Annotated in this window: 47 protein-coding genes (1 of these 47 running past the window's edge); 27 read left to right on the top strand and 20 right to left on the bottom strand. The window is 52.1% G+C overall.

Translation table 11 applies throughout. The annotated features are described in order from the left end of the window. Nucleotides 1–710, top strand: the 3' portion of a protein-coding gene (gene nadA, locus ACCI49_RS10155) for a quinolinate synthase NadA (RefSeq protein WP_371838850.1). The gene continues 343 nt to the left of window position 1, outside the view; the window shows 710 of its 1,053 coding nt (coding positions 344–1,053); its start codon lies off the left edge, out of view; it ends in the stop codon at nucleotides 708–710. A gap of 68 nt (nucleotides 711–778) precedes the next feature. Here nadA and ACCI49_RS10150 read toward each other — a convergent pair whose 3' ends face one another. Next, entirely contained in the window at nucleotides 779–2,287 is a 1,509-nt protein-coding gene (locus tag ACCI49_RS10150) for a M48 family metalloprotease (protein ID WP_371838849.1), read from the bottom strand. A gap of 208 nt (nucleotides 2,288–2,495) precedes the next feature. Between ACCI49_RS10150 and ACCI49_RS10145 the strand changes: the two genes are divergently transcribed. The 4 genes from ACCI49_RS10145 (at nucleotide 2,496) to ACCI49_RS10130 (ending at nucleotide 5,277) form a co-directional block, all read left to right on the top strand. After that, on the top strand, nucleotides 2,496–2,774 hold the full coding sequence (locus tag ACCI49_RS10145) for a sulfurtransferase TusA family protein (protein ID WP_371838848.1): 279 nt from the start codon (nucleotides 2,496–2,498) through the stop codon (nucleotides 2,772–2,774). Between the two features lie 20 nt (nucleotides 2,775–2,794). After that, entirely contained in the window at nucleotides 2,795–3,880 is a 1,086-nt protein-coding gene (locus tag ACCI49_RS10140) for an AI-2E family transporter (RefSeq protein ID WP_371838881.1), read from the top strand. A 109-nt stretch (nucleotides 3,881–3,989) separates the two neighbouring features. Beyond that, a complete protein-coding gene (locus ACCI49_RS10135) occupies nucleotides 3,990–5,093 on the top strand; it encodes a phosphoribosylaminoimidazolesuccinocarboxamide synthase (RefSeq protein ID WP_371838847.1) in 1,104 nt (367 codons plus the stop codon). Next, the gene (locus tag ACCI49_RS10130) at nucleotides 5,077–5,277 is read left to right on the top strand and encodes a hypothetical protein (RefSeq protein WP_371838846.1); all 201 of its coding nucleotides are present in this window, start codon (nucleotides 5,077–5,079) and stop codon (nucleotides 5,275–5,277) included. Before ACCI49_RS10135 ends, ACCI49_RS10130 begins: the two co-directional genes overlap by 17 nt. A 40-nt stretch (nucleotides 5,278–5,317) precedes the next feature. Here ACCI49_RS10130 and ACCI49_RS10125 read toward each other — a convergent pair whose 3' ends face one another. Then, nucleotides 5,318–6,049 carry a glycerophosphodiester phosphodiesterase gene (locus tag ACCI49_RS10125; protein ID WP_371838845.1) on the bottom strand — a complete coding sequence of 244 codons (732 nt, stop codon included), beginning with the start codon at nucleotides 6,047–6,049 and terminating at the stop codon, nucleotides 5,318–5,320. A gap of 496 nt (nucleotides 6,050–6,545) precedes the next feature. Between ACCI49_RS10125 and ACCI49_RS10120 the strand changes: the two genes are divergently transcribed. From ACCI49_RS10120 to ACCI49_RS10085, 8 genes are all read left to right on the top strand, one after another. Then, nucleotides 6,546–7,580: a UDP-glucuronic acid decarboxylase family protein gene (locus tag ACCI49_RS10120; RefSeq protein WP_371838844.1), complete on the top strand. Its 1,035-nt coding sequence runs from the start codon at nucleotides 6,546–6,548 to the stop codon at nucleotides 7,578–7,580. Nucleotides 7,581–8,261: 681 nt separating this feature from the next. Next, the gene (locus tag ACCI49_RS10115; RefSeq protein WP_371838843.1) at nucleotides 8,262–10,619 is read left to right on the top strand and encodes a marine proteobacterial sortase target protein; all 2,358 of its coding nucleotides are present in this window, start codon (nucleotides 8,262–8,264) and stop codon (nucleotides 10,617–10,619) included. Between the two features lie 2 nt (nucleotides 10,620–10,621). Continuing rightward, on the top strand, nucleotides 10,622–11,200 hold the full coding sequence (locus tag ACCI49_RS10110; protein ID WP_371838842.1) for a class GN sortase: 579 nt from the start codon (nucleotides 10,622–10,624) through the stop codon (nucleotides 11,198–11,200). A 449-nt stretch (nucleotides 11,201–11,649) separates the two neighbouring features. Then, nucleotides 11,650–14,319, top strand: coding sequence for a pyruvate dehydrogenase (acetyl-transferring), homodimeric type (gene aceE, locus ACCI49_RS10105; protein ID WP_371838841.1), 2,670 nt, complete (start codon nucleotides 11,650–11,652; stop codon nucleotides 14,317–14,319). Nucleotides 14,320–14,336: 17 nt separating this feature from the next. Further along, nucleotides 14,337–15,980, top strand: a complete 1,644-nt coding sequence (aceF, locus tag ACCI49_RS10100) for a dihydrolipoyllysine-residue acetyltransferase (RefSeq protein ID WP_371838840.1) — start codon at nucleotides 14,337–14,339, stop codon at nucleotides 15,978–15,980. 261 nt (nucleotides 15,981–16,241) lie between these two features. Then, nucleotides 16,242–16,511: a hypothetical protein gene (locus ACCI49_RS10095; RefSeq protein ID WP_371838839.1), complete on the top strand. Its 270-nt coding sequence runs from the start codon at nucleotides 16,242–16,244 to the stop codon at nucleotides 16,509–16,511. 101 nt (nucleotides 16,512–16,612) lie between these two features. Further along, nucleotides 16,613–16,915, top strand: coding sequence for a hypothetical protein (locus ACCI49_RS10090; protein WP_371838838.1), 303 nt, complete (start codon nucleotides 16,613–16,615; stop codon nucleotides 16,913–16,915). Continuing rightward, nucleotides 16,905–17,192 (top strand): hypothetical protein, encoded by a 288-nt coding sequence (locus tag ACCI49_RS10085; RefSeq protein ID WP_371838837.1) that lies wholly within the window; start codon nucleotides 16,905–16,907, stop codon nucleotides 17,190–17,192. Before ACCI49_RS10090 ends, ACCI49_RS10085 begins: the two co-directional genes overlap by 11 nt. A gap of 211 nt (nucleotides 17,193–17,403) precedes the next feature. Here the strand turns inward: ACCI49_RS10085 and ACCI49_RS10080 are convergent, their stop codons facing one another. Next, a complete protein-coding gene (locus ACCI49_RS10080; RefSeq protein ID WP_442928489.1) occupies nucleotides 17,404–18,186 on the bottom strand; it encodes a glycosyltransferase domain-containing protein in 783 nt (260 codons plus the stop codon). A 239-nt stretch (nucleotides 18,187–18,425) separates the two neighbouring features. On the opposite strand from ACCI49_RS10080, the gene ACCI49_RS10075 reads away from it, so the two are divergent. Continuing rightward, a complete protein-coding gene (locus ACCI49_RS10075; protein ID WP_371838835.1) occupies nucleotides 18,426–18,800 on the top strand; it encodes a hypothetical protein in 375 nt (124 codons plus the stop codon). A gap of 47 nt (nucleotides 18,801–18,847) precedes the next feature. Here the strand turns inward: ACCI49_RS10075 and ACCI49_RS10070 are convergent, their stop codons facing one another. Together ACCI49_RS10070 and ACCI49_RS10065 are read right to left on the bottom strand one after the other, a co-directional pair. After that, nucleotides 18,848–22,048: an efflux RND transporter permease subunit gene (locus tag ACCI49_RS10070; RefSeq protein ID WP_371838834.1), complete on the bottom strand. Its 3,201-nt coding sequence runs from the start codon at nucleotides 22,046–22,048 to the stop codon at nucleotides 18,848–18,850. Nucleotides 22,049–22,151: 103 nt separating this feature from the next. Next, complete coding sequence (locus ACCI49_RS10065; RefSeq protein WP_371838833.1) at nucleotides 22,152–23,294, bottom strand: efflux RND transporter periplasmic adaptor subunit; 1,143 nt, start codon at nucleotides 23,292–23,294, stop codon at nucleotides 22,152–22,154. Nucleotides 23,295–23,675: 381 nt separating this feature from the next. On the opposite strand from ACCI49_RS10065, the gene ACCI49_RS10060 reads away from it, so the two are divergent. Then, nucleotides 23,676–24,638 carry an AraC family transcriptional regulator gene (locus tag ACCI49_RS10060; protein ID WP_371838832.1) on the top strand — a complete coding sequence of 321 codons (963 nt, stop codon included), beginning with the start codon at nucleotides 23,676–23,678 and terminating at the stop codon, nucleotides 24,636–24,638. On the opposite strand, the gene ACCI49_RS10055 is transcribed toward ACCI49_RS10060, so the two are convergent. From ACCI49_RS10055 to ACCI49_RS10015, 9 genes are all read right to left on the bottom strand, one after another. Then, nucleotides 24,635–24,919 (bottom strand): hypothetical protein, encoded by a 285-nt coding sequence (locus ACCI49_RS10055; protein ID WP_371838831.1) that lies wholly within the window; start codon nucleotides 24,917–24,919, stop codon nucleotides 24,635–24,637. The genes ACCI49_RS10060 and ACCI49_RS10055 overlap by 4 nt on opposite strands. 167 nt (nucleotides 24,920–25,086) lie before the next feature. Continuing rightward, nucleotides 25,087–27,411, bottom strand: a complete 2,325-nt coding sequence (locus tag ACCI49_RS10050; RefSeq protein ID WP_371838830.1) for an immune inhibitor A domain-containing protein — start codon at nucleotides 27,409–27,411, stop codon at nucleotides 25,087–25,089. A 331-nt stretch (nucleotides 27,412–27,742) separates the two neighbouring features. Beyond that, the gene (locus tag ACCI49_RS10045) at nucleotides 27,743–29,068 is read right to left on the bottom strand and encodes a sensor histidine kinase (protein WP_371838829.1); all 1,326 of its coding nucleotides are present in this window, start codon (nucleotides 29,066–29,068) and stop codon (nucleotides 27,743–27,745) included. Next, nucleotides 29,068–30,420, bottom strand: a complete 1,353-nt coding sequence (locus tag ACCI49_RS10040; protein ID WP_371838828.1) for a sigma-54-dependent transcriptional regulator — start codon at nucleotides 30,418–30,420, stop codon at nucleotides 29,068–29,070. The genes ACCI49_RS10045 and ACCI49_RS10040 overlap by 1 nt, the downstream gene beginning before the upstream one ends. Before the next feature lie 137 nt (nucleotides 30,421–30,557). Beyond that, nucleotides 30,558–31,097 carry a nuclear transport factor 2 family protein gene (locus ACCI49_RS10035; RefSeq protein ID WP_371838827.1) on the bottom strand — a complete coding sequence of 180 codons (540 nt, stop codon included), beginning with the start codon at nucleotides 31,095–31,097 and terminating at the stop codon, nucleotides 30,558–30,560. A gap of 158 nt (nucleotides 31,098–31,255) precedes the next feature. Further along, nucleotides 31,256–32,464 carry an ABC transporter permease gene (locus ACCI49_RS10030; protein WP_371838826.1) on the bottom strand — a complete coding sequence of 403 codons (1,209 nt, stop codon included), beginning with the start codon at nucleotides 32,462–32,464 and terminating at the stop codon, nucleotides 31,256–31,258. A gap of 9 nt (nucleotides 32,465–32,473) precedes the next feature. Then, complete coding sequence (locus ACCI49_RS10025; RefSeq protein WP_371838825.1) at nucleotides 32,474–33,787, bottom strand: ABC transporter permease; 1,314 nt, start codon at nucleotides 33,785–33,787, stop codon at nucleotides 32,474–32,476. A gap of 13 nt (nucleotides 33,788–33,800) precedes the next feature. Continuing rightward, nucleotides 33,801–34,502: an ABC transporter ATP-binding protein gene (locus ACCI49_RS10020; protein ID WP_371838824.1), complete on the bottom strand. Its 702-nt coding sequence runs from the start codon at nucleotides 34,500–34,502 to the stop codon at nucleotides 33,801–33,803. A 97-nt stretch (nucleotides 34,503–34,599) separates the two neighbouring features. Next, a complete protein-coding gene (locus ACCI49_RS10015; protein WP_371838823.1) occupies nucleotides 34,600–35,880 on the bottom strand; it encodes an efflux RND transporter periplasmic adaptor subunit in 1,281 nt (426 codons plus the stop codon). 377 nt (nucleotides 35,881–36,257) lie between these two features. Here ACCI49_RS10015 and ACCI49_RS10010 point away from each other — a divergent pair, with 377 nt between their 5' ends. Continuing rightward, on the top strand, nucleotides 36,258–37,763 hold the full coding sequence (locus ACCI49_RS10010) for a SulP family inorganic anion transporter (protein ID WP_371838880.1): 1,506 nt from the start codon (nucleotides 36,258–36,260) through the stop codon (nucleotides 37,761–37,763). Beyond that, nucleotides 37,763–38,665: a universal stress protein gene (locus ACCI49_RS10005; protein ID WP_371838822.1), complete on the top strand. Its 903-nt coding sequence runs from the start codon at nucleotides 37,763–37,765 to the stop codon at nucleotides 38,663–38,665. Before ACCI49_RS10010 ends, ACCI49_RS10005 begins: the two co-directional genes overlap by 1 nt. A gap of 5 nt (nucleotides 38,666–38,670) precedes the next feature. On the opposite strand, the gene ACCI49_RS10000 is transcribed toward ACCI49_RS10005, so the two are convergent. Beyond that, a complete protein-coding gene (locus tag ACCI49_RS10000; RefSeq protein WP_371838821.1) occupies nucleotides 38,671–40,344 on the bottom strand; it encodes an aminotransferase class V-fold PLP-dependent enzyme in 1,674 nt (557 codons plus the stop codon). Between the two features lie 199 nt (nucleotides 40,345–40,543). Here ACCI49_RS10000 and ACCI49_RS09995 point away from each other — a divergent pair, with 199 nt between their 5' ends. Then, a complete protein-coding gene (locus ACCI49_RS09995; RefSeq protein WP_371838820.1) occupies nucleotides 40,544–41,020 on the top strand; it encodes an Lrp/AsnC family transcriptional regulator in 477 nt (158 codons plus the stop codon). Here ACCI49_RS09995 and ACCI49_RS09990 read toward each other — a convergent pair. The 3 genes from ACCI49_RS09990 to ACCI49_RS09980 all read right to left on the bottom strand — a co-directional run bounded on the left by ACCI49_RS09990 (nucleotide 41,017) and on the right by ACCI49_RS09980 (nucleotide 42,915). Then, a complete protein-coding gene (locus ACCI49_RS09990; RefSeq protein ID WP_371838819.1) occupies nucleotides 41,017–41,733 on the bottom strand; it encodes a DUF2238 domain-containing protein in 717 nt (238 codons plus the stop codon). The two genes, ACCI49_RS09995 and ACCI49_RS09990, sit on opposite strands and share 4 nt — an antisense overlap. Nucleotides 41,734–41,831: 98 nt before the next feature. Further along, nucleotides 41,832–42,404, bottom strand: a complete 573-nt coding sequence (locus tag ACCI49_RS09985) for a MiaE family protein (RefSeq protein ID WP_371838879.1) — start codon at nucleotides 42,402–42,404, stop codon at nucleotides 41,832–41,834. An 82-nt stretch (nucleotides 42,405–42,486) separates the two neighbouring features. Then, complete coding sequence (locus tag ACCI49_RS09980) at nucleotides 42,487–42,915, bottom strand: acyl-CoA thioesterase (RefSeq protein ID WP_371838818.1); 429 nt, start codon at nucleotides 42,913–42,915, stop codon at nucleotides 42,487–42,489. A gap of 479 nt (nucleotides 42,916–43,394) precedes the next feature. On the opposite strand from ACCI49_RS09980, the gene fabV reads away from it, so the two are divergent. The 8 genes from fabV to ACCI49_RS09940 all read left to right on the top strand — a co-directional run bounded on the left by fabV (nucleotide 43,395) and on the right by ACCI49_RS09940 (nucleotide 51,048). Continuing rightward, nucleotides 43,395–44,573 (top strand): enoyl-ACP reductase FabV, encoded by a 1,179-nt coding sequence (fabV, locus tag ACCI49_RS09975; protein WP_371838817.1) that lies wholly within the window; start codon nucleotides 43,395–43,397, stop codon nucleotides 44,571–44,573. A gap of 148 nt (nucleotides 44,574–44,721) precedes the next feature. After that, nucleotides 44,722–45,765, top strand: a complete 1,044-nt coding sequence (locus ACCI49_RS09970) for an NADP(H)-dependent aldo-keto reductase (protein ID WP_371838816.1) — start codon at nucleotides 44,722–44,724, stop codon at nucleotides 45,763–45,765. A gap of 72 nt (nucleotides 45,766–45,837) precedes the next feature. After that, nucleotides 45,838–46,071, top strand: a complete 234-nt coding sequence (locus ACCI49_RS09965) for a DUF2789 family protein (RefSeq protein ID WP_371838815.1) — start codon at nucleotides 45,838–45,840, stop codon at nucleotides 46,069–46,071. A 113-nt stretch (nucleotides 46,072–46,184) separates the two neighbouring features. Next, nucleotides 46,185–47,150, top strand: coding sequence for an LpxL/LpxP family Kdo(2)-lipid IV(A) lauroyl/palmitoleoyl acyltransferase (gene lpxL, locus ACCI49_RS09960; RefSeq protein WP_371838814.1), 966 nt, complete (start codon nucleotides 46,185–46,187; stop codon nucleotides 47,148–47,150). Between the two features lie 92 nt (nucleotides 47,151–47,242). Beyond that, a complete protein-coding gene (gene dapA, locus ACCI49_RS09955) occupies nucleotides 47,243–48,118 on the top strand; it encodes a 4-hydroxy-tetrahydrodipicolinate synthase (RefSeq protein ID WP_371838813.1) in 876 nt (291 codons plus the stop codon). A 34-nt stretch (nucleotides 48,119–48,152) separates the two neighbouring features. After that, entirely contained in the window at nucleotides 48,153–49,346 is a 1,194-nt protein-coding gene (locus ACCI49_RS09950; protein ID WP_371838812.1) for an NlpB/DapX family lipoprotein, read from the top strand. After that, nucleotides 49,346–50,119, top strand: coding sequence for an MBL fold metallo-hydrolase (locus tag ACCI49_RS09945; protein WP_371838811.1), 774 nt, complete (start codon nucleotides 49,346–49,348; stop codon nucleotides 50,117–50,119). The genes ACCI49_RS09950 and ACCI49_RS09945 overlap by 1 nt, the downstream gene beginning before the upstream one ends. A gap of 98 nt (nucleotides 50,120–50,217) precedes the next feature. Continuing rightward, on the top strand, nucleotides 50,218–51,048 hold the full coding sequence (locus ACCI49_RS09940) for a sulfite exporter TauE/SafE family protein (protein WP_371838810.1): 831 nt from the start codon (nucleotides 50,218–50,220) through the stop codon (nucleotides 51,046–51,048). Nucleotides 51,049–51,143: 95 nt separating this feature from the next. Here ACCI49_RS09940 and ACCI49_RS09935 read toward each other — a convergent pair whose 3' ends face one another. After that, on the bottom strand, nucleotides 51,144–52,679 hold the full coding sequence (locus ACCI49_RS09935; protein ID WP_371838809.1) for a peptide MFS transporter: 1,536 nt from the start codon (nucleotides 52,677–52,679) through the stop codon (nucleotides 51,144–51,146). Nucleotides 52,680–53,057: 378 nt separating this feature from the next. Here ACCI49_RS09935 and ACCI49_RS09930 point away from each other — a divergent pair, with 378 nt between their 5' ends. Further along, a complete protein-coding gene (locus tag ACCI49_RS09930; protein WP_371838808.1) occupies nucleotides 53,058–54,188 on the top strand; it encodes a tetratricopeptide repeat protein in 1,131 nt (376 codons plus the stop codon). 102 nt (nucleotides 54,189–54,290) lie between these two features. Here ACCI49_RS09930 and ACCI49_RS09925 read toward each other — a convergent pair whose 3' ends face one another. Further along, entirely contained in the window at nucleotides 54,291–57,032 is a 2,742-nt protein-coding gene (locus tag ACCI49_RS09925) for a TonB-dependent receptor plug domain-containing protein (RefSeq protein ID WP_371838807.1), read from the bottom strand. Between the last annotated feature and the right edge of the window lie 639 nt (nucleotides 57,033–57,671).

Below are 57,671 nucleotides of genomic sequence, written 5' to 3'. Positions count from 1 at the left end.
CTACCCTGGAGGCCACATGCTCCCTGGATCTGGGTTGCCCTCCCGAAGAGTTTTCTGAATTTTGTGACCAGCACTCGGATCGTACTGTGGTCGTTTATGCAAATACTTCCGCTGCGGTCAAGGCTCGTGCTGACTGGGTGGTGACTTCCAGTATCGCATTGGATGTAGTAGACCACCTGGATGCTCAGGGTGAGAAAATCCTGTGGGCACCGGATAAGCATCTGGGTGGCTATGTTGAGCGTGAAACTGGTGCCGATGTGCTGCTCTGGGATGGGTCCTGCATTGTGCATGAGGAATTCAAAGCGAAAGGGGTGGAAGACCTGAAATCCCTCTACCCGGATGCGATGGTATTGGTGCATCCGGAATCCCCCGCGTCGGTAGTTGCATTGGCGGATGTGGTGGGTTCAACTTCACAGATTATCAATGCCGCGAAAACACGCCCTGAGAAGCGCTTTATTGTCGCTACTGACCAGGGCATCTTCTACAAAATGCAGCAGGAGTGTCCGGATAAAGAGTTGATTGTTGCGCCTACTGCCGGTGCCGGTGCCACTTGCCGCAGTTGTGCAAATTGCCCCTGGATGGCGATGAACTCCCTGGAAAACCTGTGCGGGGTTCTGGGACGCGGCGATAATGAAATCTTTGTGGATGAGGAGCTGGGGCGCAAGGCGATGATCCCGCTGCAACGCATGCTGGACTTTCGCAAGGGGTAATTAATGCCCTTGGATTGAAGCAGCATAAGATACAAAAAGAGCGGCCGATGGCCGCTCTTTTTGTACTGTTAAAGCTCCTTGGCTTTCTCCTGCATCTTGATGACATCCTTCAGGCGCTGTTCAAGAATGGCATTAGTCTGGTAATCATTTTTGGTCATGCGAATGCCATGACGTAGGTGTTGCAGGGCTTTATCGAAGACGCCGTTGAGAATGTAGTACTCCGCACGGGCCTCGTGCACCCCGACAATGTCGCCGGCGAGGCCATGGGTTTCTGCGAGCAGGTACCATACGGAAGGGTCTTTCTTGCGCACTCGGCTGTATTTTGCCAGTAGTCGCTCGGCGGCGAGATAGTTACCAGCTTTAAAGTGGGCGTTGGCGAGGCCCATGATCAAGGCGTGATCGCCGGGATTGCGGTCGAGCGCGTACTGTAGACGCTTGGTAGCGCTAGAGTAGTCACTGCGCACCAAATCGATATCGGCCCGCGCCAGTATAAAGGCGGCTTTAGAGGGCTCTTTGTCCAATAGTGGCTGTAGGGTTTCCAGGGCGGTATCCGGCCGACCGGCGGCAATTTGTGCCAGGGCCAGACCGTAGCGGGCGGCATCCTCATTGTCATTGATACCGTTCAGCTCTGCTTGGAAGCGCTTTACCGCTTGCTGGGGGGTTGGTTCGCTGGCCAGGCGGATGCGGGCGCGCATCAAATGGTAGTCGCGGCTATCAGTGGGGGCTACGTCTTCCATGCGCTGAGCGCGCAGCTTGGCATCGGCAATACGCTTTTCCGTTACCGGGTGGGTGAGCAGGAACTCCGGTGGCCGGCGATAGTAGCGGGTGGCCTTGAGCATTTGCTCGAACATCTCTCCAGCGGCGTCTGGGTCGCGCCCGGATTTGGCTAGGGTTTCGATACCCACCCGATCCGCTTCCTGCTCGTTTTTACGGCTAAAGCGTAACTGGCTGTCCAGGGCTGCGGCCTGGGTGGCTGTCATGGCGGCGATGCCTGCTTCGCCACCAGCGGTGGCGGCGAGCACTAGCGCACCGAGCATGCCAGCCAGGGTAGGGATAGTACTGTTGCGCTGGGCTTCTAGTGAGCGAGCGTAGTGACGCTGGCTGAGGTGGCCCAGCTCATGGGCAACCACTGAAGCGAACTGATCTTCACTTTTTGCGAATAAGAACAGGCCCGTATGGACCCCCATGATGCCACCGGGCACCGCGAATGCGTTCATGGTTTCATTGCTCACCACAACCACATCAATATTCTTATCCTCCAGCGGGCTGTACTCGGCGAGCTCCTTTACGGTTCTCTCGACATATTGCTGCAGCAGTGCATCGGAGGAGGTTTTGACTTGGCTACGGAATATACGCAGCCACATCTGCCCGAGTTCTTTCTCTCGCTGGCGGGAAACCACTCCACTGGTGCTGTCGCCCAGTTCTGGTAGTCGGATTTCCTCACTGTCTGCCGTGGCGGCGATGGGAGTAGTCCCGAGTAGCAGGCCGACCCCCAGCGCCTTCAAACCAGTGCAGAATCGCTGCAGTAGAGGCGCCTTGTTACAGGGGGGAGGCAGGGTATTGTGAGAATCAGTCATCTTGATTACTGCTCGGTCTGTCCGTGAAGGATCTATAGTCCAACTCTATACGCAACCCCGTTGAACTGTCGAGGGTTGGACCAAGTGGAGCATATATGGTTCAGCATTGCGCCATTGAGAGGGTTAAAAAGGGTAAAGCATTGGCGGTATCTGGCGCGCAATACGCGCTATAATCCGCGGCAATTTAAAGCTTGTGACTGAGTAGCCGATGGCCTTTACCCCCACCGAAATAGTGCGAGAGCAAGCCATTCCAGACTGGGATGCAGCGGTGACGGTGGATGCGCGAAGTTTGCCGTGCCCCCAACCCCTGCTGGCCATGCGCCGCGCCCTGAGCGAATATGAGGCGGGGACCCTCTTGTGTGTGATGGCAACGGATGAGGGATCCTGGCGGGACTTTCACAGCTTTGCCGGTCTCAGTGGCAGGCCCTTGCTACGTGCTGAGCGGCGTAATAATACTTTTCTATATTGGCTGTACGCTGGCAGATGAATAACCAATCCCGTGAATCTATGTTGTCGATTGTTAAAGGCTGGGTAAACCGCTACTTCAGCCAGGAAGAGGTGGTGCTGCTAGTACTGCTTCTCACCGTCGCTTTGGTGGTACTGGCCACGCTCGGAGTAGTGTTAGCGCCTGTGCTCACAGCTTTGGTGATCGCCTTTTTAATGCAGGGCATGGTGCAGAAATTGAAGTCCTGGCGGGTGCCTCACTGGATGGCAGTGACCTTGGCCTGCCTGGTACTTGTGGGCGCCATAGTGGCTCTGTTGTTTGTGGTGTTGCCCATTATCTGGCGCCAGTTGGTGCGGTTGGGGGCGGAATTGCCAAACATGGTGCAGCGCGGTCAGGAGCTATTGCTGCTGCTGCCCGAGCGGTATCCACGCCTGATTTCCGCAGCGCAGATTGATGAGATTTTCGACTTGCTTGGCAGTGAACTGGGCGGTATCGGGCAGACCCTGCTGGCTTTCTCACTAACCAACTTGCCGATTTTTGCCGGTCTGCTGATTTACGTAGTGGTAGTTCCTATCCTGGTGTTTTTCTTCCTGAAGGACTCTGACCAGCTAATTCGCTGGTGTACTTCTTTCCTGCCGAGAGAGCGCCCGATGATGCACCAGATCTGGCATGAGATGAACGACCAGGTGGCGAATTATGTGCGCGGCAAGGTGGTGGAAATCGGCATAGTGGCGGCGGTCAGTTACGCTGCCTTCCTGTTATTGGGCGTGAACTATGCCCTGCTGCTGGCCGTGGCAGTGGGCTTCAGTGTGCTGATCCCCTATATCGGTGCCGCGGTGGTGACTATCCCGGTGGCTGCTATCGGCCTGTTCCAGTGGGGTTGGAGCAATGAGTTTTTTTACCTGATAATGACCTACGGCATTATCCAGCTGCTCGATGGCAATGTGCTGGTACCGCTGCTTTTTTCTGAGGCGGTCAACCTTCATCCGGTAGCAATTATCCTGGCAGTTTTGTTTTTTGGCGGCATCTGGGGATTCTGGGGGGTCTTCTTTGCTATCCCGCTGGCAACATTACTCAAGGCCATAATGAGTGCTTGGCCCACCAGTGAGCACCAGGCCGAGTGGGAGGCGAGGCGAATATCGGAGTAATTGTCCAATTTGGGCATTTTGTCGATATCTTTTCTTTGTGCGTGGGTCGCGGCATTTGCTAGAATGCCGCGCTTTCTTTTATTTGGTCCCTTCAAATAGGTGAGAGCCCATGAGCCTGGCTGACAAAGTCCTAGCGGTCAATAATGACCTGCCTATCCGCACTGATAAGCCCATACACAGTGGCAAAGTTCGTTCCGTTTACTGGCTGACTGAGGCCGATAGCCGTCGCCTGATCGAGGAAAAAGGCTATCCGGTAGCCCCGGACGCCCCCCTCGCAGTGATGGTAATTTCCGACCGTATCTCTGCCTTCGACTGTATCTGGACCGGTGAGGGTGGCATGCGCGGTGTGCCCGGCAAGGGTGCGGCGTTGAACGCGATTTCCAACCACTGGTTTAAACTGTTCAAGGAGCAGGGCCTGGCCGACAGCCATATCCTGGATATCCCGCATCCGCTTGTATGGATCGTACAGAAGGCGCGTCCGGTAATGATCGAAGCGATCGCTCGTCAGTACATTACCGGCTCCATGTGGCGCTCCTACCAGAAGGGCGAGCGCGAGTTCTGCGGAATTGAAATCCCCGACGGTCTGAAAAAAGACCAGAAGCTACCAGAGCTGCTGATCACTCCCTCCACCAAAGGTATTCTCAAGGGCATTCCCGGTGTGCCGGAAGCGGACGATGTAAATATCACCCGCAAGAATATTGAGGACAATGTCGAGGCATTTAACTTCCACAATGCGGGCGATATCGATCTGTATGAAAAGCTGCTGAAAGAGGGCTTCGATGTAATTTCTGCAGAGCTGGAAAAACTTGACCAGATCTTTGTCGACACCAAGTTTGAGTTCGGTTACGTCACCGATGCCAACGGTGATGAGAAGCTGATCTACATGGATGAAGTGGGCACCCCGGATTCCTCCCGCATCTGGGACGGCGAACAATACCGGGCTGGCAAGGTTGTGGAAAACTCCAAAGAGGGTTTCCGTCAGGCCTTGCTAAACCACTTCTCGGATTCCGATATCCTGCTGAACAAAGACCGTATGGATGAGCGTCTGGCCCTGGCTCGTGACAACGAGTTGCCAGAATCCATGCTGATGGATCTCTCCGCCACCTATGTGGGTATTGCCGAGAAAATTACTGGCAAGAAACTGGAAATTTCAGATAATCCCAAGGCGGAGCTTCTCGAAGTTCTGCGCAAGGATTATGGCCTGGTTGATTGATCTGGCCAGAATTAAAAAAACCGGCGCTTGCGCCGGTTTTTTATGCCTGATGATTTTTGATTTTCATGGGTTGGGTCGTACCGATAAAGAAAAAGTTATAAAACCTATATCTGTATCCAAAAGAGAGAGCTGGTACGCATGCCGTCAAAATTATTTCAACAGCCTGCTAGCAGTGCTTCCATAAGCATATACTGTTAAGGCAGATTAAATATCTTAACTAAACATTACTCAGCCACCCCATTGGCTAGGATTCGTGCGTTGAAATCCAGCACTATGTGTGGCTTGTCAGTAAAAACTCCATCCACACCTTGCGACGCCAGTAATACTAGGTCGCTAGAGTTATTTACGGTGAAGACATAGTTTTTCAATCCGCGACGTTTTGCATCGTTAAGCAGATCCGTATTGAGAAAGTCCAGAGCGGTATGTAATGAGTAGGCTTTTAAAGGGGCTGTACAGGCGGCCAGGTCGAGGGGTACGCCAACTATTATCACTCCGCGGCGTACCTCAGGTAGTAGGCGCAGGCATTCATACAGTTGATGTTGATCAAATGAGGAAACTATATATTGATCAAAAGTGGTGCCCTTATCTGTAACAAATGCGCGAATCTCCCGCGCTACAGGAGCGGCGCAGTTAGGCCCTTTAATCTCTATATTTAGCTGTGCCCTGTCGCCAATCAGCTCTAAGACTTCTTGCAGTATGGGAATGGTACTACCACAGGGTAGAGGTGTCTTCCTAAGAGCCTCTGGTTGCATGTCAGTAATAAGTTCATTTCCGGGCTGTAAACGCCCCAGGCGTCTGTCATGTGTGACAAGAAGTTGGCCGCCAACATTCCATATGTCGATTTCGATACCACCCACCTCTAATTCCAATGCCTGGTCAATTGCTTGCAGGGTGTTTTCGCTGGAAAATCGTTGGTAGCCGCGGTGGGCAAAGCAGAAGAGGGTGCCAGATGCCATGATCTATGAGTCCGATCAATTGAGTTGTAAGAATGTTCCATGGAATTTGTATTAAATGATTATAGTGTTACTAAAGTTTAGAGTCTCTAGTTTAGAAATCTTAAGAAATAATACCTTCAATAAGTATTGAGCCTCTGTGCTCGAGGGAAACTGCGAATCAAAGCCATATTTCAATGTATGGCAAATCAACCTAATATGGTCTTTTCGACAAAATATTGAGAATAGCTAGATTTATTTTGGAGCGGATTTGATATCAAGATGTGCAATATATACTGAAATCAATTTTAAAAATTCTGAATCAACTTTTGGTTGATGTTCCATTAATATTTAAAATTCTCAAATGACAGTGATATCTCTATGTTAAAAGATATGTAGAGGTCGACTAAAAAATTTTCTCAATAAGCGTTTGGCATATATTTATACGTTAAAGTGGTTTTTGTGGGGCGTAATCTTATGAATTGTCTTTACTTTTCTATTCCAAGGTGAGACCTGTTGTTTGAATTTAAGAGTATCTCTATGTTTTCAATACTATGATATAGGAGGTGTTTATATTAATTTTGGAGGTGGAGATGTGATGTCACGCATTCTGGTTACAGGTGGTGCGGGTTTTTTAGGAACTCACTTGTGTGAGAAATTGTTGGGAGGGGGGCATGAGGTGTGTTGTGCTGATAACTTCTACACAGGTGCAGAGCGTAATATTAAACACCTGTTATCGAATCCTGGCTTTGAACTGATTCGGCATGATGTAATAAAGCCATTATATTTAGAAGTTGATGAAATCTATAATCTAGCTTGCCCAGCTTCGCCAATTCATTACCAGCTTGATCCAATACAGACGCTTAGGACCAATGTAAATGGCGCTATCAACATGCTTGATCTTGCCAAGCGTATTGGGGCCAAGATATTTCAGGCCTCCTCAAGTGAAGTGTATGGGGACCCCGAAGTGCATCCTCAACCTGAGAGTTACTGGGGTAGGGTTGACCCTGTTTGTATGCGCTCATGTTATATAGAAGGGAAACGATGCGCCGAAACTCTATTTTTCAGTTATCACCGTCAGCATGGATTACAAATTAAAGTCGGCCGGATTTTCAATACCTATGGACCCAGATTGCATCCAAATGATGGTCGTGTCATAAGTAATTTCATTGTTCAGGCACTGAAGGGTGATGACATTACTATCTATGGTACAGGACAGCAGACACGAAGTTTTTGCTACGTTGAAGACTTAGTTAAAGGAGTGATACGCTTGATGGAGGCGCCGACAGATGTGACGGGCCCCGTTAACTTGGGTAGCTCATGTGAGACTACGATTGCCCAGCTGGCTGAGCGTGTGCTTGCATTAACAGGATCACCGTCAAAACTGGTATACCTGCCATTACCTAAAGACGATCCTCAGCAGCGCCAACCGGAGATTGATCGGGCTAGAACTCTACTTGATTGGCAGCCCAAAGTAATGCTCGACGATGGACTTAAGCAAACTATCTCTTATTTTGAGCATCTGCTATGTAAAGGGATAGATGCCGGGCCATAGGGAAATTAATTATTGAAATACCTCAGTGTGGAAATATTTGTCAGTCGATTTCTGCCTGTTACTCAGACATTGAATGGTCTTTTTGCAAATCTATAAATGCTGCTAAATCAATTAGAATGTTTGGCTTGACCATAAGCGTGCATCAGTTCATTAATAGTTTATGGTGACAGAAATCAAGTGCCTTAGCCTTTTGCCAAAGGACCATGCTGGCCTCAGGTTCGCCCAGAGTGTTTTTGGTCAGAGTGACATCCCCGTCACGAATGGGATGCGACGCTCTCGTAGAGGCTAGATCGGAACCAAGCCTTAGGCAATTTGGCTGAATCGACATAAAAATCTATTACGGGGTCAGAAGGAAAAAATACACTGCACTCGAGACTCGTTGCGAATACATCCCTGTAGGCTCGTAATTGGCATCCATGCCTCATACGGTCCCGAGCGCAGTGTATTCTTTCCTTCCCCCTTTTTAGTACATGCCAATTGGCGAGATCATGGACTCTTTGGGGAAAGACCTTAGTGCTTGCTATAGGCTTGCTCTGAACTATCCCACTTTAATCCTGCAAGCTGGTCCCTCTGCCACAATTCGCCATTTTTGCTCCTTACTTTCGCCCGATTCGCTGCCGGATTTCGCCTGCTTCCGTGTTTTTAATAGCCCCAGTTAATTTAAAAACCGGAGGGGAGTGTGTGAACAAGGTGATGTTGTTCGGGCAACGCTTTCACAAAGATGATCTGATGTTGCCGACAGAGGAATACTACCGTCGCCGCCAGCGTAGTGGTGGTCCGGGCCGCTGGATGTTGTTTATTGTGGTGGTGTTGGCGGTAGTGATTGCAGCTATTGGTGCAGAAGTAAATGCGCAGGAGTTGTCTGATAGGGCGGACGTTGATGCTGCCTCCCTGGAAATGGTTACCCTGGATGAGGTAAAGGCTGGCGACCTGTTATTTATCGGTGCAAAAGTAGGGCGCTATACCCCCGCTGTGCATCTGGCCAGCGAAGTCAAAGTAGCGATTCGCGGGCTGGTTGCAGAAGTGCGACTACAGCAAGAGTTCAAAAATACCAGCGATAATTGGCAGGAAGCCATTTATGCATTACCACTGCCGGAGCAGGCGGCCGTGGCTGGATTACAAATCCAGTTAGGTGAGCGTTTGATTGTCGGAAAAGTGCGCGAGCGCAAAAAGGCTGCCAAAGTTTATAAGGCTGCCCGCGCAGCGGGTAAGCGTGCTGCATTGCTGGAGCAACAGCGCCCAAATCTATTTACTAATAAAGTGGCCAATATTGCCCCTAATGAAACGGTGCAAATTAACATCCGCTACTTGCAGTCAGTAAATTATAACAGCGGTGTTTTTTCACTGCGTATGCCCACCACACTCACCCCGCGCTATATCCCCGGCAAGCCAATCTCGCCTCAGGTATTGAGCGGTGATGAGTTGGAGTTGGTAACAGAGAATAATGGCTGGGCATTGCCTACTGATCAGGTGCCTGATGCCACGGCCATTACCCCGTTTATGCAGCCCGCGCAGGAGCTACAGGTGTTGGGTAGCCACAATATTTCGATTGAAGTGGATCTGTACGGTGGCCTGCCATTGGCAAAAATCGATAGCCCTTATCACCAAATCGATATCGACAACCGGGGTGACGGTCGCTACCGAATTCAACTGCGCGATGGAACCGCTGTAATGGATCGGGATTTTCTGCTGAATTGGCAACCGCGCTCTTCTGCCATGCCGCGCGCGGCGCTGTTTGGTGAAAAAATCACAGCGGAAGAGGGTGTAGAAGAGCTGGCAGGAGCCTATTTACAAGTAATGCTGCTGCCGCCCAATAATGGCACTGGTGCCCAGCGATTGCCGAGGGAAGTGATTTATGTGATCGATACTTCCGGCTCCATGTCAGGCAATTCCATGCGCCAGGCGAAGGAGAGCCTCACCCTGGCAATCGCCCGTTTGCACAGTAATGACCGATTTAATGTTATTGAATTTAACAGTACAACTCGCGCATTTTTCCCTCGCCCAGTAGCGGCGAGTGCGGAAAATATCCATAGTGCACGTCAGGAAATAGAGAGCCTGAATGCCGAGGGGGGCACAGAAATGGCGCCTGCCCTGCGCATGGCATTTGGGCAGCAGATGCAGGATGACACCAGTACGGTTCAACAGGTGGTATTTATCACCGATGGTGCCGTGGGCAATGAACGGGCCCTGTTCGAGTTAATCAGCCAATCCCTGCACAATGCCCGCCTGTTCACCGTCGGTATTGGCTCGGCGCCGAACAATCATTTTATGCGCAAAGCGGCCCAATTTGGCCGCGGTACTTTTGTCACTATCGGTGATACTTCCGAAGTGCGCGAGCGTATGCAGACCCTGTTCACCAAGCTGGAAAGCCCTATGGCTACCGATCTGCAACTCAGTTGGCCCCCGGGTGTTGTGGCTGATGCCTACCCGAAGCGTATCCCCGATCTCTACAGCGGTGAACCTATGCAGATAGTGGCAAAAGTGCAAGGTGACCAGTTGCACGGCGATATTCAGTTGCGTGGGCGTATGGCGGGTAAACAGTTTGTGCGCAAGCTCGCCCTGAAAATAGAGGGCAGTAGCGATACCATGGGTATCGGCAGTGTCTGGGCGCGCAGCAAGATAGAGGCGCTGAGGGACCAACAGCTTCAGGCTGGGGAGCAGTCGGATGCAGGGGAGGCATTGCGTGAACAGATTTTGCAAATTGCCCTCAGCCATCAGCTCGCCAGTCCCTACACCAGTTTTGTCGCGGTTGAAGAAGAGGTTGTGCGCAGCGCTGAGGAGAAGTTATCCCGCAGTTCGGTCACCAATATGGTGGCGAAAGGACAGGTGCTGCAGCGCCAGGCTTATCCGCAAACCGCTATAGGTCTTTACGGGCAGCTATTGGCAGCAGCGGTATTGTTGACGCTTGCCGCGATCTTCCAGCGCGGACGGGTTTTGCGTGTCAACCTGGTTAGAACCCTACGCCGCTTCTTGCGCGGGTTTTTACCCGACCCCCGCCAGCTCAGTGGCGATAGCCCGGTGGAACGGGGAGGGGTCTAAGTGTGGTTCGCTCATTGTTCTCTCTCTTGTGTCTGGGGGCAGGGTTGTGGCTGCTGGGTTCTGCCAGCTGGCCCCTGGCCAAGGCAGAGTTGGCCCAGGTGTTGATCAATAGCGCCTGGGAAGAGCAGCTGCAGGGTGGGGCGCCGCAAAAGCCCTGGCCCTGGGCAGACACCTGGCCTGTGGCCAAACTGAAGCTGGAAGGGCAGTCGCCATTAATTGTCCTCGCCGGGAGCAGCGGGCAGGCGCTGGCTTTTGGCCCCGGCTTGTTGTCGGGTTCAGGGAGCCCAGGGGAAAACCGCACTACAGTGATTGCGGCTCATCGGGATACTCACTTTGCAGGATTGGACCGTGTCAGGCGAGGTACCTCCATTTATCTGCAAGATAAATACGGACGCTGGCATACTTACCGGGTTTCGGAGATGCGGATTGTGGATAGCGAGAGCGAACGCCTGCCGGTCTTTGCCGAGCGCGGGTTATTGCTGGTGACCTGTTACCCCTTCAATGCCCTGGCGGCGGGTGGTCCCCTGCGCTACTTGGTCTACGCTGAATATCAATCCGGCGGGGAGCTGGTTCGGCTGTGACCGAGACTATTATTTGGGACTCGATTTTGTAGTTCATTTTCTGAATCTTTCCATAAAATATTCCGGTAAAAGGACAAAATGGCAAATAATTGTTTTGCCCTTTTGTTTTATTTGTTACTAACCGTCCTATCTGGAAAATTTTTTGTAGTAATACTACAATCCTCTCCGCTAACAACCGGGAATGGGGTTTTGTCCGCCACTTTGCGCGGATCCCGGAGTAGATAATCACAGTCAAACTAGGCATTTGCGGTAGCAGATGGCGTCGCTTTTCCTCTCCGCCATATTCAAGTGAAGAAACACGCACTTTGCATTTGCGCCAACAAAGTTGGTGAATTGGCGGAACCAAGAAAAAAAGGAAGCTTTTTTTTGCCCGCGCTGTAGTTTGCCCGCGTACCGATTTTTGAGAAATAGACCGACTCGACGTCGCCTAATTCGCCGAGGAGCACTTGATGCACGAAGATACCGATAACCTCGAAACGCAGGAATGGCTGGATGCGCTGCAGGCGGTCATCCGCTACAGTGGCAAAGAACGCGCAGCCTTCCTTCTGAAGCAGCTGTCTGATCGCGCTACTGATGTAGGCGTGCAGCTGCCCGCGGCTATCACCACACCCTACCGCAATACCATTCCGCCCAATGCGGAAAAACGCATGCCTGGCGACTTGTTTATGGAGCGTCGCATACGCTCCCTGATTCGCTGGAATGCCCTGGCGATGGTAGTGCGTGCCAACCAGAACAACGACCACCTCGGCGGTCATATCTCCAGTTTCTCCTCCGCGGCCACTCTCTACGATGTGGGCTTCAACTACTTCTTTCGCGGCAATGAAGGTGAGGAGCGCGGTGACCTGATTTTCTTCCAGGGCCACAGCGCACCGGGTATTTATGCGCGTTCCTATCTGGAAGGGCGTTTCGATGAAGAGCAGTTGGACAACTTCCGCCGAGAAGTGAATGGCAACGGCCTATCTTCCTACCCGCACCCCTGGTTGATGCCGGAGTACTGGCAGTTCCCGACTGTTTCCATGGGATTGGGGCCGATCCAAGCGATTTACCAGGCGCACATCATGCGCTACCTGTCTGCCCGCGGACTGTCCCCGCGTGGCGATCGCAAGGTGTGGGCTTTCCTTGGCGACGGTGAGTGCGACGAGCCGGAAACCCTGGGTGCAATTTCCCTGGCTGGCCGCGAGCAACTGGAGAATCTGGTGTTCGTGGTCAACTGTAACCTGCAACGCCTGGATGGCCCGGTGCGCGGTAATGGCAAGATAGTGCAGGAGCTGGAAGGCGTGTTCCGCGGTGCCGGTTGGAACGTCGTTAAAGTACTCTGGGGGCGTCTGTGGGACCCACTGCTGGAGAAAGACGACAAGGGTTTGCTGCAGAAAGTTATGGACGAGGTGGTCGATGGCGAGATGCAGAACTTCAAGGCCAACGGTGGTGCCTATACCCGCGAACACTTCTTCGGCAAGTATCCGGAGCTGTTGGAGCTGGTTAAGGATATGTCCGACGATGAGATCATGAAGCTCAATCGCGGCGGCCATGACCCTTACAAAGTATACGCAGCCTACGCGGCAGCCATGGCCCACAAAGGCCAGCCCACTGTGATTCTGGCGCAAACTGTTAAAGGTTACGGCCTGGGTTCCGCCGGTGAAGCGGCGATGGATACCCACTCCGTGAAGAAGCTGGACCTGGATTCCCTCAAGCGCTTCCGCGATCGCTTCGCCATTCCGCTCACCGATAAAGAGCTGGAAGAAGTGCCTTACTACCGCCCCTCTCCGGACAGCCCGGAAATGAAATATATGGCGGAGCGCCGCAAGGCCCTGGGTGGTCCGGTTCCGCGTCGCCCGATTGAGTGCCCGAAACTGGAAGTCCCTGGACTTGACGCTTTCAGCGCACTGACCAAGGGCTCCGGTGAGCGTGAAATCTCTACCACCATGGCGTTTGTTCGCGCTATTTCCGCGTTGGTGAAAGATAAGAATATCGGCAAGAACATCGCGCCTATCGTTCCAGACGAAGCGCGTACCTTTGGTATGGAAGGCCTGTTCCGCCAGCTGGGCATCTACTCTTCCCAGGGGCAGCGCTACACCCCGGTGGATCATGGCCAGATTATGTATTACAAGGAAGATAAGAAAGGTCAGGTGCTGGAAGAGGGCATCAACGAAGCCGGCGCTATGTCCGCCTGGATGGCGTTGGCCACTGCCTACAGCAACCACGGCGTGCCGATGGTGCCTTTCTATATCTACTACTCCATGTTTGGCTTCCAGCGCGTGGGCGACCTGGCCTGGGCTGCAGGTGATATGCAGGCGCGCGGCTTCCTGATCGGTGCCACCGCCGGCCGTACCACCTTGAACGGTGAAGGTCTGCAGCACCAGGATGGCCACAGCCATGTACTGTCTTCCACTATCCCCAATTGCCGCAGCTATGACCCGGCCTACGGTTATGAGCTGGCAGTGATTATGCAGCGCGGTCTGAAAGAGATGTACGAAGAGCAGAAGAACCTCTTCTATTACATCACTATCGAGAACGAAAATTACCTGCAGCCGGAAATACCCCAGGGTGTGGAAGAGGGCATTATTCGCGGCATCTACAAGTTGCAGTCCAATGTCAAGAAAGGCGCCAAGGGCAAAGCGGCGAAGAAGCATGTACAGCTGATCGGTGGCGGTACTATTTTGCGTGAAGTACTGGCAGCGGCGGATATTCTTGCCGACCAGTTTGGCGTGACCTCCGATGTCTGGAGCCTCACCTCTGCCGTGGAAGCGGCCCGTGAAGGCCAGGATGTGGCACGTTGGAATATGCTGCATCCGCAGTCTGAAGCACGCAAAGCCTGGATCACCGAACAGTTTGAAGGCAATACCTCTCCGGTTATCGCCTCTACCGACTACATCCGTTCCTACGTGGAGCCACTGCGCGAATTTATCGACGGTGAACTCACTACCCTGGGTACCGATGGTTTCGGCCGCAGTGACAGCCGCGAGCAGTTGCGTCGCTTCTTCGAAGTGGACCGCAACTATGTGGTAATTGTTGCTCTGAACGGCTTGGCCAAGCAGGGCGTGATTGATGCAAAAGAGGTTTCCGAGGCGATTGTGAAGCTCAATATCGACGCCGAAAAAGTTAACCCACGAACCCACTAAGAGAAGGCAGAACTCTTATGGCAAAACAAGTCATTAAAGTGCCTGACCTCGGTGGTGCCGATCAGGTTGATGTTATTGAAATCACTGTTGCTGTCGGCGATACCGTCGCGCAAGAGGATTCACTGATTGTGGTGGAGGGTGACAAGGCCTCCATGGATGTGCCGGCCCCAGTGGCTGGCAAAATCCTCAGCATCAGCGTAAAAGAGGGCGATAAGGTCTCTGAAGGCGATGTGATTGGGGAAATCGAAACCGATGTTGCGGAAGCGCCGGCAGAGGAGCCCGCGGAGGTCCCTGCTCAAGAAGAAGCTGCACCGGCTGCAAAGCCAGCTACTGAAGTGCCTACGGCAGCGGCGAGCGCTGAGCCCAAAGAGGAAACGATTTCTATTCCCGACTTGGGTGGTGCCGATGCAGTTGATGTTATCGAGATCAGTGTACAGCCCGGCGATACGGTTGAAGAGGGTGACTCTCTGATTGTAGTGGAAGGTGATAAAGCCTCTATGGATGTGCCTTCCCCCAGTGCGGGTACTGTGGTTTCCATCGCGGTAAAAGAGGGCGACAAGGTATCCACCGGTGATGCATTAGGTGTATTGAAGGTGGTTGCCGGTGGTGGCGCCACAGCCGCCGCTCCAGCGGCGACACCGGCAGTTGAAGCTCCGGCCCAGAGTGCCCCGCAACAAACGTCTGAGCTGGTTGAACCGCCTGCAGTTCCACAAAAAGATTACCAGCTGGAGCGCAACCTTACTGCGGCCGCCCAGGTTTATGCTGGCCCCGCCGTGCGCAAACTGGCGCGCGAGTTGGGTGTTACCTTGAATAAGGTGAAGCCCACCGGTCCGCGCAACCGGGTTTCCAAGGACGATCTGCACAACTATATCCGCGAGCAGGTGAAGAAAGCCGAGAGCGGTGCCGTTGGTGTCGGTGGTGGAATCGGTATCGCCAAGATGCCGGATATCGACTTCAGCCAGTTCGGCCCGGTGAACGTGGAGCCGATGAGCAAGATCCACAAGATCACCGCAGCCAATATGTCGCGGAATTGGCTCAACGTGCCCCACGTTACCCAGTTTGACGATGCGGATATCACCGAGCTGGAAGCTTTCCGCAAGTCCATGAAGGCCGAGGCGGAGAAGCGCGGAGTGAAGCTCACCCCTGTGCCCTTCTTGCTAAAAGCGGTAGCCGCAGCCCTGCGTGCAGAGCCCAGCTTTAATGTGTCCCTGCATAATGACGGCGAGCACATTGTGCGCAAGGACTATGTGCACGTTGGCATGGCGGTGGATACGCCAAAAGGCTTGATGGTGCCGGTCATCCGCGATGTGGATAAAAAAGGCTTGTATGAGCTGGCGGCCGAGGCTACCGAGATGGCCCTGAAAGCTCGCGATGGCAAGCTGAAACCCAACGAGATGCAGGGCGCCTGTTTTACCATCTCCAGTTTGGGAGCTATCGGTGGCACTGGATTTACCCCGATCGTCAACTCCCCGGAGGTTGGCATCCTCGGTGTTTCCAAGCTGGCGATGAAGCCGGTGTGGAATGGTAAGGACTTTGAGCCGCGGCAGATGTTGCCACTGGCACTCTCCTACGATCACCGAGCGGTAAACGGCGGTGATGCGGGACGCTTTATGACCTATCTGGTCAGTATGTTGGCAGATGTGCGTCGCCTTCTTTTATAAAAGTTTCAGCGACACTATCCCCAAAAAAGCGGCCATTGGCCGCTTTTTTTTTATTTGTCCAAGTCGCGATATTTGGTGATGGCTAACTTGGTAAGGGTATGCCTCTTTTTTTGGGGGGGAGGGGAAATTGGCGCTCAAATACACTCAAGGTTGAATTTCGCGCATAAATGGCCTGGCGCCAACTGGCTTGTAATCGGCGGGCAACTAGACTCACTGAAAGACAACTATTAGCGCAACACTGCATATGTGGAGTGTCGAATTATGAGGCCTTCAGGGAAATTCACTTTGCCACTTCTATCGGTACTGGCGATACAGGGTTGCTTGTTTTTGCCGGCCGAGGAGGTAGAGGGTGAAGACCCGTTCTTCTTCGAGGCTGACACCGTGGAGCAGGGCGAGAGTTTTGTCGATGCCGGGAACTATCACTCCCAGCTTCTACAACCTGCGTCGGCCAGTTTAGAGTGCAAGATGGATTGCGTCGATAGCGTGTACGATTCCACTAGCTGGTTTTTCCCGATACTGAGGGTTTATTAGCCCCTGCGGGAATCCATACTTGGGATCGTTGCAGCATAACCCGGTCTTTTACCGAAGTACGTGGAGCTAATTCCGCGTGGTACCGATACGGAGAAATGCCCATGCAAAAATCCCCGATAGTAATTTCTTTGCTTTCCGCGAGCCTGCTATTGGCAGCTTGTGGAACGCCGGATGCCCGCAATCAAGTAGTTTACCCGACAAGTGCGCCAATTCCGCGCCATGCGGAATACCGTGCCTACCCTGCTCCTTCTTCACATGCACCCGCAGCACCGTCTGCACGAAAGACCAATTACTCCAGTTGTCCCGGTGATTCTGAGGAGCTTGCACCGGGTTCCATTTGCCCGCCGAGTGCTCGCTGTTTTGATATCTCCGGCGGAAGGCGTTGTATATCTTATGAAGAGTAAAATTTTACTGTCTTTGATTACGGCACAGTTGCTTGTTGGCTGTGCCGATGGGTTTTGGCAGGATCTGTGTGGCGATCCGATTTATTACACTTACAAGCGCAGCCCAGTGCCGCCCGATGAAATCACTGCCTTTCCACGTTTTTGCCTGGTGGGCGACCCTTATATGGGTGACTTGGAAAATTGTATTGCAGCGGGTGTGCACTGTTACCAGTTGGATACCGGTGACTGGTGTGCGGGGCCTTACTCGCCATTCGTATTGAGTTACAGTTTCTATTAATTTTGTTGCGATATCATCATTTTGTTGCAGGCCGTAATGTTTTTGCATATTGCGGCTGTTTACTACTGGGTCAGAAGGAAAGAATACAATGCACTATAGGCGCGCTGTGAATATATCCCTGTAAGCTCTTAATCGGAATCCATGCCTTATACGGTCCTGAGCGCAGTGTATTCTTTCCCTCCCTCTTTTAACTAAGTTGGCAACTATAGGTTTATTTAAGTAGCGCTTTAATACTATCTTTGATAGTGGTGCCAATATAATATTTTAAGCCAATAAATGTTTTCTTGATGTTCACCTCGGGATAATAATTGTATCCTAGTTTTTTTAACAAAGTGTGGATGTTTTTGGTGATGCCGATGGCGAACCAGCTGCAGGGAAAGGAAATTATTGCAGGGGTCTCTCGATTACTTAGGTAGATTTTCCCTTGACTAATCGTGTCAATTTGGTTCAGCAGGTTAAAGCTGCTATCAGCCACATCAAAGTTGTAAAAAAGTTTGAACTCAGAGTCAATTCCAATATGTTCTGGTGAATACTGTGTATAGTATCTCCTGATCATTTTTTGGTCGTCGCTGTAGTCGGGATACATTTTTTTTATTGCTGAAAATAAATGATTTATTGTTTTTACTTTCCCGATAAATATTCCTGTAGAAAATATATCTGTTCCAGCGAAGTGCTTTCGCTCAAAAAAACCTTGTGTCCCGTTGTGTTGGTGATCATTGGAGAATACGATCTCCTTATCATATGCATGAAATTTATCCTCTAACTGGTGGATAGATGGCAGTATGAGTGAATCAAAACCATCCAGGTAGCAGATAATATCTTCTTCGGGTAGCTGTTGAATGAAGGGAATAAGCAAATCTATTTTACTGGAGAAATTTTGCCAGGGATAATTTCGGCCGAGGATATTTAAATGCACGCCGTTACGTTTAGCAGATTCCTGTAGTACAGGAAACATTCTCTCGGAATGGGTGGCAATTGTAACGATGTGTAGCATTTCAGCGAGCAGGACTACTTGTGTCCATTGACAGAGAAATTACAGCCGTTTATGGAAGTCTAGCTCACGGACAGTGGACTGAAAGATGATACAGCTCCACTTTAAAGCTGTGTCCATTCGTTAGTGGCCGAATGCATTATTCTTTCATTTGTACATGGCACGGTTGAAGAGGTGTCGGGCGTTAAAAGCCCTGACGTTGAGGGCGGGGAGATTTTCTTCTAGGGAATAATAGGGTAGTAATGAGAGGCGCCAGAAAAAGCTGGGTTCGCAATGTGTTTACTGCCATAGACCAGTTGGGTAATGCCATTGCTGGTGGTAATCATGATGCGACCATTTCTGCCCGCTGTGGTTATTTTTCACGGATTCAGGAGACCCCTTTTCGGCGCTATTGGAGGTTCTTGGAGAGGGTGATTAACTTTACCTTCCGGCCGGTGGATGGGCCAGATCACTGTTACCAGTCATATCTCTGGGATCGGGCGGAAAAGCACGAAGAGGGCAGCGACTTTATGCGTGCTGTACTGGGATTGCTGGTGATAGTTTTTTGTGTACCTTTGAGCCTGTTTACTTGGTTCTACGTATTTATCTTTCCCAGTGCTCGTTGGAGGAAGGAGTAGCGTTAAAAGAAAAAGCCTCAGGCACATTGTGCCTGAGGTAAGGGGTTTTAGTCGTTAACAGGTTGCTCTAACGGCAAGGGGGAGTCTTGAGTTTGTTGCGCAATTGTATTTTTGGAGGTTGGTGTCCTGGCGCCGGCAAGTTTGCGCAGAGCGACATAAAACACTGGAGTCAGGAACAGGCCAAACAGGGTTACGCCGATCATGCCGGTGAATACGGTAATGCCCATGGCATTGCGCACTTCAGCGCCAGCGCCACCAGCCAGTACCAGAGGCACTACGCCAGCAATAAAGGCCACAGAAGTCATAATGATCGGGCGTAGACGCAGGCGACAGGCTTCCAAGGCAGCCTCTACCGGGCCCTTACCATCCATTTCCAGCTCGCGGGCAAATTCTACAATCAGAATGGCGTTTTTACAGGCGAGCCCCATCAAGACTACCAACCCTACCTGAACGAACACATTGTTGTCCCCACCGGTGGCCCAGACACCGAATAGTGCGGCCAGTAAGCACATGGGTACGATCAGAATGACTGCCAGCGGCATCACCCAGCTTTCGTAAAGTGCGGCCAGTACTAGGAACACCAATAGTACGGCGAGAGGGAAGACCACCATAGCGGCGTTGCCCTGGTTAACCTGTTGGAAGCTCAGGTCGGTCCACTCGATTTGCATACCCGGAGGCAGGGCCTGGCCGGCTACCTTTTCAACCGCGGCGAGGGCCTCGGAGGAAGACAGCATGCTGGGGTCGGATTGACCCATCAGGTCAGCCGCCGGATAGCCGTTATAGCGGATTACCGGGTCGGGCCCGTAGCTTTGGCGCAGAGTCACCATAGTGCTGATGGGCACCATCTCCCCGTTCATATTGCGGGTGTAGAGATTGTCCAGATCTTGCACTTCGTCGCGGAAAGGCGCATCAGCTTGGGCAACCACCTGGTAGGTGCGGCCGAACAAGTTGAAGTCGTTGATATACATGGAGCCGAAATATAGCTGCAGAGTGCCGAACAGGTCGTCCATTCGCACGCCCTGGGCTTTGGCCTGCAGGCGGTCCACGTCAGCATCCATCTGCGGCACATTGGCCTGGTAGGAGCTGAAGGGGTAGCTGAGACCGCTGGCTTGGCTCAGGGCACCTGCCAGCATATTGGTAGCATTTTGCAACTCACCGTAGCCTGCTCCGCGACGATCCTGAACATAGAGGGAGTAGCCCGAACCGGCACCCAGGCCGAAGATGGGCGGCGGCATAAAGGTCATCGCAAAGCCTTCTTTGATCTGTGAGATCTTGCCATTTAGTTCTGCGGCGATTTCCAAGGCGCTGCGCTCGCGCTCATCGAACTCGTCGAACAAGATAAATACCGTGCCCACGTTGGGGGTGTTGGTGCTTTGTAGGGCATTGAAGCCCACAAAAGCGGCAGCATTGGCAACGCCCTCGGTTTCCAGAGCCAGTTCGCTCACGCGACGCGCAACTTCTTCGGTGCGATCCAGGGAGGCGCCTTCCGGTAGCCGGATACTACCCACCAGGTAAGTCTTATCCTGAACTGGAATAAAGCCACCGGGCACCTGCTGGAATAGAGTGAAGGTACCGGCCAGCAGCAACAGGTAAACCCCGAACACCAAACCGCGACGCTTAAGGCTGTGGCCCACCACTCGCTGGTAGCGCTCAGAGTTGCGTTGGAAGAAGCGGTTGAATGGGCGGAAAATCCAGCCAAATAGGCACTCGATAATACGCGCGGGCATATCCGGCTTGGCACCGTGGGGTTTCAGCAGGGTGGCCGCCAGAGCTGGAGAAAGTGTCAGGGAGTTGATCGCCGAAATAATAGTGGCGATGGCAATAGTGGTGGCGAATTGGCGGTAGAACTGGCCGGTGATGCCGTCCAGGAATGCCATGGGAACAAACACCGCGCAGAGCACCAAACTGATGGCGACGATCGGGCCGCTCACTTCACGCATGGCTTGGTGAGCCGCAGCCAAGGGTGTCAGTCCCTCCTCAATATTCCTCTCGACATTTTCCACCACCACGATCGCGTCATCCACCACGATACCTATAGCCAGTACCATGGCGAACAGGGTCAGAGTATTGATAGAGAAGCCCAACATCAACAACACTGCAAAGGTACCGACAATGGATACCGGCACGGCCAATAGAGGAATCAGGGAGGCGCGCCAGGTTTGCAGAAACAGGATTACTACCAGCACCACCAGCAGTACGGCTTCCAGCAAAGTTTTGATAACAGAGTTGATGGAAGTGCTAACGAATACTGTGGGGTCGTAGGCAACTTCCCACTCAAGACCTTCTGGGAACTGCTCCCCCAGTTCCGCCATCTTCTCGCGCACCGCGGCGGATACTTCCAAGGAGTTAGAGCCTGGGGACTGGAAAATAGGAATGGCAACCGCCTGACGACCGTTTAACAGTGCGCGTAGGGAGTCCTGGGAAGAGGCTAACTCAACCCGCGCCACATCACGCAGTCGGGTGATTTCGCCGTCACTACCGGTTTTCAGTACCACACTGCCAAACTCCTCCTCGCTTTGCAGGCGGCCTTTGGCATTGATAGAGATCAGGAAATCAGAACCATTGGGCATCGGCGAGGCACCGATCTGTCCGGCGGATACCTGCACATTTTGTTCGCGCACTGCGCTAACGATATCTGCCGCAGTTACGCCCAGGGCTGCCGCTTTCTGCGGGTCCACCCACAGGCGCATGGCGTAGTCCCCAGAGCCAAATACGGCGGCCAAGCCCACACCGGGAATTCGTGAAAGCTCATCGCGAATATGTAAGACCGCGTAGTTGCGAATGTAGGTGGCGTCGAGACTATCGTCCGGGGAGATCAGGTGCACCGCCATCATCAGGTTTGGGGACTGCTTCTGGGTGGTTACCCCTTGGCGGCGCACATCTTCCGGTAGACGCGGTAGGGCTTGGGATACCCGGTTTTGAACCTGAACCTGAGCCTGGTCTGGGTCGGTGCCCAATTTAAAAGTGACATTCAGGGTGAGGGTGCCATCACTGCCCGCCACTGACTTCATGTAGATCATGTTTTCCACACCGTTGATGGCTTCCTCCAGCGGTGTGGCGACAGTTTCGGAGATCGTTTTGGGGTTGGCCCCAGGATAGCGGGCGCTTACTTGCACGCTGGGGGGCACAACCTCTGGATATTCACTGACCGGCAGTGATGGGATGCTGATCAATCCCACCACAAAAATAATGATCGACAGCACCGAGGCAAAAATGGGTCTGTCGACAAAGAAACGGGAAAAATTCATACACTGCTACTCCGTGAGCGGCAATATAAGCGCTCGAATTCCATTGATATGACTTGTAGAGAGTGGAGGCCGGCCTTGGTATGGCTGGCTAATATCCGCCGCCTCAGTGGCCCGCCGCCTGGGTGCTACCTCCTTGACCTTGCTGGGCAACCATTTCAGGTACCACCGGCATACCGGGGAAGAAAATCTTCTGCAGGCCATTGACCACAATTCGCTCGCCAGTCTGCAGGCCGCTACGGATTACCGTGCGCTTACCCTGGCGCGATCCCACTTGCACTGGGCGACGCTCAGTCAAGTTCTCCTGGGTAACCACATAGACGTAGCGACGGTCCTGATCGGTGAGTACGGCTTTACTATCGATAAGTACTGCTTGATCCATTTTTTCGATGGGCATTTCCACACGGGCGAACTGTCCGGGCTTAAAGGTGCCTTCGGGGTTGGGTACCACTGCTCGGAACTGGATAGTGCCTGTGTGGCTGTTGAGGCGATTGTCGATAAAGTCCAGCTGCCCCTTGTGTGGGCAGCCGCTTTCACCGGCGAGGCCGATATGTACTGTAGGAGCAGAATCGGCCTTGAGCAGACGGCGGCTCTCGGCGAAAGTCTGCTCATCGCTTTCGAAGTAGACGTACATGGGGTCTACAGAGACCAAAGTGGTCAGCAGGGTAGCATCTGCGTTAGCGAGGTTGCCTTTGGTGACCAGGGCGCGACTTACCTGGCCACTAATTGGAGCCTTGACCTGGGTGTACTGGAGGTCGAGTCGGGCATTTTCCACTGCTGCTTCTGCGGCGCTTAGGGCTGCGCGTTCCGCATCCCTTGAGGCGATGCGGCGGTCGTATTCCTCGCGGGAGATGGCTTTGCTGTCCAGTAGCTGCTGGGCGCGGCCGGCTTGTTTTTCACTGAAAGACAGCTGGCTGCTGACCCGCTGTAAATCGGCTTCGGCAGCGCGAAGACGGGCCTTGTAGGGGCGTTGGTCAATGGTGAACAGGACATCGCCACGTTTTACTAGGGCGCCTTCGGCAAAGGAAACCTGGTCGATATAGCCACTCACGCGGGGACGCAATTCCACGGTTTCAGGGGCTATAACTCGCCCGGTAAAACTGCGCCACAGGGTGGCGGGTTCAGCGCTGACCTGTGCGACTTCGACCGCAGGCGGTGGCGGCTGCTGTCCCGCAGGCTCGCCAGTGCCACAGCCGGCCAGAACCAATGCGGACAGGCCGAATAATGTGACTGTGAGTTTCTTGACCATAACGCGTGGACTCCCTTTGCTACGGAGGAGAGGGATGCTGAACGGCATCCCTCTTACTAGGGGTGCGACTTTAGGGGCTGGCAAGGCCTAGGCGGTATCTGGGAACTATAAATTGATTGCCTATTTCTATTGGCAAACTAAAGTACTGTAGAAAAAAGCGCTGACTGAAGGAAGTAACTGGGACTGGATATATAACTAGGTGTCTGTCAAATTTAGCAAGATATTTCAGTAATTTTAAATATATAGATCACTTGAAGTTACCTAATACTGCATAGTGATTGCCCAATACTGCAAAATGGTCGGGAGATTGCCTAAAACTCCGTATACTGTGAACCATATTGTTTGATGGCAGTCACCTGGATACGGGGGTGAGGGGAATGTATGAGCACTGATGACAGAGTAAAAGTAGATTCTATGACTTCTCTGCTAGAGCCTGCCCGACAAAGGCTCGCTAAGACGCTCCAGCGTCTGGCTCCCGAGCAAGGGTTAATTGAAACCCGTTTGGATGGTTTGGCATTAATCCGATGTAATGAGCCCATCGCCTGTGCATCTTCTGTATACGCACCCTCACTGAACTTCATTATTCAGGGCAGCAAAACTCTGGAACTGGGTGACAGGGAAATCTCCTATAAACCGCTAAGTTATGTGGCTACTTCAGTACACCTTCCAATTCTTGGACGGGTTGAACGTGCTTCAGAGGACACCCCTTTCCTCGGTGTGAAATTAACGATAGATCCCCAAGAAGTAGCCGACTTGGTGTTGGAGCTGGGAGACAAGGCTCCGGGAGTGGAAGCTGGATATGATTGTCCGGAGGTTAGTTGTGGCCTCTGCGTCACGCAGATGGACTTGGGGATGCTGGATGCATTGAGCCGTTTAGTGCATCTGCTGGAAACCCCGGCTGATGCGCAGATACTGGCACCCTTGGCGCGACGCGAGATTATTTACCGTGCCCTGGTGGGTGAGATTGGCGCACGCATGCGCAAGTTTGCCATGGCGGATAGTCAGGCAAACCGGGTGTCACGAGTGATCGAAGTGCTCAAGGATCGTTACTCAGAGCCTTTGCGCATTAGTGACCTGGCGGACCAGGCGAATATGAGTGAGTCCTCCTTGTACCACAGCTTCAAGCAAATCACTCGCATGTCGCCCTTGCAGTTCCAGAAGAAGTTACGCCTGCATGAGGCCCGCCGCCTGATGCTTACCGAAGGTTTGGAGGCAGCTTCTGCCAGTTACCGCGTGGGCTACGAGAGCCCATCACACTTTAGCCGTGAGTACAGCCGTATGTTTGGTCTGCCACCACGTGCCGATGTGAGTAAGTTGCGCGGTGAGCAGCGAGTACCGGCTTAATCCGAAGTGGCGTTACCCTGTTTGAGCACGAACAGGCTACACCATCCCTCAGGGCTGATATCCCCTTCCACTACGATACAGGCACTGGGCGGTTCAAATAACTGGCAGTCCACACACTTCTTGCCGTTATTTGGCGTGTCCTGGTAGTTAACCGCTTCTTTCTTCGCCTTGATCTGCGCACTTACACCGTCTGTGGCAATAATTGTTACTGGCAGTATGGCTAGGGAGCAACTAGATAGCCTGAGGAATTTTCTTCGGGAAATAGTCTGCTTATGATCCATCTGAAGGTTTCCAAATAATTGAGAAAGGGCTTCAGAATTTCAGATTAGCCGGACCAGAAATTTTTGCTCAAATTGCTGGTGCTTGCGGAATTAAAGAGAATTGAGAATTGTTCTTATTTCATATTTAAGAGGCGGTGCGTTGCACACCGCCATTTTAAAAATTCTTTTTACTGAGAAATAACAATTTTGCCTACAGACTTGTCATTGCTGCGGGAAGCCACGCGTACTTTCAGGCCGTAGGGTGTAATCGCGCGGCCGGCATCGGGGATGTCACCGTTGCTGAAATCTTTGCGATCATTAAATACCCGATGGGGACGGTTGTGAGTGTCAGTTAGCATTACACCGAACTCCTCAAGTAAATCCAAAGTCAGACCTTCAGACCGGTCGGTACTGAAAGTGGCATCGTGTATCTGGTAGCGGGTGGAGGCCACTGAGTCGTCGCTCCACTTCAGGACTTGCTGGTCTGCATCGACTACGCCAAGGAAGCCGTTGCCGGGGTGGATACCAACCCAGTTATTGTCATAGCTGGTGTCTGCATACCAAACGAGCAGGCCTTCATTGAAGGTCAACATTTGCCCGGCCACATTCACGTGTGCGAGGCCCTGGTCAACGCCACGGTGTGTGCGCCATTCTAGCAGGTAGTAGTGGTCGTGGAGAGTAATACCCTGGTCCTGGGTGAAACCGGCAAGGTCAAAATGACTTTCACTTTCGGCGTCGTCAAACACAATGGCTGAGTCATCAACTGTAACGGTGATGTCATCGGCATAAAGACCAGGGTTGCTTACAAAACCGTCTGTCAGGTAAGCAATCGCCACTGATACTTGCTGGCCAGAAAAGGCGCTGAGATCAAAAGTGGCATCTACCCAGCCGTCAGAGGCGCCGGTAATACCGTGACCTGGGTTTTGGCCATTAGGGTTGGTATCAATGGTGATATTACCCTGAATCGTGGTAAAGCCATCACCGCTATTTACCATAACCGCAGCGTAATCCCAGTCTCGCTCAATATCGTACCAAGCCTTGAAGGTCAGGCTGGCGCTTTGCGCATTGGTCAAGTTTACAGGGATCACCATGGAGTTTTGCAGACCGTTATCGCTGCCACTGAAGTAGGCATATTCGCCACTGGTGGGTGTAGCTACAACCACTTTTTTCTGGGGCAGGTCGATGCGTACGGCGTCATTGTTGGTGCCCTTGTGTACGGCCTCATCGAGCAATAGCTCAATACCTTGCGCAGGGATTTCCTCAAGGGAAATGGTTTCGCCGTGTAGCCAGTTGCCGCCGTGATTGTGCTGTAGGTATTCCTTGGCCCAGGCTGAGAAGCCTGTGGGCTCGGAGCCCGGAATAATACCCGCCCAACTGCCGCTGGACATCACAGACCAAGATGAAACTGGTTCGCCACGGCCGGCATCTTCGGGACCGGAGGTATCGTACTCATCGGGCAATCCCAGGTCGTGGCCGTACTCGTGGCTGACTACCCCCGCTGCAGCATCAGCGGGCTGAATAGTGTAATCTAACGCAGCCATAGTACCGCCCCAGTCGTCTACTTCTGCAGTGGTACCGGGAATTGAGAACACGCTGCCGAGGTTCCATCGGTGTGCCCAGATCGCATCTTCGCCCAGCTGGCCACCACCGGCCTCCTCCCCTACGGAAGAGTGGAAGATCATGATGTGGTCAACCAAGCCATCAGCCTCCCAGAAATTGCCATCACCGTCCAAGTCGTAGCGGTCTTCAATATCAAAGTCAGACAGGTTTACTGTGGGGTCAGCAGCGGCAGCTAGCAGCGCTTCGCGCACCAGGGCACGGATATCGCCATCGTCGTTATTGCCATAGAAGGCCGCGGGTTGGCTGGCGGTGTACCAGCCGGCGACTGCGCCTTCTACTGAATAACTATTACCGGATTGTTGCCAGTAAAACTGTTGCATAGACAGCAGGTTTTCCCCTTCAGGCCCGGTGAAACCGCTTTGAGAGAACAGAAGGTCCGCATAGTGCTGGGCAGCGTAGTCCTCATAGTACATATCCGTTTCCCCAGGCTCGATACTATTGTGGGGAAAATCGGGGAAGTCCATCAGGATTGCTAGGACCTTAGCGGTGCGCATGTCACCTTCATAATTTTCAAGCTTAATGGCCTCTGGGGTCTTGCCTCTAGGGTGATGATGTCTCTTGCCTTTCCCCCTTTTCAGTTTAGGATTCTTCGCGCCACCACGGGCGAGTTTCATCATTTGTACCGTTTCGCTGGATAAATCCTGGGGCTCAACTAAGTTCTGCCTTGCACGCTCTTTTAAAAATGTACGCAGGGTACGCTCAGCTTCTGCGATAGTTGCATCTTTGCTGATACGTCCAGAGCGCTTGAGCATATCAATTAATTTGTCTTCATTGGCAATTGCCAAATCAATTTGAGGATTGTGTATTTTGGGGGAGGGGGCCGCGAAGGTGTTCGCAGCCATCAGGCTGAGAGCGAGTGCGCTGACTGGCAGCAGGCTATTAATTTTTAGCATTGATCCCTTCTTTTTCGTTTTTGGTTTTATAAAAACTTACAGCCTGGGAAGAGGGGGGGTAAAAGCAGTTTGCTTTACTTGAAGACTTTCCAAGCTGTACTGGCCGAGCCCGTGTGGGGCAGCACTGTTAAATCAACGAATCAAGAAAGGTAGGCCGCAATAATTTTTATGTGATGTTCTTGGCAGTCTTGCTGCTAGAATCTTTGGTTATGTATTAATTGCTGATTCGAAGGATGCTGGAAGCGATTATTTGATTATATTGACCTAGCAGTAAGCGAAAAAATTAGATGGTTGTTTTTGCATATTTTGATTTTTGTGAAATACTTCCCGCTTATTTAGGGCTTTCAGCCCAGGGCAACCAGAGGGTAATTTGTAAGCCGCCACCTGAGCGGTTCAGTAATTGAATATGCCCCCCGTGGGCATCAACAATCTCTCTGCAAAGTGCGAGGCCTAGGCCAACCCCCTGCTCTTTGGTGGAAAAGAAAGGTAGTAGCGCCTGTTGCAAAACTTTTTCACTCATTCCGCACCCGCGATCGGCGATTACCAGCTTTTGACCGAGTCCATCTGTGCTGATGCTAAGTTCTATGTCCTCGTGGCTGGAGCCTGCTTCTCGTGAATTTTTGATTAGATTGAGTAGCGCCTGTTCAATCTGCACTGGGTCAAAATAGCCTGGGCGCTCAGGTAAATCACCTTTTAAAGTGAATTTTTGTAGAGGCGCGATGCGCTCGATAAGTGCCTGCCAATTCACTGTCTCGCAACTGGGGGCAGGTAATTTGGCGAAGCTGGCATAACCCTGGGTAAATTCCGTCAGGTGTTTACAGCGGTCTGCGATGATATTGAAAACCTTTTCCAGTGCCGCAGCTTTATCCGGTTTAGCAATCAGCATTTTTCCGGAATGGGCCAGTGAGGAAATGGGGGCTAGGGAATTATTGAGTTCATGGCTGATCAAGCGAATGACTTTTTTCCAAACCTCGACCTCGGCGCGGGTTAGCTCTTTTGTCATCTCGCGTAAAACAATCAAGCGGTGCTTTTGCGCATTGAGCACAAATGTACTATTACCGATGTGCATGGAGTGAGTTCCATTTGTATCGGTGTAGTTAAAAAGTCCGTTTTCCCAGTTATTAATGGCGTTGGCGATCTCCCCTGGACTATTGGGGAGAAGTTTCTGTAAAAGCAGGCCCTGGATGGGCCTGCCGGCGTTAAGTAGTTTCTTGGCACTGCTATTGGAATAAATAATGTGATCACTCTGATCCACGAGTAAGAGTGCCTGCGGTGAGCTTTGGATCACAGTATCGAGGAGCAATTCACGCTGATAAATATGAGCGCGCTCACGTCGCAGGTGCTCACCGATTTCATTGTATAAATTTGTGATTTGGCGGAGTTCAGCATCCCTGGGGGGGACCAGGGAGATTGAAAAATCACCGTCGCGAAAATTAAGTAGTCCTCCCTGTAAGGATTTCAGGGTGGTAGCCAGGGGAGTGAGGGCCTGGCGAATAAGTCCCAGGATAATAAGTATCCCGATGAATAGGCCTGTAGCCCACGATAAGCGGGTGTCCAGGCCGAGATAAATACAAAGCCATGGGATAGCTGTACCTACAATCAGCGCCAGAACGGCTGTGGCAACGATGCGCCCTTCCAGAGAAAAATACTTGGACATCAATAGGGAATACCATGTTTTTCCAAGCGACGATATAGTGCTTGACGGCTCATACCCAGCTCTCTTGCGGCTTGAGCAATAATGCCATTGCAACTGGCTAGGGTTTGCTGCAATAGTTCTTTGCTAGGCTCGAAGCTCACATCAACTTTTTCAGTTGCAGGTTGTTCAGGTAGGGCCAGGACAGCCTCATCAATAGTGTCTTCCTGGCACAGAACTGATGCACGCTGCATCACATTCTGCAATTCGCGTACATTGCCGGGCCATTGGTAGCGGGTCATTGCGGTCAGAGCCTGTGGGGAGAGTTTCTTCTGGTTACTATTTTCACTTAAAAAGCTTATTGCCAGAGGGGCTATATCTTCGGGGCGTTCACAAAGAGCAGGTAAGCGCAGCTCGATCACATTCAGGCGGTAGAATAAGTCCTGACGAAAACTGCCTTCATTGATGGCTTTGGGTAGATCACTATTGGTAGCACTGATTACTCGCACTTTTACCTTCCGTGTTTGACTGCTGCCAAGGCGTTGGAACTCGCCAGTTTGCAGCACGCGTAGCAGTTTTACCTGGCCACTGGCAGAGAGTTCGCCGATCTCGTCGAGAAACAGAGTTCCCCCGTCCGCGGCCTCGAAGCGACCCTCACGGGCCTTATTTCCTGCTCCAGTGTAGGCACCGGGCTCTGCGCCAAAAAGCTCCGCCTCCATCAGGTCCTCCGGCAGTGCCCCGACATTCACTTTGACAAAGGGGCCATCGCGGAGTAGTGAGTTGGCTTGTACAATATCGGCTATTTTTTCCTTGCCCGCCCCGTTGGGGCCAGTGATCAGCACAGGTACATCGGACTTGGCTACCTGGGTGGCCATTTCCAAAAGTTTCTGCATATTGTCGCTACGGTAGATAATACCTTGTAGGTCGAACTTTTCCCGCAGTTCACCGCGGGCATTCATCGCCTGCTGTTGTGACGCCCGCTGGCGTTTTTGTAACTCGCCCAGCTCAAGCAGGTTGTTAATTGTGGATATGAGTTTATTGTCATCCCAGGGTTTGCCCAGGTAATCCGCAGCTCCGGCCCGGACCAGCTCCACTGCCATCTCTAGCTGTGTCCAGGCAGTCAGTAAGACGATTGGCAGGTCCGGGTTTATCTCCCGGATAGCGAAAAATAGCTCGCGTCCCTCTTCACCGGAGGTGGTATCGGCAGTGAAGTTCATATCCTGGATAACCAGGCTAATATCCTTATTCTCACGTAACAATTGCAGGCCTGCCTGGGGGGTGATAGCGCAGAGAGGCTGCAGATCGTGCAGGGAAAGCAATATTTCGAGGGCTGAGACGATGCTGCTGTTATCGTCGATAATCAGTACTTTATCCATAAGTCCGAGAGAGCAAAATGTTGTTAGCCCATTATGCAATGACTGGGCGGAAAGGTGGAGCTAAAGCGGGACATGAGGGTGCTACCCCGCTTTTTTCTGTGTAACTATTTTACGATGGGTAAATCAAGCCACTTGGATTACTGCTTAGATGGCTGTACTGCAGGCTGATGATCGAAGCTCAAAACTCTCGAGAGTTTCCATTCTCCATTCACCTTTTTCCATAGGTGGGTGAACTGTCCACTTTCGCGCAATACTTCCATTTTGTCATCATAAATGCCGTAAAAGATATGGGTGCCGGTCTGGATAGCGCCATAGTGATTTAAGGGGTAGATTTTGACGCTGTCGATAATCAGCTCCCGTCTCGCATTGATATCACTACCATCCTTACGTCGCTCACACATATTGGTAATACCCTGAAGAAACTCCGCACCGGAACTCGCCGTTTTTCCCCATTTGTCGTGATACATCTCAAAATCTTCAGTGACCAGGTTTTTCGAGGATGTGAGGTTACAGTTATTAAAAACTGCGTCAAAGAGGACCCTGTCAGCCGCTATTATCTGGTCAATTAACTCCTGGGATACCTTAGGTCCTGGGGTAACGGGGTGTTGTTCTGCCAGTGTAGCAAGGCTAAAACAAGAAAGCCCGAAAAGGGCAATTTGGGAGATTATTTTAAGCATATTCATCATCCTTTTTATTTTGATGTGGTTTAGTTGCCAGTATGGCAATAGTCCTAGGGGGCAATAAAAATTAATATTTAATACCCTTTAAGATATTGTATTTCGCTGATAATCGATTAGCTCGGAGAGCTAATCGATTATCAATTTTGTAGAAGCTTTTAAACGCTCCTGGTAGCAGTTGCTGGAGAAATATTTGCGGCGCGTATTGCGGGAGTTAGTGCTGCGGTAAAGCTGACCAATAGAACCAGCAATGCGCAAATAGCCAGTGGTACCAGAGTAAGGGAAGGTTGAGAGTAATCGCGCACCATATAATGGTTTGCAATTAACGCAGCTGCGCTGCCAATGGTAATGCCTGTGCCGGCAATCAAGCTGTTTTCCAGAAGGAAATACCGGCTGATATTAGCCCGCGTTGCGCCGAGGGCTCGTCTTACACCAATCTGTTTAGCACGTTGATTAATCCAGAAAATAGTGAGGCCGACGATTCCAAGGGCCACAATAAAACTGAGCATGGCCGCAACGATTGTTAGCACTTTAACCATTAAATTGTCGCGAACATAACTGCGAGCGACGTATTCTGAAAGAACTCTAGTTTTTATTACTCTCTGTGGGTCGCGCTCAGATAACTTTTCCACTAGGGTTTTTAATACTTTATCACGCATTCCCGGTTCGGTGCGTACCAGATAGTTTTTGTCCTGGGTATTTCTGACGGCAGGAAAAAAGGCTACATTGCCTGCATTTGGCCAACTTACCCAGGCGCCCAGGTGTCGTTCGACAACACCGATGATTTCTATCGGGTGCGAGCTATTGCCATCATAAAGTGGCTTTCCAATTGGATCCTGGTTGGGGTACAGCTTTTCAGCAAACTGTCGGGTAATAACTGCAACAGGCATTTCCTTAAGTTCATTGGGGTCAAAAAATTGCATTTCTGCATCCGTAAAATTACGACCCGCAACTAAATTTAGACCCAAGGTGTCTATAAAATGTGGTTCAGTATTGTAACGGTTGGAGTTTGTCCCACCGATTTCCTGATTTGGCTGGGTATAAAAAGTACCAGCAGATCCTGACCCGGATATAGGCACCTGGTTGGTAACAGTCGCATCCTTGACGTGGGGAAGTTCACGAAGCAACTCCAAATCAGCAGATACCGCTCCAATCATATCGTAGTCTTGAGGGATTGCCATAAAATTGATGGCAATAATCTCTTCCACAGCGATTCCGGTGGGTCGTTCTATTTTTTCAATTCGATCCTGCACGATAACGACAATGTTACTGATGATTGCCAATGTTAATGCCAATTGCAGGGCGATTAGCAGGGCCGAAATTTTATTGCGCCAGAGGGCGGACAACATGGGTTTTAATTCAAGCATGATTCGTCCTTACTGGGTTTTCAGGTAAATGGAAGGGTTGGTACGACTGATACGCCAGGCTGGATAGAATCCAGCGAGTAGGCTGGCAATTAGAGCGAGGCCGATAGAAGCTACCATCATTACCCAATCCATAGTGGCTAAGGTGTCAATTTGCCCCATGGCCAGATAGCGGATTCCTCCAATACCCATCATTGCAATTAAAATCCCTACAACTCCGCCGATTATTCCAATTGCAGCACTCTCAATCAGGTGCTGTATAAAAATGGCACTGCGACTGGCGCCGAGGGCGCGGCGCACGCCTGCTTCGGGTGCCTTTCGCAAGAATTTGGCGAGCAGCAGAGCGACTGCATTGATAACGCAAACCAACAGGAAAGCCAGCGATACCCAACCCAGTACCCGGTTGTCATCGCTGAGGACTTCGTTGAGAACCAGCCACTCGGAAGGTTTGCTCAAGGCAAATTTCAATGGCCGTTCGAAGCGCCCTTGTGCCTTTTCCCCGTTAATATATGCAGTCAGGAAATTCTCATATTGAGCTTTCTGCTCATTGTTACTGAGCTCCACCCAGTATTGAACCCAGACACTCTCACTTTGCAGGAAACCCTCATAGCCTTCCCCACCACCAGTAGTCCATCCATTGGTATTTCCCCAGCTGTAAATTTCCAGTTTTCTATGTTGCCCGAAAGGTATAAAAAGATTTTCAGAGCTGGCAAAGGGGCTGTTGTTGAGGTCGTAAACTTTAGGAGCAGGCTCCCAGTGGTCGATAACGCCAACTACTGTATAGGGCTCACCATTCAATGTGATATTTTTGCCCACGCTGTTTTCACCAGAAAACAACTTGTCATTCGTTGACTTAGATAGAACAACATCTTGTGTAGGAGAAAAGTCTGCTTCATTCTCCCAAGTTCCCCCATAAATAAAGGGTACGTCAAATAGGGAGAAAAAGTCCCGGGTAGTGACACGGGTAGATGCTGTATATGGGCGTATCGAAGAATTTTCTAGTTCTACAGTAAACCCGAAACGATGCATGGCAACCTGGCGAGTGGGTATATCTGAGCGCAGCAGTGCTTGTGCATCACGGTAAGTCAGTTGCCAGGGTATTTCATTGGTCGCATCAGCAGCTTCGTTAATATCCCAGCTGTCCAGCTGTACAGCGAAAAGTACATCATCTTTATGCTCAAGTGCATTCTGCGATATCGTGTAGTTTAGGGTGAGTACCGTCATTGAGGCGCCAACACCCACCGCAATGGCAGCGATCATCAGGCCGCTTAATATTGGTGTACTGCGCAGGCTGCGCAGAGCCAGGGAAATATAATATCCAATCATTACTGCGGTCTCCTTAGGCAGTGGCTGCTTCGGCTTGCTCAGTGACCGTGCGGAGATCGCAAACCTGACCATCCACAATTTGGATATTGCGGTGTGCACGGCGGGCCAGTTCCGGATCATGGGTAACCATAACAATGGTAGTGCCCCACTCATTGATAAATTCCAACAACTCCATTACCTGGCGTGCCATTAGGGAGTCGAGGTTACCGGTGGGTTCATCAGCGAGTAGGAAGCGCGGCTCACCTGCAAGGGCGCGAGCAATTGCGATGCGCTGTTGTTGGCCACCGGAAAGCTGTGCGGGCAGGTGTTTTGCACGAGCGGAAAGGCCCACTTGCTCCAGCACTTTCTCGATTCGCTTGCGACGCTCTTTGGCGCTAAAGCCACGGTAGCGCAGTGGTACATCTATATTGTCGAACAAACTCAGGTCAGGAATCAGGTTGAATCCCTGAAAAATAAATCCGATTTTTTCATTGCGTAGGTGTGAGCGTTGGCGGTCGTTGAGGTTGCTGACGTCCTCGCCATCCAGCAGGTACTGCCCACCAGTCGGGGTTTCAAGTAGACCCGCGATATTCAGAAAAGTGGTTTTACCAGAGCCACTGGGGCCGGTGACAGAAACAAACTCCCCTTCCTTAACTTCCAAGCTAAAGTCGCGCAGCGCATGGGTTTCAATTGTGTCTGTGCGGAAGCTCTTGCGGATATTGTGCATATTTAGCATGGTGATATTCCTTGTTTTAAACTGAATTTTTAAATCGGTTTTGGATGCGGAAAACTCAGAGTTTCTGGTGTCTGTTGTCCGCAGATAGTTTTTGGGTTTATTCCGTTAGGGCGACCAGCTGTGCATCTTCCAGCTCTTCGGCGGCAGAGATAATGATTTGGTCTCCCTCCTGCAGGCCTGAAACGATTTCCACTTGTTTCAATCCCAGTGCGCCTATTTGAATGGATACCCGTTCCGCCTGTTGTGAATCGTTGAGGCGGAATACGTGGCGACCACCACTTTGGTCGAGGAAGCCTCCTCGTTTTACCAGCAGTACATCGTTGCGGTTTTCCAATAGGATGCGGGCAGTGAGACGCAGGTTTTGACGCAGGTTTTCAGGCTGCCCATCGGTAAAGCGCACTCGTGCGATAACCTGGTTATTGATCACTTCGGGGGAAATTGCGGTAATCTCGCCGGCTAATTCTTTGCCGCTGAGATTGATGGCGACTGCCATATTCAAGCCGAGGTCGTCGGCGTAGTTCTCTGGCACTGCCGCCTCAAGCTCAAAACTGGTGAGGTCAACCACGGTGATTAAGGGGGCATTGGCGGCAACAGCGCTACGCTGGGATACGGCGAGACTGCCGATGGTGCCGCTCACGGGGGAGAGGATTTCTAATTCCCGCACGCGGCGCTCGAGCTCCTCTACCTGCAACTTCTGCTGGGACACCTGTAAGTGAAGAGTTTGGGTATCAAAGCTCAGGGACTCTTTTTCCAGCTCGGCGTTTTGTACCGCCTGCTCATACTCCAGTTGCGCGCGGGCCATATCGTCTTTGCTCTTCTCAAAGTCGAGCAGGGAAATAATCTGCTTCTCCATGGACAGTTCAGCCCGTTTTAACTCCCGTTTGGCGGCGGTGAGGTTTACCCTGGCGAGATCGGCCTTTTGCTGGTTTTCCAACTGCTGGCGCTTGGCCTGTATTTTCTGTCGTTGCAATTCCACGGACAGCTTGTTCAGTTGAGCTTCTTCCTGGGCGAGCTGGTTGGATAGCTTGGGGCTGTCAACCGAGGCGAGGACTTGCCCAGATTTCACGGTATCCCCGGCTTTTACCGCAAATTTAACGATGCCCTGGGCAGGGCTATAAAGTGTGGGGCTATTGGCGGCGACTACTTTGCCCTGGACCACCAAGTCTCGAATCAGGTCTCCGCGCTCAACCTGGGCAATATTGATACGGGACAAGGGCAGGGTGTTGTCTACTGAGCCGGTGCTGTGCCAGGCATTAACTCCCCAGATCAGAAATGCGATGGTGAGGGCAAGCAAGGCGGAAGCCTTATAGGCTTTTGGGTTCTTCCATAGCGGTACGGCTTCGATTTGGGTGTCTTGCCTGGAAGTATCTCTAATCATTGTTGCTTTCCATTTCTCTGTGCGATTGCTTCTGCTTTGTAATTTGGATGCAGTGCATTTCTGTTTCGGATGCAAATCAAAAAAATCTGCTTTGTGAGCTATATTGCAAGTGTCGTGCCAACTTTTATATTGTGTGCAACTCATTGATATCTATAGTTTTTTTGTTTTTATAGGGATATACGCAAACGGAGGGGTGTCCGCTAAAAGTGTCCGCTGTCCGCATTTTCCGAGAGGCGGACAGGGCACGGCAAACCGGATATGCGAGCGAATACTGCACAATACTTGCGGCTTCCCGAGACTGGTTGCCATGCGGTAGGAGGGTGGTTTGTGGTAGAGTGCGCGGCCTTTTTTTGATCAATTCAAATTTATTTGCGTTTATGTTCCTTCCATCGCTGCTCTCTTCGACCAAAGCCGACTGGTTCGGCAATATACGTCGCGACGTACTCGCCGGCCTAGTAGTGGCCTTGGCACTGATTCCCGAGGCAATTGCCTTTTCGATCATTGCCGGCGTGGACCCGCGGGTCGGCCTTTATGCGTCATTCTGTATCGCAGTAGTCATTGCGTTCGTGGGCGGGCGGCCGGGGATGATCTCCGCCGCTACCGGCGCCATGGCCCTGTTGATGGTGACTCTGGTGAAGGAGCACGGGCTGCAATACTTGCTCGCGGCAACGCTGCTAACGGGGGTGCTGCAGATCATTGCGGGCTACCTGAAGCTGGGTAGCCTGATGAGTTTTGTATCTCGGGCAGTGGTCACCGGGTTTGTGAATGCCCTGGCGATCCTTATATTTCTGGCGCAAATGCCAGAGTTGGTGGGGGGCTCCTGGGAGGTGTATGCCATGACGGCGGCGGGACTCGGAATTATCTACCTGTTTCCCTATATACCGGTGATCGGTAAAGCGGTGCCCTCACCGCTGGTATGTATCCTGTTGCTAACCGCGGTGGCCGTAGCCATAGGTCTGGATATTCGCACTGTGGGTGATATGGGCGAGCTGCCGGATACCCTGCCTATTTTCCTCTGGCCAGAAGTCCCCCTGAATTTAGAGACCCTGCAAATTATCTTCCCCTATTCCGCTGGTTTGGCGGTAGTGGGCCTGCTGGAATCCCTGATGACCGCCACCATCGTCGATGATTTGACTGATACACAGAGTGATAAGAATCGCGAGTGTAAAGGGCAAGGCATTGCGAATATTGCCGCCGGCTCCTTAGGTGGTATGGCCGGATGCGCCATGATCGGTCAGTCAGTGATCAATGTGAAATCTGGTGGGCGCGGTCGCCTTTCCACTTTGGTGGCCGGTATCGGTTTGCTGGCATTGGTGGTATTTCTCAGTGATTGGGTGGCGGTGATTCCCATGGCTGCGCTGGTTGCGGTCATGATTATGGTCTCTATCGGTACTTTTGATTGGGACTCCATTCGCAACTTGAAACGCTATCCGCTCTCCACAAATTTGGTGATGTTAGCGACTGTGGTTGTGGTAGTGTGGACCCACAACCTAGCCTATGGTGTATTTGTCGGTGTGCTGTTGGCGTCGCTATTTTTTGCCAATAAAGTCAGCCATTTTATGTATGTGAGCAGCACTCTTGATGAGGTGCATAGTCGTCGTACCTATAAAATCATTGGCCAGGTCTTTTTCAACTCCGCGGATAAATTCACAGCTTCCTTTGACTTCAAGGAAGTAGTGGATACTGTGGTGATTGACCTGAGCCGCGCGCACTTCTGGGATGTTTCCGCAGTACACGCGCTGGATAAGGTGGTACTTAAATTCCGCCGCGAGGGCGCGCAGGTACAATTGGTGGGGTTGAATAAAGCCAGTGAAACCATTGTCGACCGTTTTGGCGTACACGATAAGCCCGAGGAAATTGAACGGGTTCTTGGAGGACATTGATGGCCCTAAGCAGTAGCGAAAATAACAATAAAGAGACATGTAATGGCGATATACCGCCATTGGTACTCTCCTGTATTGATGGCTCCCATTACACCGGTGCGGTATGCGATTACTCGGCTTGGCTGGCCACCAGGTTGGGTGCGCCACTCAAACTACTGCACAATATCGAGCGTAGTAATGTCCCAGCGGTAACGGACTTTACCGGCAGTATTGGACTTGGCAGCCAGGAAGACCTGTTGGAGGAGCTGACCGCGCTGGAACAGCAGCGAGCACAGCTACTGGTTAAACAGGGTAAGTTGATGCTGCAGGCCGCACGCAACCGCGCGGAGGATGCTGGTGCAGGGCAGGTGATAACCTGCCAGCGCCACGATACCCTGACTGAGTCTGTGGTGGAGTTGGAGGATTGCATCCGTGTTCTGGTACTCGGTATTCGCGGTGAGGAACATGGTGACTCCGATCAGGGAGTGGGTGCGCAACTGGAAACCGTTGTGCGTTCATTGCACAAGCCGATCTTGGTGGTGAATCGGGAATTCCAGCAACCACAGCGGGTGATGCTCGCTTATGATGGCAGTGATGCGGCGCGTAAAGCTCTAGCGTTAATTGCTGAGAGCCAGTTGTTTCGCAATTTGTCATGTCATCTGGTGAACGTGGGGCCAGCGCAATCCGCAGAAAAGTTGCTTGCTGAAGCCAGTGCCGAGCTGGATGAAGCGGGCTTGGCAGTTACCGCCAGTCACCTGGAGGGCAATACTGTTGAATCCTTGATCGCCTACCAGGATGAGCACCAGATAGACCTCACCGTAATGGGGGCTTTCAGCCACAACCGCCTGCGCGACCTGCTGATGGGGAGTATTACTGCGAAGATGTTGTTAAAGACCCGCCAGCCCCTGTTGCTTTTGAGATAATCCCCTTAGAGTGCCTGCATCACTTCCCTGGGGCTGACAAACCAGCGCAGGGCATCAGCATTCTCGGGAAGTGGTAGGTCGTAAAACTTGGCATTGTCCTGTTTGCGGCAAAGCTCCTTTTCCGCAATTTCCAGGTAGTCCTCAAGGGAGAGCAGTGTGTTCCCTGATTCCGTTGGGGCGGCCGGTGACTCTGTGAAGTTTAGCTGTGCCAAGCTGACTGCGGGCATGGGCTTTTTACCTTGATAGCGCCAGACGCCCAGAGTTTGGTCGAACTGGTAGTAGGGCAGTAACCTCCAGCCATGGCGGGCAACAAGGGAAACCGCCCGAAGCAGGTAATTGAACACCTCGTCGCTGATAAAGTAATTAAAATTCAGGCGTAGCCATCCCGGCCGCAACAGCTTTTGTCCCTTAACTATCTGTTTTTCCAGTGCTCGGCTGTAATCCATATCGATGCCAAGCAGGCTGTGCCCGTAGGGACCGGCGCAGGAGCAACCACCGCGGGCCTGAATACCGAAAAGATCATTGAGCAGAGCCACCACAAAGCCGTAATGCAAATCCCTGTCGCGCCATTTGATACGCAGGGAGGCAATCGAAAGGCGCGGTACATCCGGATTGCCGAGGATCTCAATATTCTTCTCTGCGGACCAGTGCTCCAGAGCGCGGCCGATCAGCTGTTTTTCCCGCCGGGTAATTTCATCGATGCCTACCTCCCGCTGTAACTTGAATACCATGCCGGCGCGGATCGATTCGATAATGGCGGGGGTGCCCCCCTCCTCACTGCGTATTGGGTCGTCCAGATAGCGGTGATCCTCTGGAGTCACATAGAGCACCGTGCCCCCACCCGGTGCAGCCGGTATGGCATTTTGCAGCAAGCTCTCGTGGACAACGAGAACCCCCGGTGTACCGGGTCCACCGGCAAATTTGTGGGGTGAAATAAATACTGCGTCTTTTCTGCTGTCGCCTTGAGGACCCTTTTGCCCTCGCATCTCGATCGCCATATACGGGGCGGCCGCAGCATAGTCCCAAAAGGACAGGGCATCATATTGGTGAAGCAGGCGGGTAACGGCCTCAACATCGGTCACGATGCCGGTCACATTGGAGGCGGCGGAAAAGCTGCCGATTTTTAGAGGGCGGTCTACATAGGTATGCAGCTGTGTCTCGAGGGCGTCCAGGTCGAGGGTACCCTCACTATTCAGCGGGATAGTGACCAGTTCGGCAAGGCTCTCCCGCCAAGGCAGTTCATTGGAATGATGCTCATAGGGACCAATGAATACCACAGGTATTTGTTGTGTGGGAATGTTCTCCTGCAAACTATGTAGCTGGTTCAGGTCTGCCGGCAGACGCAGGTTGAGGATATCGATCAGTTTGTTAATGGCGGCAGTGGCGCCGGAACCGCAAAAGATAACTTTATGTTCCGGCCCCGCATTAATTGCGCGATGGATCTCGGCCCTGGCCTCCTCACGTAGCTTTGTGGTTTGTGCACCAGTAAAGGAGGTCTCGCTGTGGGTGTTGGCATAGTAGGGCAGCACCTGGTGGCGAATAGCGTCTTCGATAAAGGTCAGCGAGCGGCCCGATGCGGTGTAATCTGCATACACCAGTGGCCTTGGCCCGAAAGGTGTGCTGATGGGTTGCATCTCGCCGATTACTGATTCGCGGATGTGTTGGATTAGAGCGGTCATGGGCTTCAGTCCTTGTTTTTTCTGGAGATCACTCTAGTGGTTGGGTACTGAAACAATGTGCCTGTTTGTGCTCTTCTTCCCTTGAAAATCGAATCAACGTACCGATACAGGCAATTAATTGGCACAATAAGGTCTAATTACGAGTTAGCTCGAGACGATACCAGTTGTTACTATTCATTTGGGCGAGAGCGGGGGTGCTATGGCAACGGGGCTCAACCGGCAGGATCGGCAGATTTTAGAATTGCTGCAGAGGGATGCAACGCTTTCGGTAGGGGATATTGCCGAGCGGGTAGGTATATCGAAGTCTGCCTGTTGGCGGCGTATTCACAAGATGGAGGAGGAAGGGGTGATTGCCGAGCGGGTGACCCTGCTGGACCAACACAAGTTGAACTTGCCGCTTACTGTATATATCTCTATTCGCACCAACCAACATAACGACCAGTGGGCTTCTCAGTTTGGCGAGTTGGTGCAAGGTATTGCCGAGATCCTCGAGGTCCACCGTATGAGTGGGGACCTGGATTACCTGATCAAGGCGGTAGTTACCGACATGCCCGGTTACGACCGTCTTTACAAAGAGCTGATCAAAGCTGATTTGTTCGACGTCAGCTCCAGTTTTGTGATGGAGACTATGAAGCAGACAACCCGGTTACCATTGAAATATGCCACTGGTAACTAAGGTTCAGGGTTGTGGCGCTTGCGCCACCATTGGCGGAGCTTTGTCTCGCCCAGCGCTCGGTCATTCTCAGGCACCTTCAGGCTATTGCGAATTTCCTGCCATGTACTGGAGTTGAGCCAGAGGTTTAAGGCCAGCACCACAAGCATGGCCAGGATAGAGCCCAGTCCTGCCAGCAACATATCTTTTTGCGCATCCCATATATCTCCTTGGGAACCGAGGAAGGCGATGCCCAGTTCCGGCGAGACTGTACGCGCCGCCAGCCACTCAATAATTTCGTAGATGGAGGATAGCGCGAAGGTAACATCCACAGGGAAGAAATAAGCCCAGAACCCGCGTAGGCCAGCCAAGCGTATCAATATTTCTCGCACCGGATAGGCGAGCAGTAATCCAAAACCAAAGTGCACCAGTCGGTCGTACATATTGCGTTCGGCACCGAGCCACTCCTGCAAGGTGTAGCCGAAAGGGACCTCTGCGTAGGTATAGTGGGAGCCAATCACATGCAGGCACATAAATAAAGTGATCAAGGTGTAGGAAACACTGGAAAGCGGAAAAACCCGAATGCTGATCAAAATTACCGGTAGAGCGGTAAAAACCAGGTAATTCTCCAATAGCCAGTCATCGGGGTGTAGGGGGTGCCAGGCAGACCAGCCCCAGGCGAGGGCGAAAATCGTTAATAACAACAGGTGCAGCCAGTGTTGACGAAGAGCGGACATAACTGCGGAAATCCCCACTGCGGATAAAGTATTTCTGCGCCAGCATACACTATTAGCTGCTACAGAGTTTTTGTGCCTGATTACGCGCTGGCTGTTGGTTAGTGCAGGGCGGGGCGGTGAGGTAATGATGCGGTAATCAGAGCCTCCTCATCCAATAGTTGTGCAAGGCGGTTCTCTACCGCATCACGGGGAAAATACTCCAGCGTAAGCTCTACAAACAGCTCGTGGTGGCGTGCCTCGCTGTCGGTGATGACCTGGTAAAAAGTCTTCAGTGGGCCCGTGCGTAGCGCTTCGGCCACCAGGCCAAAGCGTTCGCAGCCGCGGGCTTCAATAATGGCAGCGGTGAGCAACCGGTCCATCAAGTATGCTTCTGACCCGCGCCGGATCAGTTTACGCAGGGCATTGATATAGGGATCTTTCTCGTCCGGGGCCTGGAAAATGCCACGCTCATGCATGATCTTGATGACTTGACGAAAGTGATTCATCTCCTCAAGGGCCAGGTTGACCATGGCTTCGACTAGCACTGGCTTGTCTGGGTAGTGGGAAAACATGGATACAGCCATGCCGGCGGCTTTCTTTTCCGCGGCGGCGTGGTCCTGGAGAAAACGGTCAAAATCGGTAAGTACGACCTGGGCCCAGGCTTTTGGGGTGATATAACGCAGTTGAAACATGGCAAGTGGCGGTGGCACAAAAGAGCCATTATACCGCCATCTTTAGGATTGCCCGGGGCCTCAGGGAAAATATAGAGTATCGCTAGCTGGCAAGCCGGCGCTCGCGTACTTCCCGGTCGCGTTTGGTTGCTAACCGTGCCTGTTCTAGGGACATTCCGGCCTTGGCGTGGGGGGTGGGCTTGCCGTTGGCGTCCAGTGCTACAAACACAATCTGCTCAACCTGTACTATCAACTGCTGGGTCTGCTTATTGCGCACTTCGCAGTGTACGGTCAGGGAGCTCTGGCCGATGCCGACGACCTCAAAGCCAAACTCCACGACTTCCCCACAGCAAGCGGGGCTGACAAAATCGATTTCGGACATCAGTTTGGTTACCAGCATCGGAGTGCCCATCTGGCAGCCGGCGAAGATGGCCGCTTCCTCATCTATCCAGGCGAGTAGCTGGCCACCGAACAGACGCTGGGCGGGATTCAGATCGCCGGGCTTTACACAGTGACGTGAGTAGTATTTCACACTGACCTTCCTTACTAACTATGGATTTAACAATCGTCGAGAGAGCGACGCTGCAATTACCGGGAGGCCTGTGGGCGCCTCTCGGCCCAGGTTGGGACTCTCACAAGGTGATGCTGCACACAGCGTGCCAAGGCAGAAAAAGTGTAGCCGAGGATAATTCGTGGTATTGGACGTCCCAACGATCATTCAGTGGCACGGGTTTGGCGCAACTGGTTACCTGTCAGCTCAAAAATAGTGCGATAAGTCACAATTGGTTGGTTGTGTGGCTGCTTTGGCCGCTACCCGGGATATTCTGGACAAGTCCAGTATTGGCGGGGAAATGTGGCTATGGGACTTGCCAGCTACAACCATTAGAATGCCCTGGAACGTGACTAAAGCGTCTATAGGGTTTGGTCCGTCACCGTTTTCCCGATGCGCAGTCAGCGTATCAGTGATTACATAACCACGATTCCCCAAGTGCAAAGGGAGAGACAGTAAGGATGATCATCCAGCCGAAAGTACGCGGATTTATTTGTACCAATGCCCACCCGCAGGGCTGTGCGGCCAATGTGCGCGAACAGATTGAGTACATCAAGTCTCAGCCAGCGATTGAGAATGGCCCCAAGCGGGTTCTGGTTGTGGGCGCTTCCACCGGTTATGGTTTGGCCTCGCGGATTACTGCCGCCTTTGGCTCTGGTGCCAAAACCCTGGGGGTGTTTTTCGAGAAGCCGCCGACAGAGAAGCGCACCGCTTCTGCCGGTTACTACAATTCCGCTGCTTTCGAAGATGAAGCGCATAAGGCGGGTCTCTACGCCAAGAGTATCAATGGTGATGCCTTTTCCGATGCAGTGAAGTCTCAGACAATTGAGATGATTAAAGAGGATCTGAGGCAGGTGGACCTGGTGATTTACAGCCTGGCTTCGCCGCGCCGAACCGACCCCAAGACCGGAGAACTGTACAGCTCGGTATTGAAGCCGATCGGTGAATCCTATACCGCGAAAAACCTGAATACCGACAAGCTGGAGATTTCTGATATCAGCGTCGAACCTGCCAATGAAGAGGAAATTGCCGCGACTGTTAAGGTAATGGGTGGCGAGGACTGGGAGTTGTGGATGCAGGCGCTCGGTGATGCCGGCGTACTATCGGATAATTGCAAGACAGCAGCCTACACCTATATCGGTGAAAAGCTCACCTGGCCGATCTACGGTCATGCGACGATCGGCAAGGCCAAAGAAGACCTGGATCGCGCGGCCAAGGCTATCACCGAGCGGGGCCAGGCTGCGGCAAATGTCGCGGTGCTTAAAGCTCTGGTGACCCAGTCCAGCTCCGCGATCCCTGTAATGCCGCTGTACATCTCCCTGGTCTATAAGGTGATGAAAGAGGAGGGTACCCACGAAGGGTGCATCGAGCAGTTATACCGTCTCTACACAGAGGGCCTCTACACCGACAGCCCGCGCCTCGATAATGAGGATCGCCTGCGCATGGATGACAAAGAGCTGCGTCAGGAGACCCAGGCCAAGATCGAAAAGTTATGGCCGGAGGTGACTGCGGAGAACCTGTTTGAACTAACCGACTACAAAGGCTACCAAGCCGATTTCCTCAAACTGTTTGGTTTTGGGCTGGCGGGTGTTGATTACGATGCAGATACCAGCCCGCAGGTAGAAGCTGAGTTCAATTGATCCAGATGTGCCCCGGCCTAAATAGCTAATTTTGGAGCGGCCTTGCCGCTCCTTGCATTTCTAGCTGCCGATCCAATTTTCATGCCTACTCCTGCAGCTGCCAAAACGGCATAATCCTCTCTTTGATCTCCTGGGGAGGGAGGATGTCATGGAATATCGCCAGCTCGGCACCAGTAGCCTCAAAGTCAGCCAGATTTGTCTGGGGACTATGACTTATGGCGAACAGAATACTATCGAAGATGCCGCAGAGCAGCTGGACTACGCCCTGGATCAAGGGGTGAATTTTATTGATTGTGCCGAAATGTACCCGGTGCCACCCAGCGCTGAAACCCAGGGACGTACAGAAGAGTATATAGGCAAATGGTTGTCTACTCGCGGCGGCCGCGACAGAGTCATTATTGCCAGCAAGGTGGCGGGTCGCGGTGAGGCTAATTCCGGGGTGGGGCATTTGCGCTCAGGCCCGCGTCTCAATCGAGACCAGATACTCAAGGCCTGTGATCATTCACTCAAGCGCCTGGGTACTGATTATATCGATCTTTACCAAGTTCATTGGCCTGAGCGTCAGACAAACTTCTTCGGCCGCCTTGGCTATTGCCATGGTGGTGATGACGGTATCGCCATTTCTGAGACTCTTGGCGCACTGGAGGAGCTGCTTAAAGCAGGGAAAGTTCGTCACATCGGTGTTTCTAATGAGACGCCCTGGGGGTTACATGAGTACCTTACGGAATCGGTGGTCTATGGCAAACCGCGAATCGTCTCCATACAGAACCCTTACAACCTGCTCAATCGCACTTTCGAGGTGGGCTGTGCGGAGATCTCCATTCGCGAGCGGTGTGGTCTGCTGGCGTACTCACCGCTGGCCTTCGGTGTTCTTACCGGAAAATACCTGGGAGGAGAAAAACCCGCTGGTGCGCGCCTGACTTTGTTTGAACGCTTTCAGCGCTATGCCAGTGAGCGCACAACCGCCGCGACCAAAGCTTATGTGGAATTGGCTCGCCAGTTTGGCCTGAATCCGGCACAGATGGCCTTGGCATTCGTCAACCAACAGCCCTTTGTGACTTCCAATATCATTGGCGCTACTACGATAGAACAGCTGCGCAATAATATTGCCAGTGTTAATTTGAAGCTTGATGACGAGCAGTTGGCTGCGATCGAGAATGTCCACCAGCAAAACCCCAATCCGGCTCCTTAAATGGGGGGCCGCTATCTATAATTGGAGGGACGCAAATTCTGAATTGGCACGGTTATGTAAAAGGGAGCTTCTATGGAAACGACCGGGCATCACACCCTTAGTGATCTTTTTGCCCAGTTGGGGCTGGCGTCAGAGGATGCGGCAATACACGAGTTCCTGATTACCCACTATCTGCACCGGCATGAGAAATTGTCCGCTGCGTCTTTTTGGACCGAAGGGCAAAAGGAATTTCTGGCAAATGCCATCGAGGAGGACTCTGACTGGTGCGTCGCCGTAGATGAGCTGGATTCCCTGCTGCGCCACTGAACTTCCCCACTCCTGCGCCTGAGGCTGGCCGCAGCGCACACTCCTTGGGTTATACTACGCCGGATTCAACCGATTAGGCCGACGAGCAAGTGACGGCCCCGTAGCTATATCCGATGGAAAAACCCCGATTTCGAGTGACCCTGCTGCACCCCCGATACTGGCTAACCTGGATGCTGTTTGCGTTTTGGTTCCTCCTTGCCCAGTTGCCCTATCGCTGGCAGTTGGCAATGGGGCGGGGTATTGGCCGGGTGATGCTGAAGCTTGCCACCAGTCGGCGCACCATCGCCGAGCGCAATCTGGCTCTGTGCTTCCCTGAACTCAACGAGACCGAGCTCGCGCAACTCCTCCGCCGCAATTTTGAATCTAATGGCATCGCCCTCATGGAAACCGGAATGGCGTGGTTTCGCTCGGCATCCTGGCTGCGCAAGCGTGTCGCCATTGAGGGCCTTGAGAAGTTGCGGGCGATTCAGGCGGAAGGGGAGGGGGTGCTATTGATGGCCATGCATTTCACCACCTTGGAGCTGGGGGCAGCCCTAATGGGGATGAGTATTACCTTGGATGGTATGTACCGCCCCCACAAAAACCCTGTTTATGACTATATGCAACGCAAGGGGCGTGAGCGTCATACTGCCGATGGCACTGTCTACCAGCGCAAGGATGTACGCGGTGTATTGCGCGCCCTGCAGCGAGGGCGCGCCGTCTGGTATGCTCCAGACCAGGATTACGGAATCAAGCAGGGGGTTTTTGCCCCGCTTTTTGCCAACCCGGCGGCGACGGTGACCGGCACCTCACGATTTGCCAGGGTTGGACGGGCCAAGGTGGTGCCCTATGTGTTGACCCGCCTGGACGACTGCTCCGGCTACCGTCTCACAATATATCCGCCCATTGAGGAAATCCCTTCGGGGGATGAACTGCAAGATGCCATCCTGGTCAATCAGTTCATTGAAGCACGAATCCGCGAAATCCCTGAGCAGTACATGTGGGTGCACCGCCGTTTCAAGACTCGGCCTGACGGTGCGGGTAATGTTTATGAAGGGGTGCGTAAGAAGAAAAAGAAGCGCAGGAAAGTGGTGACTTAGTCACACTGGCATAGGTACCGCGCCCTAAGTAACATATTGGCTCGATTCTGGCGGTGCTATTCCAGACCGAGCGAAAAATATAAGGAGTGAGGATGTTTACCGGCAGTATGGTGGCCTTGGCTACCCCAATGTATGCAGATGGAAGCCTGGATTGGGACAGTTTGCGCAACCTGGTTGAGTGGCATATCGAGCAGGGCACCCGAGCACTGGTCGCCGTCGGTACAACCGGTGAATCCGCCACCCTCGATGTGAATGAGCATATCGAAGTGATCCGGCGAGTGGTGGATCAGGTGGCGGGGCGAATCCCCGTTATTGCGGGAACCGGAGCTAATTCCACCACCGAGGCTATAGAGCTGACTGAAAATGCCGCTCGCTGTGGAGCGGATGCCTGTTTGCTGGTAACGCCCTACTACAACAAACCTACCCAGGAAGGGCTCTACCAGCACTACCGTGCTATTGCCAAAGCAGTGGCGATTCCACAGATCCTCTACAATGTGCCCGGGCGCACGGCAGTGGACATGTTGCCCGAGACAGTTCAGCGTTTGGCGGCTATTGGCAATATTGTTGGGATCAAGGAAGCGACTGGGGATCTGGAGCGGGCTAAAGTTCTATTGAATACACTACCGCAGGACTTCGCGGTGTACTCCGGTGATGACAGTACAGCAATGGAGCTGATGTTGATGGGGGGCCAGGGTGATATCAGCGTTACCGCCAATGTGGCCCCGGCAGCGGTGGCCCAAATGTGTGAAGCTGCACTGGCTGGGGACGCTGTGACTGCCCGGATCATTGATCAGCGTATTCAAATATTGCACAAAGTGCTGTTTTTGGAGTCCAACCCGATACCGGTGAAATGGGCTCTGCGGGAAATGGGGCGTTTAGATGGCGGTATTCGCCTGCCTCTGACCAGTCTTTCCCCTGAGCATCATGCTACAGTGCGCGAAGCTTTGCGCAGTGCTGGCGTACTTTAAAACCGCGAACCGAGAATTAACCAGGAAAGCTTTGATGAACAAATTGACCGTTGGAGCCGCGCTCTGTATTTCCAGTCTTACCCTGGCAGGTTGTGGTGTGTTCGGCAATGAAGGCTATTTCCGCGATCGCAGTAACGATTATCAACAGGCCGATAGCCTGGCTCCACTGCAGATACCGGAAGGTATCAATGCCAAGCACCAAGAGGAGCTTTACGAGATCCCCCAGATTGCCGGAAATGAACTGGATCAGGGCAATTTCGAGGTTCCGCGGCCACAAGCACTTTCCGTTAATGCTGGGCTGGAACGGGTAAAGATTCAAAAGCTGGGTAACAGTCGCTGGGTACTGGTGTCTCAGCCCCCGGAGGAAGTTTGGCCGCAACTGCACTACTTCCTGCGGAGCTCGGGATTGCGGGTGGAGATGTCTGACGCCAGTGTCGGCATTATGGAAACGGCCTGGATGACGTTTAATGAAAGTCCTGAAACCAAGGATAAATACCGTCTGCAAATCGAAACCGGGGTTCAGCCTGATACCACGGAGGTCCATGTTCGCCACTTGTCGGTAGCGGTCGACGCGCCCGTGGGTGGCTCGGTAAATTGGCCACAGAGTTCCAGCAGCCCAGAGCGCGAAGGCTGGATGATTGACGAAATGTCCACCGCCCTGGCCACCGATTCCTCAGGTGCCTCAGCCTCCCTGGTGGCCCAGGCTATCGGTGGCAGTACGGTCAAAGTCCAGCTGCGTGAGCCGGTGGGTCATGAACCTTATATCTCCATGGGATTGGAAATGGAACGCGCCTGGGCAACGGTTGCCCACGCAGTAAATGCTGGTGCCTATCGCCTGCATCGCGAGGATTCCGATATTGGCCTCTTTTATGTGACTTATGATGAGGAGCGTGAACTGGCCGACAGTGAGGAAGATGATGGTGGTTGGTTCTCCTGGGGCAAAAAGGATAAAGAGGATGAATTGGCAGAAAGTGCCGATCAAATTACCCTGCAGCAGATTCTTGCCGGCATCGACCTGACAGAGGACAGTGGTGAGCCCGCTCTGTTTAAAGAGATCAAAGGGTTGGGTGTTGGAGAGATCCCCGAAGAGGAATACCCCGGTTACATCATTGTTATTCGAGGCAGTGATGACGAAATCGAAGTGCGTATACGCGATACCCGAGGCCAGCCCCTGTCCCGGACCAAGGCTTCCGAGCTACTGCTTTCTATCCAACAGAACTTGATTTAATGGGCCTGCGCTTCGCCTCACTGGGAAGCGGCAGCAAAGGCAACGGCACTCTGGTCGCCAGTGGCGACCACTGCCTGCTTGTTGATTGTGGCTTTACCATCAAGGAAACCGAGCGGCGTATGGCGCGGCTCGGTATGTCCCCTGCCGATCTCACTGCCATTCTGGTAACCCATGAACACAGCGACCACCTATCTGGTGTTGCGCCGCTGGCGCGCAGATACAGCTTGCCGGTGTACCTCACTCCTGGAACTCTTCGTGCCCGTGATATTGGCAAATTACCCCAAATACACCTGATTGAGGGACACCAGCCATTTACTGTCGCTGATATCCTGGTAACGCCGGTAGCTGTTCCCCATGATGCCCGAGAGGCTGCTCAGTTTGTTTTTCGCAGTTGCGGCAGCAGTCTTGGGCTCCTGACTGATCTCGGAACAGTGACCCCACATGTGGAGGCGCACTTTGGTGATTGCGATGCATTGGTGTTGGAAGCCAATCACGACCCTCAGATGCTGGCCCAAGGGCCCTACCCGCCCTCTCTGAAAAGAAGGGTTGGTGGAGCTTATGGCCACTTGAGCAATCAGCAGGCTGCTGGATTTCTGCAGCGTGTCGGATACGAGCACTTACAGCACTTGGTCGTGGCGCATATCAGTGAGAAGAACAATACACTGGAGCTGGCGCGCGTCGCGATGGCTGAAATGGTGGAAAGTGTTGAGAACTGCATTTTTGCTTGCCAGAAAGAGGGGTTTGACTGGCTTACAGTCGAAGCCCGTGGATGATTGCACCTTGCTCCAGTCGGCCGGCTGAGGCTCCTCAATGAAAAATACTCGCTCTAAACGGGGCTGCCGCTGGTTGCACAATAATAGATGGGGAGCTTATGGAAACGCTATTGATTTATCTTTTAGTGGGGGCTGCTGCAGGTACGATAGCTGGACTTTTTGGCGTTGGCGGAGGACTGATAGTTGTTCCGGCATTGATAGTGGTATTTACCGCTAAAAGTATCTCCCCGGAAATCCTTACCCATATGGCGGTGGGGACCTCCCTTGCAACGATTGTCATCACCTCTATTAGCTCTGTGCGCGCTCACCACAAGAAGGGTGCGGTGGATTGGCGTCTTTTTTGGATGATGACTCCTGGCATATTACTGGGTTCTTGGCTTGGAGGCATAACTGCAGATTGGCTGCCTGGTGCCTGGTTACAGTTATTGATCGGTATTTTCGCCATCGCCATCGCCATACGTATGTGGCTGAGTGGCTTGCGCCATGGCAGGGTTGAAGAGGGCGCGGGTGACTTGCCGGCAGCTCCCTTGTTGACCACTGCCGGTGGGGTGATTGGCTGGGCCTCGGCGATCTTCGGTATTGGAGGTGGCTCCCTCACTGTGCCATTTTTATCCCGCTGTCGCGTGCAGATGCAGCGTGCTGTTGCCACTTCCGCCGCTTGTGGCTTGCCCATTGCAATTGCCGGAGCGCTGAGTTTTGCCGTTCAGGGCTGGGATAACACCCAACTGCCAGATTGGAGTAGCGGTTATATCTATTGGCCCGCTTTTTTGGGCATTGTCGTGACCAGTACTTTCTTCGCTCGCATTGGGGCCAACCTGGCACACCGTCTCTCGGCAAAGTTACTCAAACACTGTTTTGCTATTTTGCTTTGCGTTATTGGGCTGCGATTCATCTGGCAGAATCTGAATCTAATAAGAGCTCTATTTTAGAGGGCTAGCCGTTTGCCAGGCGCTATTTAGCGTAAACGAAAAAGGCCACTGCATGCAGCGGCCTTTTTCAATTTGAACTCGACTTACAGCGAGTGTCAGGCGGTTTTGGTATCGGTTCTGGACGGGGCTGCCTGCTGAGACTCCCCGGTATCATTTTCTTCCCAGTACTTGGATTTCAGGCTGATCAAAGCAAGGATGATGCCTATACCGATGGTGAACAGGCTGATTTGCAGATAAAGGCTTGGCATTTCAGAGACATTATTCGGGTCAAAGTGTCCTGCCAGCAGGCCTGAGAAAATATTGCCGATGGAGTAAGTCAGAACAAATACCCCCATCATCTGGCCGGCGAACCGACGTGGAGACAGTTTACTGACTGCACTCAGGGCTACTGGGCTCAGGCAAAGTTCACCAACGGTGTGCAGGAAGTAAGTGGTGATTAACCAGTAGGGCGCTACTTTTAGGCCTTCAGCAGCGTACTGGGCAGCGAAGAACATTACCAGGAAGCCGCTGGCCATAATGATGAGGCCAATCGCACACTTGAGCCCGTAGGATGGGGTAATCATGCGCTTACCGAGATTAATCCACAGAGCGGCGAAGAAAGGCGATAGGGTAATGATAAATAGTGAGTTGAAGCTTTGTAGCCAGGATGCCGGCATCTCAAAGGAGCCGATCAGACGGTCGGTGTAATCGCGGCCGAACAGGTTGAGCGAGGAGCCCGCCTGCTCGAAGCCTGACCAGAAAAAGGTAGAGGCCACACATACCAGGAACAGGGCCCACATTTTCTTTTTCTCGGAAGCGCTCAGCTTACCGCCGAAGTAGATGAAAGCGAAATAGGCCAGGAAGGTCAGGGTGAATGCCACGGCTACATACTGGGCCATGGCGGTTGGATTGATAGTGATAGTACCAGTCATAGCCAGACCGGTGATCACTGCTACGACGACGGCGATAGCACCAATAATTCGCCATGCGAGTTTGGCCTTCTCTGGAGCCAAGGGGTTTTCTGGTGCTAGGCTGGCATCACCCAGATTGCCTATTGTCCGGCGGTACTGAATCAGACCGATCGCCATCCCGACCGCTGCGGCACCAAAGCCCCAGTGCCAGCCGACGTTCTCGCCAAAGTATCCGCAAATTGCATAGCCAAGTATGGAACCGATGTTGATGCCCATATAGTAGAGCGCGTAACCACTATCACGGCGAACATCGTTGGGCTGATAGAGGTGGCCGACCAGGGCACTGATGTTGGGTTTCAGCAAACCGGTACCGGAAGCAACCAGAATCAGGCCGATAAAGAAACTGCCCTCGGTGGGGATTGCCAGTACGATATGGCCGCACATAATGATGATGCCGCCGTACCAGATGGTGCGTTGCCCACCGAGCAGGCGGTCCGCAATCCAACCGCCGGGCAGGCCGAGGAAGTAGACGGCGCCGGTGTAGAGGCCATAAATAGCTGTTGCAGCAGCGACAGTGAAGGCTAGCCCCTCTTCTTGCAAACTTGCAGTCATAAACAGTACGAGCAGGGCGCGCATACCGTAGTAACTCATTCGTTCCCACATTTCGGTAAAGAAAAGCGTGGAAAGCCCCTTCGGGTGGCCAAAAAAGCCTCCCCCATTCTGATGTGCATTCGACGACATAAGCTGAATTTCCAGTTGTTATAGCTCTAGTAGGGTATGCGACGGCATACCGGGTACATCTCTATTACTCTGAGCGCTTGCGCTCCATGACCAATTGGTCTTCTCGTCTATTCAGGAGAAATTATTCTCCTCAAGGTATTGATTCGGCAGGCAATAGCTATCCGGCACCTTTCTTTATCATGAGAAAGTCCATTCTGATGAACTCGGTCATTGTGATCGCCGAGGCAGCCTCCAAAACAATCCCCAAAGTTTACCAGCTGTCTAATTTCCAGGCGAATCGTTGTCGGGTTGTTTGGGGAAATGACAATCCAGTACTTCCTTTACAGGGAAATTAGTGGTAAATCCTGTGTAACAATGGATCTCAAGGGGAATATAACAATGAAAGCCCCATTGGTACTCAGCTTGATACTGTCTTTGGTCGCTTGCTCGAACTTACCCCCGGTTGAAATTTCAGAGGGAGAGCTAACTTCAGCCCTAACTGGAGAGGCAATTTTCGGTCGAGCCGTCACCCTCGAAGAGTTGCCTGAGGAGAATCTACTTGGGCTCGATTCAGGGGTGCGTGACTATCTGGAAACCCTTGCGCCTAATGCTACCCCCCACAGCCGTCTCGCAGCCCTGATACGGGCCTTTGAGGAGCGAGAATTCCTGGTCGAGTACGATGAGAGCAGTACCCTGACAGCGATGGAAACCTACCGGCAGGAGAGAGGAAATTGCCTGGCTTTTACTTTGATGATGGTGGCCATGGCAAGGGAGCTGGGAGCCGAGGTCCACTTCAATCAGGTGGAGGTCCCGCCGGTTTGGAGTCACGATGAAGTCGAAACCTTTATTGTGTACCGCCATGTCAACATGGTCTTTGAAGGCCCTAGGGGCCGGCGTGTTATCGACTTTAACCTGGCTGCTTATGACCCGTCTTACGAGCAACACAGGCTGGCTGATAATACTGCATTCTCACTCTATTACAGCAATCGAGGGGTTGAGCTTATGCGGGCAGGGGAGCGTGAGCGGGCTTTTCTTTACCTGCGGAAGGCACTGAGTCTCCACCCGGAGAGCAGTGATTTATGGGCCAATTTGGGTGCGATGTACAGTCACTTTGGTTACCTAGGTGAAGCGGAGCAAAGCTATCGTCAAGCGCTAGTACTAAAGAATAACAACCTCATTGCGATCAGTAACTTAGCGCGCTTGTACCGCTACCGCAATCGCACCGAGCTTGCCGATGAATATGCTCGCCGCGCACGCTACCATCGCGAACGAAACCCCTACTATCTCTTCTACCAAGCCCGGGATGCCTATGAGCGAGGTGAGTACGAGTGGGCTGAAAGGCGCTTGCGAAGCGCTGTATCAAGACATGATGGCGATCACCGTTTCCACTTTCTCCTGGGGTTGACCAGGTATCAGCTTGGGAAATTAGCGGCATCTCGAAAGAGCTTTGAGGAAGCATTCTCTCTAGTGGGTAACGCTTCGACAGTGGATGCTTACGAGCGTAAATTGAATTTGATAATGGAAAGGTAGAGGTGCCGGAAAGAGCTTTGTTTTTGTGAAAATTGGATACCGATGCGCGCGTGAATAAAAAAGGGGCCGGAAAGGCCCCTTTTTGACTTTAAGAGTCGAAGCTTAGAACTGGTAAGTAACACCAGCCCAAGCGTAGCGGCCTTGGTAGTCGTAAGTGCCATTAGTATCGAAACTGTTAGCGCCAGTGATTGCGGTATAGGATGGATCGCGATCGGTTACGTTGTCGATACCAGCGGTTAAGCGCATAGCCTCATTTACATCCCAACCTGCCTTGAGGTTCAGGTAAGTGTGAGAAGGCATATCCAACGTTTCACTATGGCCATCACCAATGTACTGGACGTCTGCGCCAAAGTCCCAGTTATCGGCGTACCAGGTTGCACTCGCCAAGCCACGCCACTTGGTATATGCATCGCTTGTATTGCCGATGTAGTCGAGGTAGTCAGTGGTACTACCTGTTTGGGAATTGTGCTCTTCGTATTCAAGCAAGTGAGTAGCCTGAGCACGGAGGGCTAGCTTACCAGCGTCATAGTGGAAGTTTTGTACAACATCGATATCGATACCACTGGTATTGATCTCACCAACATTCATCTTAGCGCCATTTATGTCGATGATATCGTTATTATTCAGGCGTGTAATAAAGTTACAGGCAGCCTCTTTACCTTCGTTACGGTAACAATCGTCCAGTATTTGCTGGAGGTCAGGAGACTGGATCGCGTCCTCAACTTTTATCTTGAAGTAATCCAAAGTAATGGATAAATCTTCAGTAAATGCTGGAGTCCATACAACTCCGGCTGTAAAGCTAGTTGACTCTTCAGGTTGTAGATCTGCATTGCCGCCAATATTTACAGGAATTTGGCTGCCTACCTGTACTAAAGTTTCGGAAACTTCCAGTGCGTCACAGTTACCACCTCGACCTTTAGAATTAACTTCTTTGTTAGTCGCGCAAGGGTCGATTAGTGATGGGTAACTCTGGGCGGTGCCGCTATAGAGTTCATAGATTCCAGGTGCACGGAAGGCGGTAGATAGACTGGAACGGAAGCGTAGATTTTCTGTCGGTGCGTAAACGGCACCAACTTTGTAAGTTGCTTGACCGCCAAAAGTATCGTAGTCGGAGTAGCGTATAGCAGCATCAACAGAGAGTTCATCTGCGTACTTAGCTCCAGACAAAATTGGCAGGTTAAACTCCGCAAAGACCTCGGTAACGGCGAAGTCACCGGAAGTTGCTTCTTGCTTATTAGCGAAAGTATCACCACTTTGGGTTTCAATACTTGGATTGAACTCGCCAGACTCTTTGCGATACTCAACACCAGTAGCAAAACCAAGAGCGCCGCCTTGGAATTGAACTGCCTCGATATCTCCAGTCAGGCTGGCGCCAAAATTGATCATTTCATATTCATTATCTTCACGGTCGGTGTAACCGATATAGTTAGCTACTTCATCACTAAGACCGCCGAAGAACTGAATATTCTCCTCTTCAATGCCGCTGGTGCCGTCGAGAATTTCTTGCAGCTTTGTTTTGCTGATGGCGTTGACTAAGGTGTTTTCACCTTCATTTTTGCCATAGCTTAAGAAGGTGTCCCAACCCCAGCCATTGGCTAGGTCGCCACGTGCTCCGCCAAGAATACGGAAGGTTTCCGTTTTCTGTTCTGAGTCACGGGTTCCTGTGTCTACGGGTCGCACAAGAATAGTGGAGACACCATCAGCCCAGTTCTCACCATGAGAGGCTTTCGGTTTTTCAGGCTCGAGTCCATCGGGCTTGCCCAGTTCTTCCCACTTTGCTTTAGCAGCCTCGTATTCTGCTAGGTCAATTTGATATTGGTTCTCTGCTTCATCCCAAGCTTCTGCTAGCTGTGACTGAATTTCGGCAGGAAGATGGTCTGTGGTTAGGGCCAAACCATTACCCGTGTATAACGGCTGAGCGGCCATTTGTTGGTTTGTGGTCTTTACGGTGTAGGAGCCTTCACCGTAAAGCTCGATGGAGTCGGTCAACGAGAAGGTACCACTTCCTGTTAAGCTGGTGCGCTCCATAGCACCAGATAGCCACATGTATTGGCCAATATCGTAACGCGTGTAATCTCCAAGCTCAGTACCGCCTTCCTTGATGGTGAAAGCACCATCATCACCATAGTTAGTGAATAAGGCACCTGTGGCAGCTATAGAACTTGTTAATCCTGCCCAGTCACGGTCTTCATAAGTGATTTCGTCGCGCTTGCTGTGCGTGATGTTTCCGATAAACTGGCCGCGATCAAATTCCTTACCAAAGGTAATGGAAAGCTCGCCATTCTCACCGCCACCGGCTTCAGTAGCGCCAGCACGCGCGTTGATGCGAACTCCATCATAGGAGTCCTTCATTACGACGTTGATTACACCGGCAACGGCATCAGAACCGTATACGGCGGAGGCGCCGTCAGTCAGAACCTCAATGCGGTCAATCATATCTACCGGGATATTGTTCATATCCACTGCAGAGCTTACGCCGGAACTTGAGGATACGAAACGACGTCCGTTAACCAGAACCAGGGTGCGCGCAGAACCCAGGTTACGCAGGTCCACAAATGACAGACCAGCACCACCATTGTTGTCATTGGCATTGATGCCGGTAGTGCCCATAGAAGGAAGCTGATTGAGCAGCTCATCAATGGTGCCTACGCCGGAGCGCTGGATGGCCTCTGAGTCAACCAGAGTAATTGGGCCGGTAGTGGATAGTGGGTCGCGCGCGATGCGGGAGCCAGTAACAACTACTTCCTCAACCTCAGGTCCGGGGATGGATTCCTGGGCGAGTACACCAGTGCTGGCGATCGTGCCCAGTGCTGCAATAGCAACGCTCAGTTTGGTCTTGATCATAGTGGAACCTTCTTATACTTAAGGTGCTTATTAGGCTTTATCTACTAAAACTTTTTAAGTGACATTGGTGACTTTAATGCATATCAGTAGATTATGGAACTATTATGACATTAGTGACAACTAACATCTTCAGCTATGCGATAAAATGCAATTGGTTCTTTGTTGAAAAAAAGCACTTTTTTTGGTTTTTTATCCCTCTGAAAGCGCTATTTCACTGATTATTTTGCGCATTAGTCGAATTTTTCAATATAATAGTTTTTAACGCTAGTACTCAAAATTTAGTTGGAAAATGCCTGAGATAACTTAAGGAAATAGGGGGAGTCTTGATGGACCGGTGGGGTTTGCAGAAGCCTTACGCTTCGAGGTTATGCATGGAGTATGAAAAGACTAGGTGGATTGCCTAGGATAAGTACGGGAAGGGGGCTGACTTCCCCTCCAGGGGCAGGTTTGTAGGGATAAAATATACTTTTGCCTAATTACCATCGAAGTTAAGCTCGCGTTGCGAGGATCTGCGTTTTAACTCTGAAAAATAAAAGTTTCAACGGTAAAGAAAGTTGAGTTATTGTCAATTCTGGTGTTTAGCCAGTCTGATCAAGCAGCGCTCTGATCGGTGGTTGTCGCTTCCTCTCCATCCGTGAA

The organism is Microbulbifer epialgicus (assembly GCF_041447265.1).
Classification (GTDB): domain Bacteria; phylum Pseudomonadota; class Gammaproteobacteria; order Pseudomonadales; family Cellvibrionaceae; genus Microbulbifer; species Microbulbifer epialgicus.
This window is presented reverse-complemented; position numbering and strand designations above follow the sequence as displayed.

Bases quoted from the DNA above. Each gene is read 5' to 3' on its own strand.
- ACCI49_RS09985 (WP_371838879.1), bottom strand. From the start codon at position 42,404: ATGTTTCAACTGCGTTATATCACCCCAAAAGCCTGGGCCCAGGTCGTA.
- ACCI49_RS10045 (WP_371838829.1), bottom strand. From the start codon at position 29,068: ATGTCCAAGTATTTTTCTCTGGAAGGGCGCATCGTTGCCACAGCCGTT.
- ACCI49_RS09925 (WP_371838807.1), bottom strand. From the start codon at position 57,032: ATGATCAAGACCAAACTGAGCGTTGCTATTGCAGCACTGGGCACGATC.
- ACCI49_RS10020 (WP_371838824.1), bottom strand. From the start codon at position 34,502: ATGCTAAATATGCACAATATCCGCAAGAGCTTCCGCACAGACACAATT.
- ACCI49_RS09990 (WP_371838819.1), bottom strand. From the start codon at position 41,733: ATGTCCGCTCTTCGTCAACACTGGCTGCACCTGTTGTTATTAACGATT.
- ACCI49_RS09930 (WP_371838808.1), top strand. From the start codon at position 53,058: ATGAAAGCCCCATTGGTACTCAGCTTGATACTGTCTTTGGTCGCTTGC.
- ACCI49_RS10140 (WP_371838881.1), top strand. From the start codon at position 2,795: ATGTTGTCGATTGTTAAAGGCTGGGTAAACCGCTACTTCAGCCAGGAA.
- ACCI49_RS10080 (WP_442928489.1), bottom strand. From the start codon at position 18,186: ATGCTACACATCGTTACAATTGCCACCCATTCCGAGAGAATGTTTCCT.
- ACCI49_RS10015 (WP_371838823.1), bottom strand. From the start codon at position 35,880: ATGATTAGAGATACTTCCAGGCAAGACACCCAAATCGAAGCCGTACCG.
- ACCI49_RS10005 (WP_371838822.1), top strand. From the start codon at position 37,763: ATGGCCCTAAGCAGTAGCGAAAATAACAATAAAGAGACATGTAATGGC.
- ACCI49_RS09945 (WP_371838811.1), top strand. From the start codon at position 49,346: ATGGGCCTGCGCTTCGCCTCACTGGGAAGCGGCAGCAAAGGCAACGGC.
- ACCI49_RS09995 (WP_371838820.1), top strand. From the start codon at position 40,544: ATGGCAACGGGGCTCAACCGGCAGGATCGGCAGATTTTAGAATTGCTG.
- aceE (WP_371838841.1), top strand. From the start codon at position 11,650: ATGCACGAAGATACCGATAACCTCGAAACGCAGGAATGGCTGGATGCG.
- ACCI49_RS10025 (WP_371838825.1), bottom strand. From the start codon at position 33,787: ATGATTGGATATTATATTTCCCTGGCTCTGCGCAGCCTGCGCAGTACA.
- ACCI49_RS10010 (WP_371838880.1), top strand. From the start codon at position 36,258: ATGTTCCTTCCATCGCTGCTCTCTTCGACCAAAGCCGACTGGTTCGGC.
- ACCI49_RS10030 (WP_371838826.1), bottom strand. From the start codon at position 32,464: ATGCTTGAATTAAAACCCATGTTGTCCGCCCTCTGGCGCAATAAAATT.
- ACCI49_RS09965 (WP_371838815.1), top strand. From the start codon at position 45,838: ATGGAAACGACCGGGCATCACACCCTTAGTGATCTTTTTGCCCAGTTG.
- ACCI49_RS10125 (WP_371838845.1), bottom strand. From the start codon at position 6,049: ATGGCATCTGGCACCCTCTTCTGCTTTGCCCACCGCGGCTACCAACGA.
- ACCI49_RS10085 (WP_371838837.1), top strand. From the start codon at position 16,905: ATGAAGAGTAAAATTTTACTGTCTTTGATTACGGCACAGTTGCTTGTT.
- ACCI49_RS10060 (WP_371838832.1), top strand. From the start codon at position 23,676: ATGAGCACTGATGACAGAGTAAAAGTAGATTCTATGACTTCTCTGCTA.
- ACCI49_RS10065 (WP_371838833.1), bottom strand. From the start codon at position 23,294: ATGGTCAAGAAACTCACAGTCACATTATTCGGCCTGTCCGCATTGGTT.
- ACCI49_RS10150 (WP_371838849.1), bottom strand. From the start codon at position 2,287: ATGACTGATTCTCACAATACCCTGCCTCCCCCCTGTAACAAGGCGCCT.
- ACCI49_RS10130 (WP_371838846.1), top strand. From the start codon at position 5,077: ATGGCCTGGTTGATTGATCTGGCCAGAATTAAAAAAACCGGCGCTTGC.
- ACCI49_RS10135 (WP_371838847.1), top strand. From the start codon at position 3,990: ATGAGCCTGGCTGACAAAGTCCTAGCGGTCAATAATGACCTGCCTATC.
- ACCI49_RS09970 (WP_371838816.1), top strand. From the start codon at position 44,722: ATGGAATATCGCCAGCTCGGCACCAGTAGCCTCAAAGTCAGCCAGATT.
- ACCI49_RS10035 (WP_371838827.1), bottom strand. From the start codon at position 31,097: ATGCTTAAAATAATCTCCCAAATTGCCCTTTTCGGGCTTTCTTGTTTT.
- ACCI49_RS09935 (WP_371838809.1), bottom strand. From the start codon at position 52,679: ATGTCGTCGAATGCACATCAGAATGGGGGAGGCTTTTTTGGCCACCCG.
- ACCI49_RS10050 (WP_371838830.1), bottom strand. From the start codon at position 27,411: ATGCTAAAAATTAATAGCCTGCTGCCAGTCAGCGCACTCGCTCTCAGC.
- ACCI49_RS10055 (WP_371838831.1), bottom strand. From the start codon at position 24,919: ATGGATCATAAGCAGACTATTTCCCGAAGAAAATTCCTCAGGCTATCT.
- ACCI49_RS09950 (WP_371838812.1), top strand. From the start codon at position 48,153: ATGAACAAATTGACCGTTGGAGCCGCGCTCTGTATTTCCAGTCTTACC.
- ACCI49_RS10070 (WP_371838834.1), bottom strand. From the start codon at position 22,048: ATGAATTTTTCCCGTTTCTTTGTCGACAGACCCATTTTTGCCTCGGTG.
- dapA (WP_371838813.1), top strand. From the start codon at position 47,243: ATGTTTACCGGCAGTATGGTGGCCTTGGCTACCCCAATGTATGCAGAT.
- lpxL (WP_371838814.1), top strand. From the start codon at position 46,185: ATGGAAAAACCCCGATTTCGAGTGACCCTGCTGCACCCCCGATACTGG.
- ACCI49_RS10090 (WP_371838838.1), top strand. From the start codon at position 16,613: ATGCAAAAATCCCCGATAGTAATTTCTTTGCTTTCCGCGAGCCTGCTA.
- fabV (WP_371838817.1), top strand. From the start codon at position 43,395: ATGATCATCCAGCCGAAAGTACGCGGATTTATTTGTACCAATGCCCAC.
- ACCI49_RS10040 (WP_371838828.1), bottom strand. From the start codon at position 30,420: ATGGATAAAGTACTGATTATCGACGATAACAGCAGCATCGTCTCAGCC.
- ACCI49_RS10095 (WP_371838839.1), top strand. From the start codon at position 16,242: ATGAGGCCTTCAGGGAAATTCACTTTGCCACTTCTATCGGTACTGGCG.
- ACCI49_RS10000 (WP_371838821.1), bottom strand. From the start codon at position 40,344: ATGACCGCTCTAATCCAACACATCCGCGAATCAGTAATCGGCGAGATG.
- ACCI49_RS10075 (WP_371838835.1), top strand. From the start codon at position 18,426: ATGAGAGGCGCCAGAAAAAGCTGGGTTCGCAATGTGTTTACTGCCATA.
- aceF (WP_371838840.1), top strand. From the start codon at position 14,337: ATGGCAAAACAAGTCATTAAAGTGCCTGACCTCGGTGGTGCCGATCAG.
- ACCI49_RS10145 (WP_371838848.1), top strand. From the start codon at position 2,496: ATGGCCTTTACCCCCACCGAAATAGTGCGAGAGCAAGCCATTCCAGAC.
- ACCI49_RS09940 (WP_371838810.1), top strand. From the start codon at position 50,218: ATGGAAACGCTATTGATTTATCTTTTAGTGGGGGCTGCTGCAGGTACG.